Genomic DNA, 55,020 nt, shown 5'->3' with positions numbered 1-55,020 from the left:
GTGGGTGGCGGCGAGCACCCGCGTCCCGTCGGCGCTGATCGCCAGGCCGTTGCTGCCGGAGCCGGCGATGAAGGTCTCGAAGGTGCCCGGCGGCCGGAACCGGAGGATCGCCGAGGGCTGCACGCCCTGGGGACCGGTGGCGTTCTGCATGTTCGACAGCAGCAGGGTGCCCGTCCGCCGGTCCCAGGTGGGTCCTTCGAGGAAGTTGAACCCGCTCCGGATGAGCCGGGCCGTCACCGCCTGGCTCGGCAACGGCGAGCCGTAGGTCGCGCCCGGCGTGCACGGTCCGGCCGCGGTGGTGCCGGACGCCGCGGGCGCCACCACGCCCGCGGTGATGATCGCCGTCGCCGCCACCGTCCACACGCGACGGTGCCGGGATGTCCTGCGGTGAGCCATGCCGGCTCTCCTTTCGCGAGGGGGACGGCGGCGGGCCGGTGGGCCCGGCCCGCCGCCGGGGTTCACCGTCCGAGCTCGACCTTGAGGATGCTTTCGTTGCTGTTGTTGGCGATGCTGTCCTTGTCGCCGTAGTTGCTGGTGGTCAGCCACAGGCCGCCGTCGGCGGACGGTTCCACGGTGCGCAGCCGCCCGTACGTGCCGGTGAGGTACTGCTGGACGTTCGTCAGGCTGTCGCCGGAGATTTCGGCCCGGTACAGCCGGGTTCCGCGCAGGCAGGCGATGTAGAGGGCATCGCGGACCACGGCGATGCCGCTGCACGAACCCTCGGCGACGGGGTAGGTGCGCTTCGGCGCGACGAACCCGGCTTCGGCGCAGCTGCCCGTGGTGCCTTCGCAGCGGGGCCAGCCGTAGTTGCCGCCACGGACGATGAGGTTGGTCTCGTCCATGACGTTGTTGCCGAATTCCTGTTCCCACAGCCGGCCTTGGGCGTCGAAGGCCAGGCCCTGGGGGTTGCGGTGGCCGTAGCTCCACACCGGCGTGCCGAAGGGGTTGTCCGAAGGGATGGTGCCGTCGCGGTTGATCCGCAGCACCTTGCCGGCCAGGTTGGCGAGGTCCTGGGCCCAGTCGCCGTTCTGGCCGTCGCCGGCGGCGATGTAGAGCTTGCCGTCGGGTCCGAACCGCAGCCGGCCGCCGTTGTGGTACTTGTTGCGCGGGATGCCGGTGAGCAGCACCTGCGGGGTGCCGCTGAGGACCCCGCCGGTGTAGCGGATGCGCACCACCCGGTTGTCGGTCGTGCTGGTGTGCATGACGTACAGCCACGGGTCGGCCGCGAAGTCGGTGGCCACGGCGAGGCCGAGCACCCCGCCCTCGCCGTCGGTCCCCGCGACGTCCGGCATCCGCCCGGCCACCGTCTTCGTGCCGGTGGCGGGGTCGAGCCGGACGATTTCGAAGGCGTCGCGGCGGCCGTAGAGCACCTGTCCGTCGGGCAGGGTGGTCAGCCCCCACGGCAGGTCGGTTTCGGTGGTGACCCTGGTGACCGAGCAGACCGCCGTGGCGCAGGAGGCGCCGGTGGTGACCGCGACCGGTGAGCTCGGGGCCGACCGGTTGGCCTGGGCGTCGCGCGCTCGCACCTGGTACTGGTAGCGGGTGTTCGCGGCGAGGCCGCTGTCGGTGAACGAGGTCGTGGCCGAGCCGCTGGTGGAGCCGGCCACGGTGCCGTCGCGCAGCACCTCGTAGCCCGTGACGCCGACGTTGTCGGTGGCGGGCGACCAGCGCACGGTGACGGTGGTGCCCGACGCCGTCGCGGTCACGCCGGTGGGGGTGCTGGGCGGCTCGGTGTCGGCCTGGCACTGCGGCACCGCGATGGTGACTGTCGGACTGGCCTGCGAGACGTTGCCCGCGGCGTCGCGCGCGTTGACGTACAGGCCCCAGGTGGCTCCCGGCGCGACGGTCAGCTCGGCCGACAGCGCGGTGCCCGGCACCGAGGTCATGAGCTGCCCGTCGTGGAAGATGTCGTAGTAAGCCACCCCGGTGTCATCGGACGACGCCGACCACGAGAACGTCACGGTGGCGCACGTCAGGTTCGTGGTGCGCGGGTTGGCCGGCGCGGTCGGCGGTGTGGTGTCGGCGGCGAGTTTCACCAGCTGCCACCGCTGGTTGGCGCCGCCGGTGTCGGGCAGCTGGACGACCCGAGCGCCGTCGGCGGTGGAGGAGCCGAGCACGTCCACGGCCTTGCCGCTGGCCCGGTTGAGCAGCCGCACGTCGCCGCCGGCGGAGTCGGCCAGCCGGAACTGCTGCCCGGCGCGCCCGGCGTCGGTGTTCTGCACCAGCCCGGCCCGGTCGGCGGTGGACGGGAAGGTCAGGATCTTGGCGCTGTGCTTGGACTTGATGCGGTAGTTGCCCCCGCCGGAGTCGACGAACTGCCACTGCTGGGAGGCCCGGTCGTCGCGGGTGCTCTGGGTGACCCGGGCGCCCTCGTAGGTGGCGCTCCCGGCGACGTCCAGTGCCTTCCCGCTGTTGCGGTTGACCAGCACGTAAGAGGCGTTGGTGTCCACAGTGGCGGCCGAGGCGGCCGGTGCCGGAAGCACGACGCCGAAGCCGGCGAGCACCACTGTGCACAGCGCTCGGAAGGCCGAGCGGTTTCTTCGCGGAGCCGAGCCGGTCCGGACGCGGCGCGATGCCGGCCCGCCAGGCTTTCGTGCGCAGACAGCCATGCGTCGCCTCCTTGCGAGCAGGGTGCGGAACTTCGCCTGACTGGGAGCGCTCCCAGGTCACCGTAGCGCAAACCGTTTGCCGCCGACAAGGCCGGTGAGGAGGTATCCAACCGCGCTGGATCGAAAGGAGCGGGCACCCGCGGTGGGTGCCCGCTCCTCTCAGCGGATCGGGTTGGGCGTGATGTCCTGGGCGAAGAGGTTGCCGTTGGAGCTGCCCACGTGGACGTGGTAGCCGCGGCCGCCCACGTTCACCGTGATGTGCGGCCGCGGGTCGGCGCCGCCCGCCGCGCCGCCGAGACCGCCCTGGTGGATACCGGCGGTCTGCTGCCAGCCGCGGCCTTCCTGCATCTGCTTCAGCAGTTCTTTCGCGCGGCGCGCGCCTTCGCCGCGGCCGGCGGCGAGGTTCTCCAGGATGCCGACGAACTTCTTGTCGCTGATCTCCGTCACCGGCACGTTCGCGTTGCCGTGGAACACCGGCTGGCCCGGGCGGTTGTTGGCCAGCACCGGGTTGTTCGCCTTGCCGCCCTTACACTTGCCCTTGCCGCCCTTGAGGCCGACCGGGTCGAGCCAGCCGGTGGGGTTGCGGACGTAGGCGTGCGGGTTGGTGCCGCCGCCGAGCCCGATCGGGTCCGGGCTGATGTAGCGCCCGGTCTCCGGCTCGTAGTACCGGTTGACGTTGTAGTGCAGGCCCGTCTCGGCGTCGAAGTACTGGCCGGGGAACCGCAGCGGCGTCGGCGCCGGGCCGCCGGCTTCCAGGCCCCACAGGGTCTGCGCCGAGTGCCAAATGATCCGGCCGGCTTCGTCGACCAGCTCCGCCGGGCTGCCGATCAGGTCGGCGACGACGGCGTGGAACTGCTCGTCGAGGCCGCCGTCGGCGCGGGTGCGGCGGTCCAGCACGCTGACCGGCACCGGCCGGTCCGGCTCCCAGTCCCAGGTCGTGATCCGGGCCGGCGCGCCGCCGGTCGTGACGATCTCCTCGGCCGGGACGATCCCGTCCCACACGAACACCGTCTCGGCGGTGACCGTGCCGTCCGGGCCGAGCAGGCGCTTGGCGACCCGGCGCCCCAGCGCGTCGTAGGCGTAGCGCCATTCGTGGCCGTCCGGGGTCCGCACCTGCGCGAGGCGGTCATCGGCGTTCCAGGCGAAGCTCCAGCCGGCCGGGCCGCCCGGCTGCTGCCGCCAGGTCAGGCGGCCGAGGTCGTCGTAGCGGTACTCGACGTCGCCGGCCCGCCGCACCAGCGTCCCGGTGTACTCGCGGGGGCCCGCGGCCGGGTGGGCGGCCCACTCCGCCACGGCGATGTTGCCCGCCGCGTCGTAGGCGTACCGCTCGCTGCCGCCGGGCCGCCGCAGCCCGGTGACCCGGCCCAGCCGGTCCAGCGCGAACTCGCGGCGGCCCGAGAGCAGGTCGTCCACGCCCGCGAGGACGTCGTCCGCCCGGTGCCGGTAGGCGCGCCGCTGCCGCGGCCGCCCGTCGGCTCCCGCGACGACCTGTTCGACGAGCCGGTCGTTCGCGTCCCAGGTCTGGGTCAGCGTCGTGGTGCCGAAGACGCGGCCGATCTCGCGGCCGGCGGGGTCGTGCGCGAACCGGATCGTCCGGCCCGCCGTGCCCAGCTCGGCCGGTGCGCTCGCCGCGTCGTAGGTCCAGGTGCTCGTGACGCCCGAGGCGGTGCGGCGCGCGGTCCGCAGCCCGCTGCGGTCGTATCCCGAGCGGACTTCGCGGCCGTTGCACGTCTCGGCCACCACCCGGCCGAGGCGGTCGTAGGCGAAGGTGAGGTCGGCGTCGGCGTTGGTCGCGCGCACCAGCCGGCCCGCGGCGTCGTAGGCGTAGGTCGTGACGCTGTCCCCGCGGCGTTTCCCGGTCAGCCGGCCCAGCGCGTCCCAGGTGTAGGTCGTCGGTTCCCCGGTGCCGGTGGCGCTTTCGAGCAGCTGGCCGGCGGCGTCCCTCCGGTAGGTGACGACCCGCCCGTCGAAATCGGTCTCGCGCACGACCCGCCCGGCGGCGTCGTAGTCGATCCGCCACTGCGCGCCCGCGGCGTTGGTCACCGCGACGAGCCGCAGCTCGGTGTCGTAGCTGAACCGCGTGCGGCTGCCGTCCGGCGCGATTTCGCAGACGGGCAGGTCGAAGGGGCCGAAGTCGGTCCGGGTCACCGCACCCGCGGCGTCGGTCCGCTCGGTCGCGTTGAGCTCGCCGTCGTAGGTGAAGCGCTCCACGGAACCGTCCGGGGCGACGCGCTTCCACAGCTCGCCCTCGACCGTCCACGCGAACGTCGTCGTGTGGCCCGCCGGGTCGGTGACGGACTCGACGCGGCCGAGCCGGTCGTAGGTGTAGGCGGTGCGCCCGCCGGCCGGGTCGAGGACCGTCCGGGGCTTGCCGAGGCCGTCGCAGTCGATCCGGGTCGTGCGGCCTTCTTCGTCGGTGAACGAGCTGAGCGCCCCGCCCGGGCCGTAGCCGTAGCGGCGGATCCCGCCCATCGGGTCGGTGGTCGCGACGAGCCTGCCGGTCTCGTCGTACTCGTGGGCCCAGACCGCGCCGTCCGGTTCGACGGTGGCCTGCGGGCGGCCGCGCCCGTCGTAGGAGACGCTGTGCACGCTCCCGTCCGGGCGGGTTTCCGACGTCCGCCTGCCGTGCTCGTCGTAGCCGTACCGGGTGGTCCGGCCCAGCGGGTCGGTCACGGCGAGCAGCCGGTCGTGGCGGTCCCAGTCGTAGGTCGTCGCGCCGCCGAGCGGATCGGTCTCGCGGACGAGCTGGAACTCCTCGTTCAGCTCGAAGGTGGTGGTGTGCCCGAGCGAGTCGGTCGCGCGGTTGACGCGGTTTTCCCGGTCGTAGGCGAAGGTGTAGGCGAGCACCCCGCCCGGGCCGGTGCCGTGGATGCAGCGGTCCAGTTCGTCGTAGGTGAACGCGTAGCCCCGGCCGTTGCGGTCCTGCCAGCTGGTGATGCGGCCGGCGTCGTCGTAGCCGAAGCGGTAGGGCCGGCCCGAGGAGTTGACCACCTCCACCAGGTTCGCCCGCTCGTCGTAGGCGAACCGGGCGAGGGTGACGCGGTCGTCGTCGCGGGTGCCGACGGAGGTGAGCTCGGTAATCCGGCCGTCGGCCGTGGTGACGGCGACGCGGTGCCCGGCGGAGTGCCGCACCTCGCGCAGCGTCCCGTGCGGGTCGCGGTCGAAGACGATCCGGTTGCCGTCGGCGTCGGAGATCGCCGCCAGCCACCCGGTGTCCCCGCCGGCGGGGAAGTGCAGGGTGCGGCCGAGGTCCGGCTGCTCCATGACGTACTCGTCCCCGAGCCGCCGCAACGGCCACAGGGGACCTTCGACCGGTTTGACGGCCGCGGCGCCCGGGACGGGGTAGACCAGCAGGGTGCCGTCCTCGGCGGCGAAGTCGACCCGGTCGGTTCCGGTTTCCAGGCGCTGGTCCGCGGTCGACGCCCAGGCGCGTCCGAAGTGGACGCCGCTGCGGTAGCCGGAGAAGTGGGCGCGGTCCAGAACGAGCGCCAGCACGCCGTCGATCTCGACGTCGGTCTGGGCGAGCATCATCCGCCCGGTGGTCATGTCGATCGGGTCGCCGCTGCCCGGGCGGCAGTCGGTCGGGGTCGAGTTCTCCTTGGGGGACCCGTTCTGGTCGGCGAGCCCGCCGCCGCGCGGCTTGCCGCCGTCGTTCCCGGCGCCCTTCCCGCCGCCGGAGGGCGTGGTCGAGCCGCCGCCGGGGGAGGAATCCGGGCCCTTCGGGTTGTCGTCGGGGCCTTTGGAGCCGGGAGGCGGGTCGCTCTTCGGCGGCGGGTCGCCTTTGGCGCCGGAAGTGCTGGTGCCGTCTCCCTTCGCCCGCGACGGCGAGGTGCCGTCACCCTTCGGTGGCGGCGCGTCCGGGCCGCCCTTGCCGTTGGGGCCGCCGATGTCCTTCGGCCCGCTCTTGATGTCGGTGTGCTTGGGCGGTGGCGCGGTTTTGCCCGGCTTGATCTTCCGCAGCGCTTTCGCCGCGTCTGAGAACAGGTCCCCGGCCCGCTTGAGCAGCGGAACCAGCGCCTTCAACGCCGTCACCAGCCGCTTCACCAGGTCGGCGATCTTCGACGCGGTCTTGGCGACGGCGTTGATGACCTGTGGCACGACCCAGGTCATGCCGATGCCGAGGGTGAACACGACTTGCAGCGCCCAGCTGATGAGGTGCCCGATCAGCTCGGCGATGATGTCGCGCACCAGTGCCCGGACGGCGGCGACGACCTCGCCGGCGGTTTTGACGCCGCTGGAGGCGCCTTCGCAGCCTTTCTGCGCGGTTTCCAGCAGTGTGACGGTGTCTTGGGCGCGTTGGCGGTAGGTGTCGGCGGCGGCGCCGGTCCAGGAGGCGATGTCGGTGGTGACCATGCCGGTCAGGTCTTCGCCGACGCTGCCCAGTTCGGTCGCGATGTTCTTCCAGGTTTCCGACTGGGCGGCGATCTCGTCGGCGTTGCCGGTGAGGCCGTTGAGGGCTTCCTTGAGTGGTCCGACGTGTTCGATGAGCCAGCCGACTCCGGCGGCGAGGATCGCCCCGAAGGGGTCCATTGCCATCGACAGCGCGTCCAGCGCCGTCCCGACGGCTCCGAGGGCGACCGAGGCCCAGTCCCCGCTTTCGATGGCCGACTTCAGGTCGTTCGCCGTCTCCAGCAGCGAAATGCCCGAATACGCCTTGGTGGAATCCTTCGTCTCCGCGACCAGCGGGTTTCCCACTACTACGAGACCTTTCCGAGGGGGCGGCGAACCGTGTCAATCACTCGGCGGGAGGATAGCAACGCCCCCAAGAGTGGTCTTCGGATCGGCGCCGGCTTGCCCGACGGGGCAGGTTTCCGGGTCGGGAGGGCAGAAGTCCGCGAACACCGCCGGCATCTGTGGACGGGTGGTGCGCCCGCCGGTAGCGTTTTCCGGCTTGAGATTTGCCGACCTGTGCCGGAAAAGTCCGTTTCCGGTGGCGGACCCGGCGGCGCCGATCGGGTCCCGAGACGCTCCGCAGGCGGGCAGGGCACAGCGTCCAATGTAGACCTCCGGGCCGCTCCGGCATCCTGACCTGCCACGGTCGGGTCAGGCACCGAGCTCGCCGTCGATTCGATGGTCGCCTCCCTCGAACGGTTCCCCGGCGCACCGGCCGATTTCCCGGCCGCCCGGGAACGCTTTCCCTGTCGGCCAGGAAAAACGCGCGGCTAGCATCGGTCCGGCACGCGGCCGCCACCGGCCGCGGGGTGCTGGACCTGGTGTTCATCGTCGCCGGTCCTTGCAGGCCCGGCCTCGCCGAGCTGCCGGCCGCAAGCCGGATCGTCGAAACCATCACAGAGGAGACGGCATGAGCCACGATGCCCCGGCGGGTGTGTTCGCCGTGCTGAAGGCGACCCCCACCCCCGTCCGCTACCTGCTCGGGGGTGTGCTGGTCAACCAGCTCGGCGCGTTCGTCCAGACCTTCCTGCTGCTGTACCTGACGGTGCGCGGCGTCTCGGTCGGTCTCGCGGGCCTGTGCCTGGTCGCCTACAGCGTCGGGGCGATCTTCGGGACGCTGCTCGGCGGCGAGCTCACGCACCGGCTCGGCCCGCGGGCCACGATCGTGGCGTCGATGACGGCGTCGGCACCGCTGGTCGCGTCGATCCCGTGGCTGGGTCGCCCGGACCTGATCTGGCCGCTGTTCGCCGTGGTGGCGCTGGCCGGCCTGGTCACCCAGGCCTACCGGCCCGCGGCGGCGGTCCTGCTGTCCGACCTGATGCCCGAGCGGCACCAGGTGATGGGCTTCTCGATGATGCGGATCGCGCTCAACATCGGCGCTGCGCTGGCGTCGCTGATCGCCGCCGGACTCATCCTGCTCGACTGGGACCTGCTGTTCTGGCTGGACGGCCTCACCGCGGCCCTGTACGCGCTGCTGGCGTTCACGTTGCTGCCGAAGACCGCCGGGGCCGAAAAGGAAGCGGCAGAGGCCGGGGTGGACCGGCGCTCGGCGTACGCGACCCTGGTCCGCGACGGCAGGTTCCTGCTCTACCTGGGGGCCGTCTTCGTCGGCACGATCGTCTACGCCCAGTTCACCGTCGCGCTGCCGCTGCAGATCGTCGCCGACGGGCACCCCGAGGCGCTCTACAGCGCGGTGCTCGCGACGTCGTCCATCGTGCTGATCGTCACCGAGCTGAAGCTCACCACCTACGTCACGCGATGGCCGCCGCAGCTGGCCGGCGGCCTCGGGCACGTCGTCTTCGCGCTCGGCGTCGCGGGTTGGGGACTGTCCGCCGGGTCCAGCGTGCTCGTGCTGGTCAGCGCGGTGTTCTTCGTGTCCGGCCTGATGATCTCCGGCCCGAGCATGTTCGCGCACCCGGCGAAGGCGCCGTCCCGCGTGAAGGCCCGCTACGTCGGCACCTCGCACGCGGTGATCGGGCTGGCCTCGGCGCTCGGCCCGGCGTTCGGGGTGTTCGCCTGGACCCGGCTCGGCAGCGGCATCTGGCCGCTGTGCGGGGCCATGGCGGTCGCCGCCGGGCTCTTCGCCTGGGCGGGCATGAAGCAGAAAACCGCGCCGGCCGTGGTCGCCGCGACGGAACCCGTGGGGGAGAAGGCATGACCGAGCCCGACGGCGTGCTGCTGGTGATCGGCAGCGGGCTGAAGCTCTACCGCGAATACCTCGTCCGGTCGATCCACCGGCGGGCCCGGTCGGCGGGCCTGGACCTGGTGCTGCTGAACAACCGCGAGCCGACTTGGCAGCGGAAGTACTTCGACGAGATCGTCGTGACCGATGTTTTCGACCCCGAAGCGATGACCGCGGCTGCCCGCGAGGTGGCTGCGCGGGCGCCGATCGCCGGGCTGCTGTGCTGGGACGAGCCCGTGGTGCTGGCCGCCGGCGAGCTCGCCGCCGAACTCGGCGTGCCCGGGCTGAGCGTGCGGGGCGCGCAGGGCTGCCGGGACAAGTACCGGACGCGATCGGTGCTCACCGCGGGCGGTCTCCACCAGCCCGGGTTCGCGACCGCGACGACAGTGCGCGAAGCCGTCGTCGCGGCCGGCGGAATCGGCTACCCGGTGGTGGTGAAACCCCGCGCGATGGGCGCCAGCATCGGAGTGGTCCGAGCCGCCGACGCGGCCGAGGTCGCGACGGCGTTCGAAGTGGCGGCGGGAGCGAGCCGGGCCGAGAACGCGCCGTACGGCGGCAGTGTCCTCATCGAGGGCTACGCCGAAGGACCCGAGATCAGCATCGACGCCGCTGTCCACAAGGGCGAGTACCGGCCGATGTTCCTGGCCCGCAAGCAAAGCGGCGAAGAGCCGTACTTCGAGGAGACCGGGCACATCGTGGCCGCGGCCGACCCGCTGCTCGACGACCGCGAGCTGATGGACACCCTCGTCCGCGCGCACCGGCTGCTCGGCGTCGAAGACGGCATCACCCACACCGAGGTCCGGCTCACCGAACGCGGGCCGTTGATCATCGAGGTCAACGGCAGGCTCGGCGGTGACCTCATCCCGTTCCTCGGGCTGACCGCGACCGGTATCGACCCGGGCGAGGTGCTCTTCGACGTCGCCACCGGCCGGCGGCCGGACCTGGCACCCACCCGCCGGTCGGTCGCGGGCATCCGGTTCGGCTGCCCGGACCACGACTGCGTCGTGCGATCGGTGACCGTGCCGACGGAGGCACCGGGGCTGGTCACGGCGGCGCGGATGGTCGAGCCCGGCGCGTCGCTGCGGCTGCCCCCGGGCGGCTACCTGGCCCGGCATTCGTTCGTCGTGTGCGAAGGCGAGGACGTGGAGACCTGCGGCGGGCGGCTCGACGCGGCAGCTGCCCTCGTCGAAGTCGACGCAGCCCCGCTCGGCCCACCCGAGCCCGGGCCGTCGTTCGTGATGCCCGCCGGACTGCCGGACGTGGACGCATGACCGCCGGCAGCATGACCCGCCCGGCGCCGCCGCGGACGGCCGAAGAGATCCTGGCCAGGGCGAAGGCCCTGGCGCCGGTGCTGCGTGAGCGAGCAGCCGAGTTCGAACAGGCCCGCCGGTTGCCCCCGGACATCGTCGAGCTGCTGCGCGACACCGGAGTCTTCCGGATGACGTTCCCGCGCGAGTTCGGCGGCCCGGAACTGACGTCGATCGAGCAGACCGAGGTGATCGAGGCACTGTCGTACGGGGACACCTCGGCCGGCTGGTGCGCGATCATCGGGTCCGGCACCGGGCTGTACGCGTCGTTCCTGTCCGACGCCGCCGCGCGGGAGATGTTCCCGCGGCTGGACCTGATCACCGCGGGCATGCTGTTCCCGGCCGGCCGCGCCGAGCGCGTGCCCGGCGGGTACCGCTTGACCGGGCGGTGGACGTTCGGCAGCGGGATCACCCACTGCGACTGGGTCATCTCCGGCGCGTTCCTCTACCGCGACGGCAAGCCGGACCCCAGCCCGGACGGCCGTGACCCGCACGACTCGCGCCTGTTCATGGTCCCGGCCTCGGAGGCGGAGGTGATCGACAACTGGCACACCACGGGCCTGGCCGGCAGCGGCAGCTGCGACTACACGATCACCGACGTGTTCGTGCCCGAGGAACGCACGCTGTCGTTCGACACGGTGCACGGCAGGCCGAGCCCGCTGACGCGGCCGGAGTCGTTCATGCGCACGGTGCCGGGCGTGCCGCTTGGGGTGGCGCGGGCCGCGCTCGACCACGTCCGCGAAATCGTGCGGACCCGGGTGGACCGCGCGACCGGGGTGCCGTGGGCGGACAACTGGCGGATGCAGGTGACGCTAGCGGAGTGCGAAGCCGACTTCATCGCCTCTCGCGCCGGCGTGTACAGCACGATGCGGGAGCAGTGGGAGCTGCTCTCGGCGGGCGCGGAGGTCCCGGCGGAGCTGGAGGCGGCGCTGCCGCTGTCCCGGCTGCACGCGTTGCGCACGGCCCGCTCGGTCGTGGCGCGCCTGTACGACCTGATGCAGACCGGCTCGATTCACCGCAGTGGTCCCCTGGACCGCTGGCTCCGCGACACCACGACGATGTGCCAGCACCTGCTCGCCCAGGACCGCATCCTGCAGTCGGCGGGGGCGCACCTGCTGGGCGGGACTCCGGAGTTCCGCCTCTGCCTGGGCCTCACCAGCTGAGCCCGGCCCGGGAACCGGGGCCCGGTTCCCGGGCGGCGGGGCAGCCGTCCCGGGTCAGTCCAGGCCGAGCCCCGCGTCGCGGGCCATCACGATGAGCCGGGCGCGGTCGGCGGTACCCAGCTTGGCGAAGATCGCGGACACCCGGTTGCTGATCGTCTTCGGCGTGAGCGCGAGCTCGCTCGCGATCGCGGAGTTCGGCTTGCCGGCGGCGATGCGGTCGAGTACCTCTCGTTCGCGCGCGGTGAGCTGCGCGAAGGGGTAAGGCTCCAGCTCGGCGCCCGGACGCAGCCAGGCACCGAGCCGCCCGGCGATCGCCCGGCCGACGATCAGCTCACCCGCCGCGACCGCCTGCACGCCACGGAGGATCTGGTCCGCGCCGGCGTCCTTGATCAGGTACCCGCGCGCCCCCGCCTGGAACGCCGCGGTGATCGTGCGGTCGGCGTCGACCTCACTGAAGACGAGCACGGCCGTCCCCGGCGCGGCGCGCACGATCCTGGCGATCACCGCGATGCCGTCGTCGTCACCGAATTGCAGGTCGGTGACGAGCACGTCGGGCCGCAACCGCGTGGTCTCGGCGAGCACCGCGGCCGTGGTGGCGGCTTCGCCGACCACACTGATCGCCTCGGAGCGTTCGAGCATCGACCGCACGCCGCGGCGCACCGCCGGCCGGGTGTCCGCGAGCACCACCGTCGGCACCGCGACGTCCGGCACCACTTCGATCTCGGGACGACGCCGGTTCAGGTGCCGACGGGCCGGCCGCGCGGGCGTCCACGCGAGCTCGTTCGCTTGCTGGTTCACCGTTCCCCCCGAACTCCACCGCGGGCGCCCCTCGCCGCGCGCGCCACCCAGGGGAGCCGAAGACGGTGCCCACCCTGAGGCAGGCAGAGTCTTGCAGCCACCGTCGACGGTTCGGTTGCAGTCCGTCGACAGACCCGTCCTCAGCCCGGCGCTTCAGTCGGCCCGGTTCGCCCACCAGGTCTGACCGGCTTCGGGCAGCGTCGAGATCGGGTCGTAGTACGGGTACCGCCGCTGCAGGGCCTCGGGGTCGTCCAGCTCGATGCCGGTCCGGTAGTTCTTGGTCCAGTACGAGATCCCCAGCTCCCGGTCGTACTCCGCGAGCTGGTGCACCCACCGCTTCCCCACGTACGGCACGTCGCAGACGATCCGCGGGGTCGCGTACCCGGGCAGGTAGCCCATGATCGAGTGCTGCAGCTCCTGCGCTTCCCACACCGCGACCCGCCAGTGCTCGGCGTTCGGGATCATGTCGCACATGTAGAAGTAGTACGGCAGGATGTTCGCTTCCCCTTGCAGCGCAAAGCAAAGGTCCAGCAACGCCGCCGGTGTGGCGTTCACCCCGCGCATCAGCACGCCCTGGTTGCGCACGTCCCGCACCCCGACGTTCAACGCCGTCTGGGCCGCCTCCGCCACCAGGGGGGTCACCGACTGGGCGTGGTTGACGTGGGTGTGGATCGCCAGGTTGACCCCGCGACGCTGGGCCGTCACCGCGACGCGCTCCAGGCCTTCGACCACCTTCGGCTGGATCCAGTGCTGCGGCAGGGCCGCCAGGGCCTTCGTCGCCAGGCGGATGTCGCGGACCGTTTCGATGTCCATCAGGCGCATCAGGAACGACTCCAGCTGCGGCCACGGGACGTTGGCCACGTCGCCGCCCGACACCACGACGTCGCGGACGCCCGGGGTCTTCTTCAGGTACGCGATCATCGCGTCCTGGCGGTCGACCGGCTTGAGGGTCAGCTTGTGCTTCTCCACCGTCTCCGTCGAGTTGCCGACGAGGTCCATGCGGGTGCAGTGGCCGCAGTACTGGGGGCAGGTCGAGATCATCTCGGCCAGCACCTTCGTCGGGTAGCGGTGGGTCAGGCCCTCCACGACCCACATCTCGGCCTCGTGCAGCGAGTCGCGCTCGGAGTGGGGGTGGCTGGCCCAGACCGGATCACGGTCGCTGCGGACCGGGAGCATGTAGCGGCGGATCGGGTCGGCGTAGAACGCCTCGGTCACCTTGGCCGGGTCGGTGCCGGCCGTGGGGGCCATCGTGTTGAGCATCTGCGGGGGCAGCAGCATCGACATCGTGGCCATCTCGCGCTGGTCGGCGAGCAGGTCGTCGTAGAAGCGCTCCTCGAGGAGGTCGCCCATCAGGGCGCGCAGCTGCTTGACGTTGCGGACGCAGTGCACCCGCTGCCACTGCGCGTCACGCCACTCGGCCTCGGTCACGTCGTGCCAGCCAGGAAAGCGGCGCCAGTCGGGTTCCACCAGCTCGGCGCGGGCGTACTCGTAGGGCTGGTCGAAGGCGGCGGCAGGCGTCACAGGTTCCTGGATCGCAGTCACTTGTACTCCTATTCGTCGGGAACGCGTAAAAATATCCTGTCATAACGTTCTCACGGAGTAAATCTTCCTGCCTGCCGGGGCGACGTCCCCCACCTGGACGCAGGGGGCAGACTCAGGGGCGTGACGGACGAACAGACGACGCTCCTGCTCGGCGGGCGCATCTACACCCCCGCCGGGCCCGACACCACCGCGATGGCGGTCACCGGCGGCACCGTGGTCTGGGTCGGGCAGGACGCCCCGGCCCGCGCCCTGCACCCCGGCGCCCGCGAAATCGACCTCCAGGGCGCCTTCGTCGCCCCCGCGTTCGTCGACGCGCACGTCCACGCCACCGCCACCGGCCTGCACCTGACCGGCCTCGACCTCACCGGCGTCCGCAGCGGCGCCGACCTGCTGGCCCGCGTGCGCGACGCCGCCGTGAACGGCCAGGTCCTGCTCGCCCACGGCTGGGACGAGACCACCTGGACCGACCCGCGCCTGCCCAGCCGCGCCGAGCTCGACGCCGCCGCCGGGAGCACACCGGTCTACCTCAGCCGCGTCGACGTCCACTCCGCGCTCGTCTCCACCGCCCTGGTCGAGCTGGCCCCCACCGCCCGCGACGCCGACGGCTGGTCACCCGAGGGCCCGCTGACCCGCGCCGCCCACCACGCCGTCCGCGCGGCCGTGCGCGCCGCCATCACGCCCGCGCAGCGCGACCGCGCCCAGCGGGCGTTCCTCGCCGAGGCCGCGAAGCAGGGCATCGTCAGCGTCCACGAATGCGCCGGCCCCGACATCTCCGGCCGCGACGACCTCGCCACCCTCCTCGCCCTCGCCGGACCCGGCACGCCCGAGGTCGTCGGGTACTGGGGCGAGCTCGGCGCCGTCGGCACCGCCCGCGACCTCGGCGCCCGCGGCCTGGCCGGCGACCTGTTCGTCGACGGCGCCCTCGGCTCCCACACCGCCGCGCTCACCGAGCCCTACGCCGACCACGCGAGCACCGGCACGCGCTACCTCGACGCCCCCCGCATCGCCGAACACCTCACCGCCTGCACCGAAGCCGGGTTGCAGGCCGGCTTCCACGTCATCGGCGACGCCGCGGTCGCCGAAGTCGTCGAAGGCTTCCGGCTGGCCGAAAAAGAGGTCGGGCAGCGCGCCCTCGCGGCCCGCCACCACCGGCTCGAGCACCTGGAGATGGTCACCGCCGAGCAGGCCAAGCACCTGGCCGGCTGGGGTGTGACCGCCTCGATGCAGCCGCTGTTCGACGCGCTCTGGGGCGGCCCGGAAGGCATGTACGCCGAACGCCTCGGCGCGGACCGCGCAGCCGGGCTCAACCCCTTCGCGACCCTGGCCGCCGAAGGCGTCCTGCTCGCCTTCGGCTCCGACGCGCCGGTGACGCCCCTCGACCCGTGGGCGAGCGTCCGCGCCGCGGCCTACCACCGGACGCCGGGCGCGGGGCTGTCCCCGCGGGCGGCGTTCACCGCCCACACCCGCGCCGGGCACCGCGCGGCCGGCGTCAACGACGGCGTCACCGGCAGCCTCGTGCCGGGCGCTCCGGCGCACTACGCGATCTGGGACGCCGCCGACCTCGTGGTGGCCACCCCGGACAGCCGCGTGCAGCGCTGGTCCACCGACCCGCGGGCCGGCGTGCCGCCGCTGCCGAGGCTGGAACCGGACGCCACCCTCCCGCGGTGCCTGCGCACGGTCCGCGCGGGTGAGGTCCTCCACGACACGATCTCCTAGAGTTGGCACCTGTGGCAGTCACCGTGGCCGACCCCGAACCGGGCGCCCAGCACCAGCCCGCCCGCACGCGGCGGTTCCCCCCGGCCTGGCTGCTGCGCACCATCGCGGCCCTGGTGTCCGGGTTCGCCTATTACCTGAGCTTCGCGCCGCGCCCGCTGTGGTGGCTCGCGCCGCTGGCCTTCGCCGGGCTGGCCCTCGTCCTGCGCGGCCGCCGCTTCCGGGCCGGCTTCGGCTACGGCTTCGCGTTCGGGTTCGTCTTCTTCCTGCCGCTGCTGACCTGGCTCCTGGACTTCCTGGGCCCCGACTTCGGGCCCTGGCCGTGGCTGGGCCTGTCCTTCGCGCTGGCGCTCTACCACGGCCTGGCGGGCGGCCTGATCACCCTGGTGTCCCGGCTCCCGGCCGCGCCGCTGTGGGCCGCGCTGGTGTTCATCGCCCTGGAGACGCCGCGCGCGTGGTTCCCCTTCGGCGGCTTCCCCTGGGGCCGGGTCGCCTTCAGCCAGCCCGAAGGCGCGTTCCTGCCGCTGGCCTCCGTCGGCGGCGCCCCGCTGGTCGGTCTCGCCGTCGTCCTGACCGGCTTTTGCCTGGCCGCCCTCGCCGCCCGGCTGTGGGAGGTGCGCAAGCTCACCCGGCCGGTGACCTTCGCCGCCCTCGGCACGCTGCTGCCGGTCGTCGCCGGCCTGGCCCTGTGGCCGGCCATCGGCACCGGCGCCCAGGACGGCGAACGCACCGTCGCCACCGTCCAGGGCAACGCCCCGGACATCGGTCTCGCGCTGCAGGGGGAGCGGACCGTGCTGCGCGACAACACCATCGTCGAGAGCCGGCGGTTGCTGGCCGGCATCAAGGCCGGGAAGGTCCCCCAGCCGGACCTGCTGGTCTGGCCGGAGAGCGCGACCACCGTCACCGGCCCGGACCTGCAGGTCGACCAGCTGGTCGCGAACTTCGGCGTGCCCGCGCTGATCGGCGCGATCTACCGGCTGCCCGACGGGCACCTGCAGAACTCCGTCATCACCTGGGACCCGCGCACCGGACCCGGGCCACGCTACGCCAAGCAGCAGCTGGTGCCCTTCGGCGAGTACGTCCCGGCCCGCAAGGTCGCCGAGCTCGTCACGCCGTTCCTCGACTCCGAGACCGTCGACATGGTCCCCGGCGACGGCACCAACCAGGCCATGGCCGCCGCGGGCACCAAGGTCGGCGTGTTCGTCTGCTACGAAGCGGCGTTCGACTACCCGGCCCGCGACGCCGTGCGCGACGGCGCCGAACTGCTCGTCGTGCCGACCAACAACGCCTGGTACGGCGAGAGCGAGATGAGCTACCAGCAGCTGGCCATGTCCCGGCTGCGGGCGGTCGAGCACGGCCGCGCCGTCGTCGTGTCGGCCGTGTCCGGGGTGAGCGCGATCGTCGCGCCCGACGGGACGGTGACCAGCTCAACGGGTCTTTTCACGGCGGATTCCCTGGTCGGGCGCGTCCCGCTGCGGACGCAGACTACGCTGTCGGATCAACTAGGTGCGTGGACGGAGTACGGGCTGCTGGCTCTGGCGATCGCCGGGGTGGCCGGTGGGCTCGTACTCCGTTTTCGCACCCGGCGCACCAGCGCCGGCACGGCAGGGGAAGCGGCGGACTGACCGCCGCGGATATCGGAGGAGCACGGATGTCGCAGGCGCCGCGGGGGGCCCGGGGAATCGAGCCGGTGCTGGTGGTGATCCCCACCTACAACGAGCGGGAGAACCTCGGCCCGATCCTGGACCGCCTGCACAAGGCACTCCCGGACGTGCACGTGCTCGTGGTGGACGACGGCAGCCCCGACGGCACCGGCGAGCTCGCCGACGAGCGCGCGGCGGCCAACGACCACGTCCACGTGCTGCACCGCACCGAGAAGGCCGGCCTCGGCGCCGCCTACATCGCCGGGTTCCGCTGGGGCCTGGCCCGCGAGTACAACACGATCGTCGAAATGGACGCCGACGGTTCGCACGCCCCCGAGGACCTGCCCCGCCTGCTCGACGCCGTCGGCGACGCCGACCTGGCGATCGGCTCGCGGTACGTGCCGGGCGGCAGCGTCGTCAACTGGCCGCTCAAGCGCCAGGTCCTCTCCCGCGGCGCGAACCTCTACTCGCAGGTCGCGCTCGGCATGCGGGTCCGCGACATCACCGCCGGGTTCCGCGCCTACCGCCGTCCGGTGCTGGAGAAGCTGGCCCTGGACGAGGTCAACTCGCACGGCTACTGCTTCCAGATCGACCTGACCATCCGCACCGACGAGGCCGGCTTCGAGATCGTCGAGGTCCCGATCACCTTCACCGAGCGCGAGATCGGCGAGTCGAAGATGAACGGCTCGATCATCCAGGAGGCGTTCCTGCGGGTGGCGAAGTGGGGCCTCGAGCGCCGCTGGCACCAGCTGCGCCGGCTCGTCAAGCGCGCCTGAGCCGTTTCCGGCCGTTCTGGGCCATGATGGCCCGGTGACGACCATCGTGGCCTTCCACGCGCACGCAGACGACCCCGTCCTGCTCAGCGGCGGCACGCTGGCCCGGGCCGCGGCCGACGGGCACCGGGTGGTGGTCGTCGTGGCCACCGACGGCATGGCCGCCGAGCACCCGACGCCACGCTGGGCCGAGCTGGAGGCGGCCGCGGCCATCCTCGGCGTGCACCGGGTCGTGCACCTGGGCTACGCCGACAGCGGCCACGGTCCCCGGCTCTTCGCTGACCCGCCGGGGCGGCAGCGCTTCGCCCGCGCGGACACCGAGGAAGCCGCGCACCGGCTCGCGGCCGTGCTGCACGAGGAGCGCGCCGACCTGCTGCTCGGCTACGACGCCAACGGCGGCTACGGGCACCGCGACCACGTCAAGGTGCACCAGGTGGCCCGCCGCGCGGCCCGGCTGACCGGAACGCGGCTGCTGGAAGCCACCCTGCCCCGCGACTTCGCGCAGCGGTTCGTGCGGGTGGTCAAGGCGCTGCGGATCCCGTTCGACTACGACGTCGAAGCGCTCGGCTACAGCCCCGCCTCGGCTATCACGCACCGGTTCGACGTGCGGCGGTTCGCCGCGCGCAAGCAGGCGGCGCTGGCCGCGCACGTGTCGGACGTGCGCGGCAGCGGGCGGCTTTCGGCGGTGCTGCGGGTGCTCGTGTGGCTGCCGGCGCCGCTGTTCGGGCTGGTGGCCGGGCGGGAGTGGTACGCCGAGGTCAAGCCCTCAGGATCGGCACACCCTGGTCTGCAAGTTTCTGCACGTTCTGGTCTTCGGCGTCGGTGACGATCCCCGCGACGTCGGCGAGGGGCAGCACGGTGAACCGCGAGGCCGCGCCGAGCTTCTCGGCGCTGGCCAGGACGTAGGTGTCGGCCGCGCGCCGGGCCAGGGTGCGTTTCATCGCGGCCTCCTCGGCGTCGCCGGTGGTCAGGCCGGCTTCGGGGTGGACACCGGTGACGCCGAGGAGGAAGACGTCGGCGCTGATCGACTGGGCGGCCTCGGCGGCGGCCGCGCCGCAGGTGACCGCGGAGTGCCGGAACAGCCGCCCGCCCAGCAGGAAGACCTCGATGCCGTGGTGGTCGAGCAGGGCGACCGCGACGGTCGGGCTGTGCGTGACGACGGTGGCCTCGAGGTCGTGGGGGAGGGCTTTCGCGACCGCGAGGGTCGTGGTGCCGCCGTCGAGGATGACGGTCGAACCGGGCCGGATCAGCGGGGCCGCGGCCTTGGCGACCCGGTCCTTGCCGTCCCGGGCGATGGCGGTCCGGCCGGCGTAGTCGGCGACGGCGGGGGAGACGGGCAGCGCACCGCCGTAGACCCGCTGGCAGAGCCCGGCCGCGGCGAGGTCGCGCAGGTCCCGGCGGATGCTGTCCTCGGAGACCCCGAGTTCCGCGGCGACGTCCTTGGCCAGCACCTTCCCGTCGGCGGCAAGCCGGGCGAGCAGCAGTTCACGGCGTTCCCCGACCAGCATGCACGATCCTCCTTGTTATTTCCGAGTCCTGCACATTATGGTCGCGACATGACCTCTTCGACAAGCCTGTCCCGCAACCCGCGTGTCCGGGTCACGAACGTGGAGCTGCTGTCGTCGGCTTGGTACGTGCTGCGCCGGACGACGTTCGACTACCAGCACGCCGACGGCCGCTGGACGACCGAGCAGCGCGAAACGTACGACCGCGGCAACGGGGCGACGGTGCTGCTCTACGACCCGCAGGGTGGCACGGTGCTGCTGACCCGCCAGTTCCGCTACCCGGTGTACGTCAACGAGCACCCCGACGGCATGTTCGTCGAGACGGCGGCGGGCCTGCTGGACGCGGACGACCCGGAGACGGCGATCCGGCGGGAGGCCGAGGAGGAGACGGGCGTGCGGATCGGCGCGCTGGAGCACGTGTTCGACGTCTACACGAGCCCGGGCTCGGTGACCGAGCGCCTCCACTGCTACGCGGCGCCGTACGACCCGGCCGACCGCGGCGCCGGCGGCGGCCTGGCCGAAGAGGGCGAGGACATCGAGGTCCTCGAGCTCCCGTTCACCAAGGCCCTGGAGATGATCGGCACGGGCGAGATCGCCGACGCCAAGACGATCATGCTCCTGCAGTGGGCGGCTCTCCACGGCCCCTTCCGCGGGGAGGCGGCCGGGGATGCGGTGAGCCGTCTCTGGTGCCGCGAATGACTCATTCGGGACGTCGGAGGTCCCGAATGAGTCATTCGCGGCGTCACCACCGTCCGGGCATGCGAAAGGCCCCCGCGGGGGGAGGTCGCGGGGGCCTTTCCGTTGTGGTGGGAGCTGGGCTACAAGGCCGAGCCCTGGAGGGTCACGCCGACCGGGAGGTGCGGCGGCCCTTCAGCTCGGCGAGACGTTCGTTCAGCAGGTCCTCGAGCTCCGGGATCGTGCGCCGCTCGAGCAGCATGTCCCAGTGGGTGCGCGGCGGCTTGACCTTCTTCTGCTCGGGCTGCCCGCCATCGACGATCTCCGATTCGCTGCCGTGCAGGCGGCACTCCCAGACCGTCGGGATCTCGGCGTCGTCGGAGAACGGCACCTCGAACTCGTGGTTCTTCGGGCAGGCGTAGCGCACGGTGCGTCGCGGGGCGAGGTCGTGGTTGCGGTCGGTCTCGTAGCTGACCGCTCCCAGCCGGCTTCCACGAAGAACACGGTCGGCCATGATGGGGTCCTTTCAGTCAGCTCCGGGGTGGAGCCAGGGTGTTGCTCACCCTATGCAACGACCCGCGGCCCCGGAGGATTCCCGGGACACCATGTCGTTGCTCACGATGAGCTGCGTCACCCGCCTGCATTAGCTTCCACTAGTAGGAGGCAGTTCGCGCTCCGGCGTGACGTCAATACGGCCTTCTTAGTGCTGATATCCCCCGGATGGGCTACTCGCGTCTCGCTCAGGTCAACCGTAACTGACCGTGATGGGCGGTAACCGGTCCCAAGTCACCCGCTCGAAAGTGGCGGCGACACAATACCTGATAACGCACAGTAGCGAATTCGGCCTCAAAACGTACTGAAGCTGAAGTTTCAACTACGGATTGTTCGGTATCTGCCACCACGACGGTATCGCCCTCGCGCACCACCTCGCCGTCCACCACCCGCGCGTTGAACCGCCCCGGCAGCCCGCACCAGCACAACACCTCCACCTGCACCGGCTGCAACTCGTCCGCGAGTTCGAACAGACGGGCGGCCCCCGGGAACAACCGGCTCCGGAAGTCCGTCGCGATCCCGAAGCAGTAGACGTCGATCTCCACCTCGTCGGCCAGCTCCGCCAGCTGGTCGACCTGACCGGGGGAGAGGAACTGCGCCTCGTCCACCACCACGTAGTCCACGTGCCGGCCCTGCGCCCACTCCTGCCGCACCAGGTCACGCACGTCGGTGTCCTCACCGACCTCCACCGCCTGCCGGGTCAGCCCGATCCGGCTGGAGATCTGCGGCGCCCCCGAACGGTCGTGGCGCACCAGCACCAGCCCCCGGCGCCCCTGCCGCGCGTGGTTGTGGTCGATCTGCAGCGCCAGCGTCGACTTCCCGCAGTCCATCGGCCCGTAGCAGAACTTCAGCCTGCCCACCGGCGGCGTCCCGCGCCGCGAACCCGCCGCGGGAACCGACGACAGGGCATCGGTGGGATCAGAGCCGGCGGCGTCGTCGATCAAGGTCACGACGCCCGACCCTATCGGTGGCTACAGAACCTCCGGCGGGGTGTTGCCCGCCGCCACGATCGCCCGCCGCACCGGCACCAGCCACACCAGCACCAGACCGGCCGCGAAGAAGATCACCAGCGCGATGATGGCCAGCCGGAACGACCCCGTCGCCTGCCCGACCCCGGCGAACACCAGCGGCCCCAGCCACGACGTCCCGCGCTCGCCCACGACGTAGAGCGAGTAGTACTGCGCGTCCTTGCCCGCCGGGATCATCTGGCTGAACAACGACCGCGACAACGCGTTCGTCCCGCCCAGCACCAGCCCGATCCCCACCGCCACCGCCAGGAACTGCACCATCTGCCGCGGCTGCACGAAGTACGCCCCGCCCAGCACCACGATCCACACCACCAGGCTGCCCAGGATCGTCCGCTTCGCTCCCCACCGCCGCGCCACCAGCCCGTGCACCGTCCCACCCAGGTACGCCACGAACTGGATCACCAGGATCGTGACGATCAGCACGCTGTTGCCGAAGCCCAGCTCGTCCTTGCCGTACTGCGCCGACACCGTCACCACTGTGTTGATCCCATCGGTGAAGACCAGGTAACTGCCCAGGAACGCCAGCGTCAGCGGATACGCCTTCGCCGCCACCAGCGTCTGCCGCAGCTCCGTGAACCCCGCCCGCAGCACCGACCGCCCCGGCGCGACGTCCACCGGCACGTGCCGGCGGGGGAGCCGCCGCACCGCGGGGATGGTGAACGCCGCCCACCACAGCCCCGACGTCAGGAAGCAGATCTGCACCGCCAGGTCCTGATCCACCCCGAACAGGTCGTGCTGCAGGTAGAACCCCAGCTGCAACGCCAGCGCCAGCCCGCCACCCAGGTACCCGAACGCCCAGCCCTTCGCCGAAATGCCGTCCCGCTCGTCCGGCCCGCCGATGTCGGCCAGGAACGAGTAGTAGACGACCAGCGAACCCCCGTATCCGATGTTCGCCACGATGAACAGCGCCGCACCCAGCTGCCAGTCCGAGCCCGTCAGGAAGAACATCCCCGCCGCGGCCGCCGCACCCAGGAACGCGAACCCGCCCAGGATCCGCCGCTTGTTGTGACTGCGATCCGCCACCGCACCCGCGATCGGCAGCACCAGCACCTGCACCACCGTCGCCACCGACAGCAGGTACCCCCACACCGAACCCGCCGGGAAGTGCAGCCCGAACAACGTCACGTCGCAGTGGTGCAGCGTGTCCGCCTTGCCCGCCGCGTCCAAGCACGCGCGGTCCCCGTTAAGGGTGATGTTCGCCTTCGCGTCCGCCGCCGCGATCGAGCTCATCGACAGCGCCCCGAACACCGTCGTCGTCGACGAATAGAACGGCGAATTCGCCCAGTCGTAGAAATACCAGCCCCAGCGCTCGCGCTTGGTCGAGCGCGTCCCGGCCAGCGTCATCCACGGCTCCTTCGGGTCAAGAACTTCCAGGTCAGCGCGGAGACTACGGGGACGCGCCCGCCGCCGAGAACGCCCCACCGAAACCGTGTCCGGTTTGTCGCTTCGTGATCATCCACCACCCCGCCACGACACCCGGTTCGCCCCTCACGGCGTGTCGCCGGCAAAAGTGAACGGTGTTTCATGTGAGACTTGAGCGCCGATCGTGTCTGTTGTGGTCAGTGGGACACGCTCCTACTGTGCACCCATGATCCAGAACCGCCGACGCACCGTGACGAGCCTCCTGCTCCTCGCCTTCGCCGCCATGGGTCTGCCGCTGCTCGACCCCGCCACCGCCGCCGCCGACCCCGCGTCGGGCGCCTGGGCCAAGCTCCGCATGTGCGAGTCCAGCGGCCGCTACGCCACCAACACCGGCAACGGCTACTACGGCGCCTACCAGTTCGACCTGCCCACCTGGCGCAGCGTCGGCGGCCAAGGCCGCCCCGACCAGGCCGCCCCCGCCGAACAGGACTACCGCGCCCTCTACCTCTACCGCATGCGCGGCTGGCAACCCTGGCAATGCGCCGGCATGCTCAAACTCGCGGCCGACGCCGACGCCCGCAGCAAACGCGTCCCCAGCTACACCGAATCCGCCTACATCGGCGGGGGAGGCCTGCCCACCCCGCCACCCGGCCCCGGCGGCCCCCGACCCGCCTGGCCCGGCGTCGTCTACTCCTACGGCGACTGCGCCGACGCCCTCAAGACCTTCCAGCTCCGCATGAACGCCTTCGGCTACGGCTTCACCGGCACCGGCTGCTACCTCGACAAGACCCGCACCGCCGTCCTCGACCTCCAGCGCGCCAACGGCATCAAGGACAGCGGCCTCCTCGGCCCCAAGACCTGGGAAGCCGCCTGGACCGGCAAACCACCCCGCTGACCACTTACGACTCCTGCGACTGCTGCCACTTGCCCCGCTCGATCAGCACCTCACGCAGCAGATCCGGCCGGTCCGTCACGATCCCGTGCACCCCCAGGTCCAGCAGCATCCGCATCTCCGCCGGATCATCGATCGTCCACGTGTGCACCTCGATACCCGACCGCCCCGCCATCGCCAGGAACGCCTTGTCCACCACCCGCAACACCCCCTGCCGCACCGGCACCTGGGCCATCGCCCCCAGCACCAGCCGCCCGAGGGGCAGCAGCGGCAACCGGCCCCGCGCCCACAACGCGAACGCCGACCGCGGCCCCATCGCCGTCACCAGCCGCGGCCCCGCCAGCTTCCGCAACCGCACCAGCCGCGCGTCCGAAAACGCCGCCCCCGCCACCCGGTCGAACGCCCCCGTCCGCTCCAGCACCCGCACGAACGGCTCCACCGCCCGATCCGCCTTCACATCGACGTTGAACCGGGCGTCCGGCAACTCCTCCAGGACGTCCTCCAGCCGCGACAACGGCGCCTTCCCACCCACCTTGACGTTCTTCAGCTGCGCCCACGTCTGCGCCGCGATCGGCCCGGTCCCGTCCGTGGTCCGATCCAGGTTCGGATCGTGGTGGACCACCACCACACCGTCCGCCGTCGCGTGCACGTCCGTCTCGAGGTACCGGTACCCCTCCGCGCACGCCCGCTTGAACGCCGGCAACGAGTTCTCCAACCCCTCGAGGTCACCGAGGTGCCACCCCCGGTGCGCGAAAGCACGGGGGACCGGGTCGGCCAGGTACGGAAACGAAGCCTGCATGCCCCAAGTGTGCCCTTCCGCCATGACCCCGGCATGAGCAAACGGTGGCCAGCTAGGGTCTCCCGGGTGAGGGAAGCCGCCGAACTGACCCAGCCGACCACGATCGACATCGCCCCGGCCCGCCGAGGCGCCCCCAAGCACTGCGGCTGGTGCGGACGACGCCTCCCCGAAGGCGGCAACGTCGGCCGCCGCCGGCGCTACTGCGGCCAATCCTGCCGCCAGCGCGCCTACGAACGCCGCACGGCCCTGCAACGCAGCGGCCTCCCCGAAGACGCCGTCGTGCTCTCCGACACCGAGATCGCCGCCCTCCAGGACCGCCTCTTCCAGCTCCGCTGCGCCGCCGAGGACATCGTCACCGCCGCCGACGACGGCGCCGACCCCCGAGAACTCCGCAGCCTCGCCGCCGAAATCGCCCGCGCGGCCAAGGACCTCGAACAACTCCGCTGACCCCACCGGACGACACGCGTACCCAGCCGGACGACACGCGTACCCCGACGGACGACACGCCGGCACCCAGCCCGCCAACCCGTGTCGTCCCTCCAAACACGCGTGTCGTCCATTCAGGCACGCGTGTCGTCCATCGGAGTACTCAGCCCAAGCCGTCCAGGGCCCGGTATGTCCGGTTGCTCGCCGCCGCCGCGCGCTGCTCACGGCCCGTCGCCTCGATGTAGTTCTGGCTCGTCGCCAAGCTCGCGTGCCCCAGCAACGCCATGATCTCCGACGCCGTCGCCCCGTCCTCCGCCAGCCGCGTCGCGAACGTGTGCCGCAACGCGTGCAGATTCGCCCCCACCGGCACCCGGTCGTGCAACCCCGCACCCCGGTAACACGACTTCACCAGGTACTCCAGCGCACCCCGCCCGATCGGCTCACCCGCCCGATCCAGCAGCAACGGCAAACCAGGGGAGAACCGCACGTTCGGGAACCGCACCCGGCACGACTCCCGGTACCGCTCGATCAGCTCCGCCAGCACCGGCTGCACCGGGATCGACCGGTCCCGGCTGCCCTTCCCCTTCACGTGCAACCGCAGCTCACCGGCGCGCCCCACCAGCGACCGCGACGTCAGCGCCCGCATCTCCGCCGCCCGCAACCCCGCCACCAGCCCCAGCGCGATCACCAGCACGTCCCGCTCCGGCCACGGATCCCGCGCGCGCCGCGACCCCGCGGCCGCCGCCGACAACAGCTGCTCCGGGGTTTCCTCGCCCCGCAACGGCTTCGGCGTCAACGCCGGCGTCCGCGGCCGCGCCACCGCGCCCATCGGATTGCCCGCCAGGAGCCCGTCGGCCACGCAGAACGTCAGGAACTGGTTCCAGGTCGACCACGCCCGCAGCACCGAGCTCTTCGCGTGCCCGTCCGCGAACGCGCCGAACGCCGACCGCAGCGCCGGCCCGGTGAGGTCGGCCACCTCGAGGTCCTCGGCCGGACGGCCGAGCTCCGAAACCAGGAGAGTGGTGATGCCGGCGAGATCGCGGCGGTAGGCGTCAGTGGTGTGCGGGGAGTCCTTGCGTGGCCGGCGGGCCGCGAAGAAGGCTTGCTGGGCCTCGGAAACCTTCATGTGGATCTTGTACCGCACGCCACCGACAGTTTCCGCGGCCGGGCCCGAACCCGGCATTTCATGCATAATTGCCATTATGCATGAAATGCCGATCTGACCCAGGGATCTTCCCCTGGGGGACACGACACTTCTCCCGAGGCCGGTTCGAGCCTTCGGGTGCCGGTGTACGTGAGTGCGGGGCATGCGCACACATGTTCGACGCAGCTCGGTTGGCGACCTCGGACCCGGAAGCCTGGAGGCCGCCGATCCGTGGTCGCCAACCGTGCTGCACGGCACCTCCAGCGTGATCAAACCTCAGACAGTTTCGTCACCGTGACGTTTTGAGGTCGAGTGGCCGGACATCGGGCTCGCGCCCCTCAGGGGATGCTCTCAGGCCTTTCGGGGGCTCAGTTCGTCCAGGTAGCGCCCGGGCAGGAGGCCGAAACCCTGACAGGAGCCGTCCTGGCGAAGCGAGCGCTCCTGCAATCCGGACAACACCCGACCCCGGATCCGGCCCCTCCCGGGCTGTCCGTCCAGCACGTCCCCAAGTGCCGATAATGTACATTATGTCAAGTAACGTCAGTGCCAGTCGCTGATCATCACGTCCCGCGGCGACGGGGCGCCCTCCCCGGTCTCCACGAGCTGCTTGAGACTCATCAGGTAGATCGCCCACTTCGTGCTGCAGTGGTGCATGAACTCGACCGCCTCGCGCCAGCCTTCGTGCTTGAACAGCACGATCGTGTAGTCGTCGCGCTTCTCGAGCTCCCAGCGGATCGTCGTGCCGAGCCACTCCGGTGGCCCGTCGACGACTTCCCAGCGGACGAGCCGGCCCGGGTCGAGTTCGAGGACCTTCATGTCGAAGCCGCCCGGGATGAAGCGGAAGGCGATGACGCCGCCGGGTTCGGTGCTGCCTTCGGTCTTTTCGGTCCACCAGCCGGCGAGGCCGTCGATGGTGGTGAGCGCGTCGTAGACCTGGTCCGGGGTGGCGTGGTGGATGCCGATGCGGTGCAGGATGTCCATTTTCTACGGCTTTCTCTTCTTCTCGATGGTTTCGGCGATGGTCTTGATGCGGCGGAGCCGGGCGTCCCAGGCGTTGCCGACGTCGGTGAGCTGGGCGACGGCGCGGGCGAGCTGGGTTTCGTCGACGTGGAACTGCTTTTCGCGGCCGGCGCTGCGGGCGTGGACGAGGCCGGCGCGGTCGAGGACGGCGAGGTGCTTGGCGACGGCCTGGCGGGTGACGGGCAGGTGTTCGCTGAGGCTGGTCGCGGTGCCGCTCCCCTGGCTGAGCAGCAGGTCGAGCATGCGGCGGCGGGTGGGGTCGCCGACGGCCGACCAGAGGTCGTCGTCCACGGCGGTGGTCACCGGGTGGCTCCGAGCTTGGCGGCGCAGGCGGGCAGGCGGGGCAGGAAGTGGTCCCAGCCGGTGACGTGGTCGGCGTATTCGGCGGCGATCTTGGCTTCGTCCCAGCCGCGTTCGCGGAAGCCGGTTTCGGTCATCTTGAGGCGGGTGCCGGTGGCGGTGGGTTCGAGTTCGAAGACGACGAGGAAGGAGTTGCCGGGTGCGGCGGTCTCCCCTTCGGCGTGGGTCCAGCGGAAGGAGAAGTGCCGGGGTGGGCTGGCGTCGACGACGGTGAAGCGGACCCAGGAGCCGCCGAAGCCGATGCGGCCGTCTCCCCCGGGTTCGACGGGGTATTCGGCTTCGTCGGGCCACCATTCGCGGAGGTGTTCGGGGCTGCTGATGACGTCGAAGACGACGTCGGGGTGGGCGTCGATGTGGATTTCGCGTTCGATGCTGCCGTGTTCCATGCGAGCTCCTTGTGCAACGTTCGGTTGCATGTCACGTTAGCTCGGCGGGCGCCGATGTGCAACCGCCGGTTGCGCCTAGGTCCTTCTGGACCCAGGCGACGTCGTGCCAGGCGCCGTGTTTCCAGCCGACCTGCCGGTAGACGCCGGCGGGTGCGAAGCCGAGGGCGCGGTGGAGCCCGGCGCTGGCCTCGTTGGGCAGGGTCATGCCGGCGAAGGCGCGGTGGAACCCGCGGTCGCGCAGCCGCTCGAAGAGCGTTTCGTAGAGGGCGCGGCCGGCGCCGGTGCGGCGACGGCCGCGCTCGAGGTAGATGCTCGTTTCGCAGGACCAGCGGTAGGCGGCGCGTTCGGCGAAGCGGGTGGCATAGGCGTAGCCGGCGACGTGGCCGTCGTCTTCGAGGACGAACCAGGCGTGGGCGGCGGCGATGCGGCGGGCCATTTCGGTGGCGTCGGGCGGGTCGGTTTCGAAGGAGATGGCGGTGTCGGTGACGTAGGGCGCGTAGAGGGCGGCGCAGGCGGTGGCGTCGTCCGGGGTGGCGGCTCGAATCATGGCTCTTATGGTAGCCGTGCTGGCTCGTATAGTATCCCGGTTATGACCGATCCCCTGACGACCCGCCTGGCCGCCACCGTGCACGCCGCCCGGACGTCGCACGGCCTCTCGGCCGCGGCGCTCGCCGACCGGTCGGGGGTGTCGCGGGCGATGATCGGCAAGATCGAGCGCGGTGACGTGCAGCCGACGGCGGCGTTGCTGGCGAAGCTGTCGGCGGCGCTGGGCCTGACGTTGTCGGAGCTGATCGCGCGAGCCGAGGGCGACGAGCGCCGGCTCGCGAGGGCGGCGGAGCAGCCGGTGTGGGTGGATCCGGACACCGGGTACCGGCGGCGGTCGGTCTCCCCCGCGGCCGGGCGGCCGCTGGAGCTGGTCGAGGTGCAACTGCCGGCCGGCGCGGAGGTGCCGTTGACGTCGGGGACGTATGCGTTCCTGCACCAGCAGATCTGGGTGCTGGACGGGCGGTTGCGGTTCCACGAGGGGGCGCAGGTGCACGAGCTGGATGCCGGAGATTGCCTCCAGCTGGGGCCGGCGGCGGACTGTGTGTTCGTGAACCCGGGCGAGGTGCCGTGCCGGTACCTGGTCGCGCTGGTGAAGCGGAGTGCTTGATCAGCCGGGAGGGAGCCCGAGGGCCGCCACGGACGAATCGAGCCAGGCGTCGAGGAAGCGGTCCGGGGCCAGGTCGCCAGGGGTGTGTCCGATGAGGACGTCGAGGATCGGGTAGTAGGTCAGGGACGCGACGAGCACCGCGGCGGTGGCTTCGGGGTCGGGCACCGAGACTCTCCCCTGGTCCCGCAGCGTGGTGATCCATGCGGTGCCGCGGTGGTAGACGGTGGCGACGACACCTTGCCACATCTGCTCGAACAGCTCGGGGAAGCCGGTGAATTCGCGGATCATCAGGCGGATGAGGTCGCGGTCGGCGGCCATGAAGGCCCAGACGACGTCGGCGAGGACGCGCAGGGCTTCGCGGGGGTCGTCGGGCAGCCGAGCGTCGGAGGTGGCAGCGGTACGGGTGGCCAGGCGCTCGAGGTTGTCGTGCACGGCCGCCTCGAGGAGGGCGGCCTTGGACGGGAAGTGCTTGTAGAGCGCGCCGCTGCCGGGGTTGAGGCCGCAGGCGGCCTGGATGTCGGCGACGGAGGTGGCGTCGTAGCCGCGGGTGGCGAAGAGGCGGACGGCCTCGTCGAGGATGCGGCGGCGGGTGACACCGGGGGTTGTTCGAGCCATAGTGAGAAACTACTCTCTTTCTATGGTGGAAGTGACGGTCGAAGAGTTCGTGTCGTGCTCGCCGGACGCCTTTCTCGCATTGGTCATGGACCCGCGGCGGTATGCGGAGATCGACCGCAAGCTGGGTCCGATCGACTGGGTGCGCCGGGAGGGCGACGTCACCGAGTTCCGGTTCCGCTCGGCGCTGCCCGGGCTGGGGCCGGGGCCGAAGGTCGTGTCGCGGATGACGCTGACTCCGGGACAGCGGGTCGACGTGCAGCTGCCGGACCGGCCGGAAAACCGCCTCGCCCGCCGGTTCTCGACGTTCGAGGCGCACTTCGAGTGCGTGCCGGCGGAGGGTGGGATCCGGGTGCGGCGGCGGATCGCGTTCGGGTTCGCCGCTCCCCTGCGCTGGCTCGTCGAACCGGTCCTGCGGCGCAGGCTGCGGGCGGACGTCGAGCAGGAAGTCGACGGCGCGAAGCGGCTGCTCGAGCGTTGACTGAAGCAATGAATCGGTGCTTCACTTCTTGACGTGCCCTACCGCCGCACCCCGAAGGTGCAGGAACGCCTCGACGCCCAGCGCGAGACGATCATCGCCGCCGCGACCCGGCAGCTGGCCGAACACGGCTACGGCGGCTGCTCCGTCGCCGCCGTAGCCGAGCGAGCCAGGGTGGCCGTCGGCAGTGTCTACCGGCACTTCCCCACCAAAGCCGACCTCGTCGTGCACGTCTTCCGGCAGGTCGTGACGCGGGAGGTCGAAGCGGTCCGCACGGCGTCGGCGGAGGCGGGCGCCCCGGCCGAGCGGGTCCTGGCGGCCGTCGACACCTTCGCCCAGCGCGCGCTCAAGGCGCCGAAGCAGGCGTACGCCCTGCTCGCCGAGCCGGTCGACGCGCTCATCGACGCCGAGCGGCTGGAGTTCCGGCGGGCCTACACCGAGGTCATCGCCGAGCACGTCGCCGCCGGCGTCCGGGACGGCGTGCTGCCGCCCCAAGACGGCCGGCTCACCGCGGCCGCGCTGGTCGGGGCCGCCGCCGAAGTCCTGATCGGGCCGTTGACCAGCGGAAACGCCGGTGACGTCGCCGAGCTTCGCACGTTCATCCTTCGCGCTCTAGGAGGTTCCGATGCCCGCCACGCATGAGGTCACCAACCAGGTCCCGCCGCTGGTCGGGCACGACGTCGCCGACGACCCGGCGCTGCTGGCCGGCCTCGAGCGGGCCGGGGCGGGCTGGGCGGCCGGCGAACTGCACGAGCTGGGCCGGCTGGCCGGGACCGAGCAGGCGCAGGAGTGGGGCCGGCTGGTCAACGAGAACGAGCCGGTGCTGCGCACGCACGACCGGTACGGCCACCGGATCGACGAGGTCGAATTCCACCCGTACTGGCACGAGCTGATGAAAGTCGCGACGACCCACGGCCTGCACGGCACGCCGTGGCAGGACCCGCGTGAGGGCGTCCACGCGGCGCGGGCGGCGAAGTTCTACGTCTGGGGCCAGGTCGAGGCCGGGCACAGCTGCCCGATTTCGATGACCTACGCGGCGATCCCGGCCCTGCGGGCGACCCCGGAGCTGGCGGCGCGCTACGAGCCGCTGCTGGCGGCGACCGAGTACGAATTCGGCCTGCGCGAGCCCGGCACCAAGCGCGGGCTGCTCGCGGGGATGTCGATGACCGAGAAGCAGGGCGGCTCGGACGTCCGGGCGAACACGACGACCGCGACCCCGGCCGCCGACGGCAGCTACACCCTGGTCGGGCACAAGTGGTTCACCTCGGCGCCGATGTGCGACATGTTCCTGACGCTGGCGCAGGCGCCGGGCGGGCTGTCGTGCTTCCTGCTCCCCCGCGTCCTGCCGGACGGCTCGCGCAACCCGATCCGGCTGCAGCGGCTGAAGGACAAGCTGGGCAACCGGTCGAACGCGTCGTCGGAGATCGAGTACGACCACGCGGTCGGCTGGCTGGTCGGCGAGGAGGGCCGCGGGGTCCGCACGATCATCGAGATGGTCAACAACACCCGGCTGGACTGCACGCTGGGCAGCGCGTCGGGCATGCGGCTGGGGGCGGTGCGCGCGGTGCACCACGCGACCCGCCGGCGGGCGTTCGGCAGGGCGCTGATCGACCAGCCGCTGATGGCTAACGTCCTGGCCGACCTGGTCCTGGAGTCCGAGGCGGCCACGACGGTGGCGATGCGGCTGGCCGCGGCGGGCGACCGGCGCGACGACGAGCAGGAGCAGGCGTTCCGCCGGCTGGGGCTCGCGGTGTCGAAGTACTGGGTGTGCAAGCGGGCGCCGGGGCACGCGGCCGAGGCCCTGGAGTGCTTCGGCGGCAACGGGTACGTCGAGGAGTCGGGCATGCCGCGGCTGTACCGGGAGGCGCCGTTGTCGTCGATCTGGGAGGGCTCGGGCAACGTCGCGGCGCTGGACGCGTTGCGGGCGATGGGCCGGCAGCCGGAATCGGTGGCGGCGTTCTTCGCCGAGGTCGAGCGGGCCGCCGGGGGCGACGCCCGGCTCGACGACGCCGTGGACCGCGTCCGCAAGGAGCTGACGGACCTGGACGGCATCGAGTACCGGGCCCGGCGGGTGGTCGAGTCGATGGCACTGGTGCTGCAGGGTTCCCTGCTGGTCCGCCACGGCCACCCGGCGGTGGCGGACGCGTTCTGCGCGTCCCGCTTCGGCGGCGACTGGGGCATCGCCTTCGGCACGCTCCCGGCCGGCGTGGACACGGGAGCGATCCTCGAGCGCGCCGCGGTGCGTTAGCCGACGCGCTCGGCCCGCTGCCAGGCCAGTTCCTCGACCGCGCTGGGCAGGGTGGTCTCGAAGTCGATCAGCTTGGCCCAGGTCGGGGTGATGACGACGCGGACCATGCCGTCGTAGAGCGAGCGGACCTCGCGTTCCCACTCGACGCGCTGTTCGGGGGTCATCCGGTAGGTGCCGTTCAGCTGCAGGTACTCCTCCGGGATGCCGTCGACGACGTCCAGTTCCGCGCGGCCGCGGACGAGGAGGATCTTGGGCGGGTGGACCTCGGTGTCGATGGTCAGGGCGACCGCGGGGTTGGCGCGCAGGGACGGCAGCTTCGGGGAGTTCTTCGTCGTGCACAGGACGATCTGCGTGCCGTTCCAGGTGAAGGCGATCGGGATGCTGCGCGGGGTGCCGTCCTTGGCGACGTAGGCCAGCCGGGTCACGTCGCGGGCCAGCAGCTCGCGGCTGAGCGGGCGGTCGAGGACCTCGGCGATCTCGTTCGGCTGCATGGTCGTTCTCCTTGTCCGGTGGCCTGTTCCGCCCCGGGGACGGAGCCGCCCGGACGTTCTCGACACGCGCCGCGAAGATTTTTTCAGCGGCCGAGGGCGTCGAGCGCGCCGGCGACCGCGGCGGCCTTGAGGTCGGCGACCGGGACGTCGGGGAACTGCATGCAGACGTCCTGCAGGCCGCCGAGCGCGAGGATGGCCCGGGCCTGCTGGTCGAGGGTGGGTGCCGGGCCGCAGATCAGCGCGGTGAGGCGGGTCCGCCAGGCCAGGACGCGGTCGATGAGCCCGAGGTCGGCCAGGGTCGGCATCTCGGCCAGCAGCATGACGACGTCGGCGCGGTGGCGGTGGTTGAAGTCGAAGAAGCCTTCGATCAGCTCGCGCACCGGGGCGTCGCCGCGGGCTTCCTGGGCGAGGAGGAACTCCTCGCCGTCGTCGAGCAGCGGCTGGACGATGCTGAGGATGAGGTCGTCGCGCGACGGGAAGTGGTAGTAGAGCGCGGGTTTGGTGATGCCGAGCCGGTCGGCGATGTCCTGCAGGCTGGTGCGCTGGACGCCTTGGCTGGTGAACAGGTCGCGGGCGACGTCGAGGATGCGCTGCTTGGTGTCGGACGGTTTCGGCACCGCCCCAGCATAACTGACTTAACGATAGGTAAGGAACTGTGGTACAACTTACCTACCGTTAAGTCAGGGAGGTACTCATGCGGATCCTCGTTTCCGGCGCGAGCATCGCCGGCCCGGTACTGGCGTACTGGCTCACCCGTCACGGCTTCGACGTCACCGTCGTCGAGCGCGCACCACACCTGCGCAAGACCGGCGGCCACGCCGTCGACCTCTTCCGGCCGGCCATGGACATCACCGAACGGATGGGCGTCCTGCCCCGCGTCGAGGCCGTCGCCACCGGCACCACCCGGATGACGCTGCACCGCGAAGGCAGCCACAAGCCCCTGCACGTGAACCTGTCGAAGGTCTTCCAGGCCACCTCCGACCGGCACGTCGAGGTGATGCGCGACGACCTGTCCGAGATCTACTACGACGCCGGCCGCGACGACGTCGAGTACCTCTTCGGCGACTCGATCACCGGCATGTCCCCCGACGGCGACGTCACCTTCGAGCACGCCCAGCCGCGCCGCTTCGACATCGTCGTCGGCGCCGACGGGCTGCACTCGAACGTCCGGCGCCTGGTGTTCGGGGAAGAGGCCGGGCTGACGACGTTCATCGGCGCGTACCTGGCGGTGCTGTCCCTGCCGGACACCCTCGGGCTCGACGGCGAGGCGATCACCCACCTCGGCCCCGGCCGCACGGCCTCCCTCTACAGCGCCGCCCACCTCGACGACGCCCGCGCGGTGTTCCTCTTCCGCCGCGACGAGCCGCTCGACTACCACCACCGCGACGTCTCCCGCCAGCAGCAGCTGCTCCGGGCAGCGTTCTCCGGCATGCATCCGCAGGTCGACGGCTGGCTGGCCGGTCTCGACGGCCCGGGCCCGTTCTACTTCGACTCGATCACCCAGCTGCGGCTGGACACGTGGTCCCGCGGCCGGGTGACGCTCGTCGGCGACGCCGGCTACTGCCCGGGGCCGGCCGTCGGCGGAAGCACGAGCCTCGCGGTACTGGGGGCGTACGTCCTGGCCGGCGAGCTGGCCGAGGCGAACGGGGACCACGAGCGCGCCTTCGCCGCGTATGAGCGGGAGATGGGCGAGCTGGTGCGCCGCAGCCGGGCGTTCGCGGTGGGTGCCGCGCGAAGCCTGATCCCGGCGTCACGCGCCGGGGTGTGGGCCCTGGCCCGCGGCGGGCAGCTGGTCTCGGCGCTGCCGGCCGGGCTGACGCGGGCGATCGCCAAGCTCAACACCGGCGGCGTGCGCATGCACGACTCGATGCGGGTCAAGGACTACGCGGTGAAAGCGACGGCATGACGCCGGAGGGAACCCCCAGGTGGCAGCCCCCTCCGGCTACGACGGCGGGGTTCTTCCGAACACGGCCGGACACCGGCGGAAACCGGGCGGGCGCGCGGGAAGAACCCGCGCGCCCGCACCCCCAGTGGCCCGGCGGAACCCGCCGTCAGGGGACAGGAGACAACGAGTACCGCGCTGGATACCGGCGAACTTGGCGGATTTCAGCCCGGCCACCGAGGGCTGGAGCCCGGCCGCCGGGCGCGGGGTGCCAGGGGGCTCGGCCCGCGGGATGCCGCGAATGACTCATTCGGGACCTCCGGTGTCCCGAATGAGTCATTCGCGACCTCACCACCGGCCAGGGAAGCGGCGGCAAGGGTGCGGCCGGGAGGGTGGAAGCGGCGCGGCCCGGCGAGTGAAGGCGCACGAGGATCCCGGCAGCCGCGGTCGGGCCGCCGCGCGCCGCCGTAGCCCGACCGCGGCTCAGCCCGCCGGCAGACCTGGCAGCCGCACGCTGGAGTGGTGCCGCCGTAGCCCGACCGCGGCTCAGCTCACCGCGGACCCTGGCAGTCGCGGACTGAATGGGTACCGCCGCGCTGGGCCGCCCGGGCGCGGTCGAGCTCAGCCCACCAGCAAGCCCGGGTCGCTCTCCGGCACGCCCGCGGGCCACCACTCCTGCCCCTCGAGCCGGTACGGGTGCCACCGGCCGCGGCGATCCAGCCTCAGCTGCACCGCACCCACCGTGCACCGGTTCCGCTCGAACACCGGCTCCCCCTCGGCCTCCGCCAGGGCCGCCCGGGCGGCCGCCACCACCGCCTTCGGTGGGGTCCAGGCCGCTTCCAGCACCTCCAGGCCGTCCGGCCCGCCGAAGCGCCACGCCGCCACCGCCCGCGCGAAGCCCGCACCCTCACCCAGCCGTCCCGCCACCTCGGGGAACTCCGCCGCCAAGCGGACCGCGTCCTGCCGTCGTGGCCACGGCCGCCCGGCCAGCAACGCCCGCGCCCGGCCGGCCGCGTTCTCCGCCAGCAGCTCGAACGCCGCGGCAGGCACCCCCGGCGCCGCCGGAATCGACGGGGCACCCGACGGCCGGAACGCGTCGAGCGAAGGCAGCTCCCCCGGCACCCGGTCCGCCGCCGGCTCCGGCGAAGCCGAAGCCGAAGCCACCGGTGCCGTGCGGCTCTCCAGCTCGGACCGGAGCTCCCGCTCCCCCTTGCCGCGCATCAGCAACAGCAGGAACGGGTCCGCGTCGAGCAGCCACGAAGCCTGGAACGACAGCGCCGCCGCGTGGCGGCAGGGCAACTCCCAGCCCGGGCAGTCGCACTCCGGGTCGAGGTCGCCGATCCCCGGCAGGAGGTCGACGCCGGCCGCCTCGACGAGGTCCGGTGGCAGGTCGCGATCCAACAGGGCCGCCAGGTGCCCGGCGCGGGAGGCGACCCGGTCGAGGAACCGCGTCCAGTCCGGCTCCAGCAGCTCCGCCAGCCGCAGCTGCGTGCGGTACGGGCCGCCGTCGGCGTCCTCGACCGTCGCCGCGATGCGCCCCGGGCTGACCGTGATCGGGCCGACCAGGCCGGCCGCCGCGTACTTGCGGCCCTTCTTCAGCTGACGCAGGTCCAGCGCGGTGTCCTCCATCGCGCGCACCCACGCCCGGCCCCACCACGAACGCGCCAGGTGCCCGCCCGCGCCGAACGCGGGGAAGCCGCGTACCCGGTCGTCGCTCATCCGCGGCTCCTCAGTTCGACGAGCTCGGCCAGCTCGGTGTCCGACAGTTCGGTCAACGCGGCCTCGCCGCCGGCCAGGACCGCCTCGGCCAGCGCCCGCTTCTCCCGCAGCATCGCCGCGATCCGGTCTTCGACCGTGCCCTCGGCGACGAGCCGGTGCACCTGGACCGGCCGGGTCTGCCCGATCCGGTACGCCCGGTCGGTCGCCTGGTCCTCCACCGCCGGGTTCCACCAGCGGTCGAAGTGCACGACGTGGTCGGCGCGGGTGAGGTTCAGGCCCGTCCCGGCCGCCTTCAGCGACAGCAGGAACACCGGCACCTCGCCGTTCTGGAACCGCGCCACCAGCTCCTCGCGCCGCGCCACCGGGGTCCCGCCGTGCAGCAGCTGCGTCGCGATCCCCCGCCCGGCCAGGTGCTTCTCCAGCAGCCGCGCCATGGCGACGTACTGGGTGAACACCAGCACCGCGCCGCCGGTGGCGAGAATGGTGTCCAGCAGCTCGTCGAGCAGCTCCACCTTGCCCGCCCGGCCGCCCGGCTCCTTCAGGTACTGCGCGGGGTGGTTGCAGATCTGCTTGAGCGCGGTCAGCAGCTTGACGATCCGGCCGCGCCGGGCCATCCCGTCGCTCGCGGCGATGTCGGCCATCATCTCCCGCACGACCGCCTCGTACAGCGCCACCTGCTCCGCGCTCAAGGCCACCGGCCGGTCGGTCTCGGTCTTCGCCGGCAGCTCGGGCGCGATCCCCGGGTCGGATTTGCGCCGTCGCAGCAGGAACGGCCGCAGCAACCGCGACAGCCGTTCGGCCGCCATGGTGTCGCCAGCCTCGATCGGCTTCGCCCACCGCGTCCGGAACTCGCTCAGCGAACCCAGCAGCCCGGGCGCGGTCCAGTCGAGGATCGCCCACAGCTCCGAGAGCGTGTTCTCCACCGGCGTCCCGGTCAGCGCCACCCGCGCCGCCGCCGGCACCAGCCGCAGCGCCTTCGCGGTGCCCGAGCGGTGGTTCTTGACGTGCTGCGCCTCGTCGGCGACCAGCAGCCCCCACCCCACCGCGGCCAGCGGCGCGGGATCGGTGCGCAGCGTGCCGTAGGTGGTCAGGACGAACCCGTCGAGCTCGTCGAGGGAGCGGGCGCTGCCGTGGAAGCGCCGCACCGGCACGCCGGGGGCGAACCGGCGGATCTCGCGTTCCCAGTTGCCCAGCAGCGAGGCCGGGCACACCACCAGGGTCGGCCCCGACGCCCGGTGCAGGTGCAGCGCGATCAGCGTGACCGTCTTGCCCAGGCCCATGTCGTCGGCGAGGCACCCGCCGAGGCCGAGCCCGGTGACGGTGGCGAGCCACTGCAGGCCCCGCAGCTGGTAGTCCCGCAGCGTCGCGGCCAGCCCGGCCGGGGGTGTCTGGGGTTCCGGTGGCTGCGCCAGCCGTTCCCGCAACCGGGCCAGCCAGCCGCCGGTGACGACCTCGACCACTTCGCCGTCGACCTCGGTGGTCCCCGACAGGACCGCACCCAGCGCGTCGACCGGGTTCAGCGGCTTGAGCGCCCGCTCCCGCGCCTTCGCCGCCAGCGCCGGGTCGACCAGCACCCACCTGTCGCGCAGCCGCACGACCGGGCGGCGCGCTTCGGCGAGGGCGTCCAGCTCCGCCTCGGTCAGCACCTCACCGCCGAGGGCGAGCTGCCAGTCGAACGCCAGGGCGCGGCCGCCGCCGAAGAACGACGGCAGGTCGCCGGGGTCGTCGCCGGCGCGGACGACGGCCCGCGCGGTCAGCGAGCCCGCCAGCTCTGCGGGCCAGTGCACGTCGATGCCGGCGGCCGCCAGCCGCGGGCCCGCGGCCGCGACCAGCTCGGCGACGTCGTCCTCGCCGAGGGCCACCTCGGCCGGCACCGCCGAGGTCAGCAGCGGGCTCAGCGCCGGCCACACCTGTGCCCCGCGGCGCAGGGCGAGCAGGACGTCGATGCGGGCCCGCGGCCCGAACCGCCCGGTTTCCCACAACTGCGCCGCGTCGGCGATCTGCCCGGGGTCGGCCAGGCTGTGCACCTGGACCACCGCGTGGAGGCGGCCGGATTCGAAGCCCTCCGGTGCCTCCACCCGCAGGGACACCCGGATGCCCGAATCCAGGCCGGCGGCCAGTTCGTCGGCCCAGTCGCGCAGGGAATCCGCGCGCTGGGGTGCGACGGCGGCGAACAGGCGCGTCCCGGCCGCCTTGGCCGCGGCGGGCGTGCGGGGCAGCGTGTCGGCGACGGCGTCGAGGAAGGCCCGCAGCAGTGGCCCCGGCGCCCGCTCGTCCGGCGGCATCGCGGCCGCGAGGTCCCGCAGCCACGCCGCTTCCGCCGGTTCCAGCGGGCCGACGCGCCAGGCGTCGTGCCCGCCCTCGGTGACGCCCGGCAGCAGCCGTCCGGCCGCGACCAGCCGCAACGCCGCCTGCGCCGCCGTCGCCCAGAAGGCGTCGTCGCCGGCGAGCAGTTCCGGCAGACCGTCCGCAATGGACAGGTCACGGCCGTCGACCAGCAGGCGGCCCGCTCGTGGTGGTTCGCCTGGTGCGAAGCAGACGTTCAGTTCCCCAGCCTCCCGTACCGTCGCACCGTCAACGGCACGAACACCGCCAGCAGCACCAGCGGCCAGACCACGGCCATCGCCACCGCGTGCGCACTCACCCAGGACGTGCCGGCCGCGCCCGGGTTGCCGAACAGCAGCCGCGCCGCGGTGACCGTGGAGGACAACGGGTTCCACTCTGCCACGGTGCCCAGCCAGGCCGGCATCGTCGAGGTCGCCACGAACGCGCCGGAGAGGAACCCGAACGGGAATTCCAGGGTCTGCACCAGCGACACCATCGACGGATCCGACGTCAGCAGGCCCAGGTAGATCCCGGCCCACACCAGCGCCGTCCGCAGCAGGAGCAGCAGGCCCAGCGCCGCGAGGGTCTCGCCCAGGCTGCCGTGCGGGCGCCAGCCGACGGCGAACCCGCAGCCGAGCAGCACGGCCAGCGCGAGGACGGCGTTCACCAGATCCGCCGCCACCCGGCCGGTGAACACCGCCGAGGGCGCCATCGGCAGCGACCGGAACCGGTCGGTGACGCCCTTGCCGGTGTCGTCCAGCACCGCGATCATCGTCCCCGACAGCCCGAAGGCCATGGTCATTGCGAACATCCCCGGCATCAGGAACTCCTGGTAGGAGCCGCCGCCGGGCACGCTCATCCCGCCGCCGAGCAGGTAGGCGAAGATCAGCACCATCAGGATCGGGAACGCCACCACCCCGGCCAGACGGGCCGGGCGCCGGGCCAGCTGCGCCAGGTAGCGCTGGGTCAGCGTCCAGCCGTCTTCGATCGCCCACCTCATCGCGCCACCCCCGTCAGCTCCAGGAACACTTCGTCCAGCGTCGGGTGCCGCAGCGCCACGTCGGCGAACGCCAGCTCGGCCGCCGCCAGCTCCCGCACCACGTCGGTCAGCATCGACGGCTCGGCCGGCGCGCTCACCCGCAGTTCCTCGGTGACCGGATCGGCTCCGGTGACCCGGGCGAGCAGTCCGGCCGCGGCGCCGAGGGCGTCCGGATCGGTGAGCACCAGCTCGATCCGGGTCGCCCCGAGCGAGCCCTTCAGCTCCGCCGGCGTGCCTTCGGCGATCACCCGGCCGTGCTCGACCAGGGAAATCCGGTCGGCCAGCTGGTCGGCCTCCTCCAGGTACTGGGTCGTGAGCAGCACCGTCCTCCCGTCCGCGACCAGGGACCGGACCGCCCGCCAGACCTCCAGCCGGCTGCGCGGGTCGAGTCCGGTCGTCGGCTCGTCGAGGAACAGCACCCGCGGGGCGGCCAGCAGCGACGCGGCGAGGTCCAGGCGCCGCCGCATCCCGCCCGAGTAGGCCGACACCGGCTTCGCACCGGTGCCGGCGAGGCCGAACCGCTCCAGGAGGTCGTCGGCGCGGCGAGTGGCCTCGCGGCGGCCCAGGTGGTGCAGCCGGCCGAACAGGATCAGGTTCTGGCGCCCGGACAGGATTTCGTCGACGGCGGCCTGCTGCCCGACCAGCCCGATCGCCGACCGCACCTTCGCCGGTTCGGTGGCGACGTCGTGCCCGGCCACCCGCGCGACGCCGCCGTCGTGGCGCAGCAGCGTGGAGAGCACGCGGACCGCGGTGGTCTTGCCCGCGCCGTTGGGTCCCAGCAGGCCGCAGAGGGTGCCGGCCGGGACGGAGAGATCGAACCCTTCGAGGGCGTACGCGTCGCCGTAGCGCTTGCGAAGTCCCTCGGCGTGGATCTGCGGAGTCATCCTGCCCCTTTAACTCTGTACAGTGTACGAAGAAGAGATTAGCACAACTCTGTACGTTGTACGGAAATCAGGGGGGCAGAATGGCCGGCGTGAGCACGCAGGAGAACGGTGACGGCGATCCGCGGCGGGCGATCGAGCTGCTCTGGGGCGTGCCGGCACCCCCGCGCCGCGGCCCGAAACCCAAACTGGCCACCGCCGACGTCGTCCGCGCCGCGGTGGCCCTGGCCGACGCCGACGGCATCGACGCCGTCACCATCCGCCGCGTCGCCGAGCACCTCGGCGTCTCCCCCATGTCGCTCTACACCTACGTCCCCGGCCGGGCCGAGCTGCTCGACCTGATGATCGACCACGTCCACGGCGAACTGGGACCCGCCGGCGAGGAACTCGGCTGGCGGGCGGCGCTGACCGCCATCGCCGAAGACCAGTGGGCGTTGTTCCACCGCCACCCGTGGCTGCTGGAGGTCACCACCAGCCGCTCGGCCCTGGGTCCGCACAGCTTCGCCAAGTACGAGCGGGAGCTGCGCGCGATCGACGGCATCGGTCTCGGCGACGTCGAGATGGATGCCGTGGTCGCCCTCGTCACCGGTCTGGTCCGCACCACCGCGCGCAGCTCCCTCGACAACGCCCGCCTGGTCCGCGCCACCGGGATGACCGACGCCCAGTGGTGGGAGCGCGCCTGGCCGGTGCTGGCCGGCATCCCGGCCGCCGACGCGGCGCACTACCCGATCTCCTCCCGCGTCGGCCAGGCCGCCGGCGAGGCCCACAACGCCGCCGAGAACCCGGCCCACACCTTCCGCTTCGGCCTGGCCCGCGTCCTCGACGGCATCGAAGCGCTCATCTCACAGCGACAGCAGTAACCGCGCCGGCCGCCAGGTCCCGCCGTCGGGCGCCCGCGGGACGTCCTCGGTCAGCGCCAGATCCGGGAAGCGCGCGAACAGCGCCGACAACGCCACCTCGGTCTGCACCCGCGAGATCGAGGCGCCCAGGCAGAAGTGCGGCCCGTGCGAAAAGCCCAGCTGCGCCGGCCCCGAGCGGGTGATGTCGAACCGGTCCGGGTCTTCGAAGACACGCGGGTCGCGATCGGCGGCCACCATCGCCGCCGTCACCCGCTCACCCCGGCGGATCAGCTCCCCGCCGATCTCGACGTCCTCGCGCGCGAACCTCGGCGTGGTCAGCAGCTGGGGACTGCAGAAGCGCATCAGCTCCTCCACCGCACCCGGCCACAACCCGGCGTCGGCACGCAGGAGGGCCAGCTGGTCCGGGTGCCGCAGCAGGGTCTCGACCGAGTTGGCGATGAGGTTCACCGGCGTCTGACCGCCGAGGACGAGGTGCCAGACCAGGGTGACCAGCTCGGTGTCGGTGAGCCGGTCGCCGTCCTCCTCCTGCACCCGGACCAGGTCGCCGATGAGGTCGTCGCCCGGCTCGGCCCGGCTGCGCGCCACGGCTTCCTTCGCGCCTTCGACGATCGCCGGGATCGCCGCGGCGAAGTCCGGTCCCATCCCGCTCGCGACCGCGGCCCCGTACTCCCGCCAGCGCGGCCGATCGGCGCCGGGGATGCCGACCAGCTCGCAGATGACGTCGATCGGCAACGGCCGCGCGAAGTGCGGCACCAGGTCGGCCACGCCGTCCTCGGCGTGCCCGGGCAGCTCGTCGAGCAGCCGCTCGGTGATCGCCGCCAGCCGGGGCCGCAGCCGCGCGGCCCGCTTCGGCGTGAACGCCGGGGCGACCAGCCGCCGCAGCCGCAGGTGCTCCGGGCCGTCCTTCTCCGACATCGTCTCCAGGTACTGCAGGCAGTGCTCGGGGACGCCGGGCGGGCGCAGGAAGCTGCCGGAGTTCACCTCGAACCGCGGGTCGGTCAGCATCGCGCGCGCTTCGGTGTAGCGGGTCAGGGCCCAGAACGGGCCGAACCCGGGGATGACCAGCTTGGCCACCGCGCCCTGTTCCCGCGCGTGGTCGTAGGCGGTGAACGGGTCGGTGAGCACCTTCGGGTCGGTCAAGTCGATCTCGGGGGTCATCCACCACTCCAGATGTTCAAATCAGATGTTCTAATCATCTCAGTGGTCACGGTATCTTGACCGGCGATCCCACGGCAAGGAGGACGATGGTCAGGCTCAGCAGGGCGGAAACCCAGGAACGCAACCGCGCCAAGGTGCTCACCGCCGCCCGCGACGAGTTCGCCCGCCGCGGCTTCCGCGAAGCGAAGATCGACGTCATCGCCGAACGCGCCGAACTCACCCGCGGCGCCGTCTACTCCAACTTCCCCGGCAAACGCGCCCTCTACTTCGCGGTCGTGGCCGACCTCGCCGAACGCGCCCCCCGCCTCGCCGTCCCGCCTCCGGACCTCACCGCCGCCGACGTCCTGGCCGCGTTCGCCCGCGCCTGGATCGCCCGGCTCCCGCTGGCCACCGACAGCGACAGCGAAGACGCCCGCCTCGCCCGCGACCTGCTGCCCGAAATCCTCGCCGACGAGCACACCCGACGGCCGTTCGCGCAGCTCATGCGGGTCGACGCCGTCCTGCTCGGGCTCGCCCTCGAACGCGTCCACCCGGGACGCCGGCTCGTCCGGGTCGCCGAAGCCGCGCTCACCACGCTGTACGGCGCGAGCCAGCTCGCCGCCGCCGCACCCGGCTTCGGCGAACCGTTCCACCTCGTCACCGCCTGCGCCGCCCTGCTCGACCTCGGCCTGGCCGACGACTGGCCGGCCGAACCGCCGATCACCACCCAGGCCCGCCCCGACGCACGGCCGTGGGACCCACCGGCAGCCACCGACCTGCTCACCGGCGAGACCTTCCGGCCCGGCGAGGGCGTCGTCACCGTCCTCGGCCTGCACCGCGCCGCCGCCTTCGAAGAAGCCGTCCGCACCGGCGCCGACGTCACCGCCGTGCTCGTCACCAGCGACCCCGGCGAACTCGCCCCGCTGGCCCGGCTCGCCGTCGCCGACCTGCGCGCCTGCCTCGACCAGGCGATCACCGCCCCTGCCCGGCCCCGGCTGCGGCTGGTCTGCGACGCCACCGGCGCCCTCGCCGCCGCCGCCGGCGTCACCGCGGTCAGCGACGCCACCGAAACGGCCGTCCGCGTCGAAACCGGCCGGATCGTCGCCCGCGCGGAAGGATTCGGGGCGTGTCACGCGGCGGCTGTCGGTCCCGGGCCCGGCCGTCCGTCGGGAGGGTGAAACCGGCGGGAAGGAGCGGGTGGTGGACGTCGAGACCGCGGTCGCCGAGGCGTTCCGCGAAGAGTGGGGCCAGGTCGTGGCCACCCTCATCCGGGTCACCGGCGACTGGGACCTCGCCGAGGAATGCGCCCAGGAAGCCTTCGCATTGGCCCTGCGCACGTGGCCCCGCGACGGCGTCCCGGACCGCCCCGGCGCCTGGCTGACCACCGCCGCCCGCCACCGCGCCACCGACCGGCTCCGCCGCGACGCCCTCGGCGCCGCCAAGCTCAGGGAGGCCGGCCGCATGGACCTCCGCGACGAACCCGAACCCGACGACAGCGGCGTCACCGACGACCGGCTGCGGCTCATCTTCACCTGCTGCCACCCCGCGCTGGCCACCGAAGCCCAGGTCGCGCTCGCCCTGCGCACCCTCGCCGGCCTGTCCACCGCCGAGATCGCCCGCGCCTTCCTCGTCCCCGAAGCGACCATGTCCCAGCGGCTGGTGCGGGTGAAGCGCAAGATCCGCCACGCCCGCATCCCCTACCGCGTCCCGCCCGCCCACCTGCTGCCCGAACGCACCACCGCCGTGCTCGGCGTGCTCTACCTGACGTTCAACGAGGGCTACTCCGCCAGCGCCGGCCCCGACCTGCTCCGCCCGGACCTCGCCGCCGAAGCGATCCGGCTCGCCCGCGTCCTCGCCGGGCTGATGCCCGACGAACCCGAAGCCCTCGGCCTGCTCGCCCTGATGCTGTTGCAGCACGCCCGCCGCGCCACCCGCGCCGACACCGACGGCGTCCTCGTCCCCCTCGAAGAACAGGACCGGACCCGCTGGGACACCGCCGCCATCGCCGAAGGCACCACGATCCTGGAGACCGCGCTGCGCCGCCGCCGTCCCGGGCCGTACCAGATCCAGGCCGCCATCGCCGCCTGCCACGCCACCGCCGCCCGCGCCGCCGACACCGACTGGCCCCAGATCGCCGGCCTCTACGACCAGCTGCGCAAGCACGTCCCCAGCGCCGTCGTCGACCTCAACCGCGCCATCGCGATCGGCATGGCCGACGGCCCGGAAGCCGGGCTCGCCCTCCTCGACGCCCTGCCGCTGGAGGGTTACCACCTGCTGGCCGCCACCCGCGCCGACTTCCTCCGCCGCCTCGGCCGCCCCGCCGAAGCCGCCCACTGGTACGCCCGCGCCCGCGACCTGGCCGGCACCGAAGCCGAACGCACCTACCTCACGCGAAGAATTTCGGCCCTCGTGTCGGTCCCGGGCGACGCCGTTCGTCGGGCTGGGGAAACCCGACCACCGGAGGAAGCCCCATGACCACCCTCGCCGTCCCCGGCGCCACCCTCACCTACGACGTCGACGGCACCGGCCCGGCCCTGCTGCTGGTCCCCGGCGGACCCGCCGACGCCCAGGTGTTCACGCACCTGCGGCCGCTGCTGGCCGAAGACCACACCGTCGTCACCTTCGACCCGCGCGGCCTGTCCCGCAGCCCGCTCGACGGCACCCCGGGCCCGGACCCGGTCGGCGACCACGCCGGCGACGTGCACCGGCTGCTCGCCGAAGTCGGCCCCGCCGACGTCCTGGCCAGCAGCGGCGGGGCGATCACCCTGCTCGAGCTCCTGCGCCACCACGCGGGCGACGTCGGCACGGTCGTGCTGCACGAACCCCCGGTCACCCGGTACCTGCCCGCCTTCGACGGCCCCGACATCCCGGCCCTGTTCCGCGACGAGGGCCTCGCCGCCGCCTTCGCCGCGTTCATGAAGGTCGTGGGCGTCGACCCCGCCCCGCCGCTCGACCCGCGCGCGGAAGGCAACTTCGCCTACTTCTTCGGCCACCTCATGCCCGCGACCGGCACCTACGAGCCCGACCTCGACGCACTCCGGGCGACACCCGCGCGGCTGGTCGTCGCGGTCGGCGAGCAGTCCACCGCAATGCCGGTCCACCAGGCCGCCCTCGGGCTGGCCGCGGCCCTCGGCGTCGAAACCGCGGTCTTCCCCGGCGGCCACGGCGGGTTCGACACCCACGCCGAAGCTTTCGCCGCGCGCCTGCGCGAAGTCCTGAAAGGATGCTGACATGCAGTACCTGCTGATGATCTGCGGCGACGAGACCGCCGAAGAACACGCCTACGACGGCTGCGGCGGCTGGAGCGAAGACATGGAACGCCGCGGCAAGATCCGCGGCGGCGGTGGCCTGCGCCCGCCGACGGAAGCCACCACGATCCGCGTCCGCGACGGCGAAGTCCTGCTCACCGACGGGCCGTTCACCGAAGCCAAGGAACAGATCGGCGGCTTCGTCATCCTCGACTGCGCCGACCTCGACGAAGCCCTCGACCTCGCCGCCCGCCACCCCGCGGCGACCTACGGCAGCATCGAGGTCCGCCCGATGCTCGGACCGGAGGACTTCGCCTGATGCCCGCCGTCGTCGAGCGGCCCGCCCAGCGCTACGTCGCCGAGCGCGCCACTCTCGCCATCCCGGAGTTCCCGCGGATCGCCGACCGGCTGCCACCCCTGATCGGCATCCTCACCGCCGAGGGCGTGGCCCCGGCCGGGGCCCCGTTCTTCCGCTACCGCGTGCTGCACCCGGGGATGCGGTTCACCGTCGAAGCCGGCGTGCCCATCGACGGCGACCACACGCCGGCCGAGCCCGCCTTCCTCGGCGAACTCCCGGCGGGCCGGTATGTCCTCGACACCTACGTCGGCGCCCCGGACGGCCTCGCCGCCGCCACCGAGGCCGTCCTCGCCTGGGGGGCCGCCGAAGGCCTGAGCTGGGACCGCACCGAGGGACCGGACGGCGAGGAATGGGGCTGCCGCCTGGAAGTCCTGCGCACCAACCCGCGCGAAGTCCCCGACCCTGCGCAGTGGGTCACCGACCTGCTCTTCCGTCTCGGAAACTAGCCGCGCCCGGTGAGCACGGCCCCGACCAGGCAACCGAACCCCGCCGTGCTCACCAGGGCGCGCAGCACGTTCCAGCGCACCCACGCCGTCTCGAAGGCCGCCCGCACCGCCGCGTAGTCGTCGCCGCCGCGGTCGAGGGCGTTGTTCAGCGGGATGTGCACCGCCCCGGTGAGCAGCACCATCCCTGCCAGGCAGCCGAACCCGGCGATCACCCACGGCAGGGACGGCGAACCGAAGTGCAGGAACACCGCCACCCCGGCCAGCAGCGGCGCCCCCAGGAAGGTCAGCATGAACACCGGGTTGACGATCGCGATGTTGATCCCGCGCATGCCCTCGACGAACGTCTTGTCGTCCCCGCGCGCCAGACCCGGCAGCACCGAGCAGGCGTAGGCGTAGAACAACCCCGCGATCAGTCCCGCCGCGACCAGCGCGGCCACCAGCACCACCGTCGCCATCGGTTTCCCCTTCCCCGTCACCGCGTCCAGACCCCGGTCGCGGCGGCCTCCCGCGCGAACTCGCCGAACTCCGTCGCCGGACGGCCCAGCACCCGCGCCACGTCGTGCGTCACCGACTCGTTCCGGCCGTCGAGGACGCGGGCGAACAGCTCGGTCAGCGCGCCGACCTCCGCCTCGGGCACCCCCTGGCTCGCCGCCGCGGCCGCGAACTCCCCGGCCGAAACCGGAACATAGCGGACATCCCGCCCGGAGGCGGCGGCAATCTCCGCGGCCGCGCCGGCGAAGCTCAGCAGCCGCGGCCCGGTCAGCTCGTACCGCCGCCCGGTGTGGCCGGGTTCGGTCAGCACCTTCACCGCGACGTCGGCGACGTCGCGGACGTCGATGAACGGCTCCGTCACCGTTCCCGCCGGCAGCGCGATCTCCCCGGCGCGGACGGCGTCCAGCAGGAAGTGCTCGCTGAAGTTCTGGGCGAACCAGCTGCACCGCAGGACCGTCCAGCCGGTCCCGGCCTCCCGCACGATCCCTTCGCACGCCTCGGCTTCTTCTTCGCCGCGGCCGGACAGCAGCACCAGGTGCCGCACGCCGGCCGCCACCGCGAGTCCGGTGAACGCGCGGATGTCGCCGGCCGCCTGCGGTACCACCAGATCGGGGTAATAGGTCAGGTACACCGCGTCGACGCCAGTGAGCACCTCCGCCCAGGTCCCGCGGTCGCTCCAGTCGAACGGCGGCACCCCGCGCCGGGACGTGATCCGCACTTTCTCGCCGCGCTCGCGCAGCCGGTCCGCCACCCGGCGCCCGGTCTTGCCGGTGCCGCCCACCACCAGGAAGTTCGTTGTCATGCCATTCAGTCAAGCGGCTCGCAGTGAGACTCTCCATGGTTCAAAGCCTTGATCGCATGTTCCAGCGTCTACAGTCGGGCGTATGGACCCGCTTGCCGCCCTCCTCGACGGCCCTCGCGCCCACGGCGCGTTCCTGCTGCGCTCGGTGCTGACCCCGCCGTGGTCGCTGCGCATCGAAGACCGGGCGCCGCTGACCGTCGTGTCGGTGGTGCGCGGCGAAGCGTGGATCGTGCCCGACGGCGGCGAAGGTGTCCTGCTCGGCGAAGGCGACGTCGCGATCACCCGCGGCCCGGAGCCGTACTTGGTCGCCGACCACCCGTCGACCCCGCCGCAGGCGCTCATTCTGCCCGGCCAGGACTGCCGCACCCCCGACGGCGGGCCCCTGACCGCCTACGCCGACCTCGGCGTCCGCACCTGGGGCACCGGCGGCCCGGTGGTGCTGCTCACCGGCACCTACGGCATGGAAGGCGAAATCAGCCGGAAGCTCATCGCCGCGCTGCCCGCGCTGATCGTCCTGCGCGCCGCCGACTGGCCGACCCCGCTCGCCGGGCTGCTGGCCACCGAGATCGGCCGGGACGTCCCCGGTCAGGAAGCAGTTTTGGATCGGCTGCTGGACGTGCTGCTGATCGCCGCGCTGCGGGCGTGGTTCGACCGGCCGGACACCAGCGCCCCGGCGTGGTACCGGGCGCACGAGGACCCCGTGGTCGGCCAGGCACTGCGGCTGCTGCAGCACCAGCCGGCCGAACCGTGGACGGTCGCGAAGCTCGCGGCCGACGTCGGCGTGTCCCGCGCCGCGCTGGCCCGCCGGTTCGCCGCCGCGGTGGGCGAGACCCCGATGGCGTACCTGACCGGGTGGCGGCTCGCCCTCGCCGCGGACCTGCTGCGCCAGCACCCGGAGACGACGATCGCCTCGATCGCCCGCCAGGTCGGCTACGGCAGCGCGTTCGCCCTCAGCGCGGCCTTCAAGCGCGAGTTCGGCGTCAGCCCGCAGCACTACCGGACCGGAACGTGACGTTCACCCGTGACAGGCTGATCAGGACTTCAGTTCGCCGCCGAGCCGGTCGAGCCAGTCGCCGGTGCCCTGCTCGCGCCACTCCGGCTTCTCGGCGCCGTCGAGGAACGTGTCCTGCTCGGTGAGGACCAGCCGCGTGCCGTCGCCTTCGGCGAGCAGCTCCACGGTCGTGGTCGAGACGGTCGCGAGCGCCCCGTCACCGGTGAGCGTGCCGGAGAAGACGATCCGCTGCTCGGGCACGATGTCGTGGAAGGTCGCGACGAAGGTCATCGGGCCGCCGGCGGGGGTACGGGCGTCGATGGTCTCCCGGCCGCCGACGCGGAAGTCCAGCTCGTGCTCCGCCGAGGCCGCGAACCAGCGCTTCTTCGCCTCCGGGTCGGCCCAGGCGGCGAACACCCGCTCCGGCGGGACCGGGTAGGTGCGCTCCAGGCTGAACGTGCTGTGCAAGACGGTCATGACGTGCTCCCTTCCGACGTTCCGGGCGGCTCGGCGAGGAAGTCGCCGAGCCGGTCGAGCCTGCTCTCCCACGTGGTGCGCTGCCGCCCCAGCCACTGCTCGCCCGCGCGCAGCACCGCCGGTTCGAGCCGGCAGGTGCGGACGCGGCCGACCTTCTCCGACCGCACGATCCCGGCGGTCTCCAGCACCTGCAGGTGCTGCACGACGGCGGCGAGCGACATGGTCAGCGGCTCGGCGAGCTCACTGACCGACGCCGGGCCGCGCACCAGCCGCTCCACCAGCGCCCGCCGGGTCCGATCACCTAGGGCGCGGAACACCAGGTCCAGCGACTCCTCATGGTTAAGCACCTACTTAAGGTAACTCCGCGATGCCTGACGGTCAAGTAACTGCTTAAGTGTCGAGGGCAGCTCGGGGGTATCGCGCAAGGCGGTGAGCACGCCGGCCAGCTCGCGCTCGGCCGCTTCGGCCCGGCTGGACGCGGTCCGCAGTTCGGCGCCGAGGTTCGTGGTGGTTTCGTGCATCGACCGGACAGTCTGTTCATGCCCCGCCTGCAGCTCGGCGAGCCGCTGGTCGAACCCGGCACGCGCCGCTTCGTGCGCCACCATCGCCTGGGCGTGCTCATCGCGGGCAGCGGCCAGCGCCGCTGTCACTTTCGCGTAGTCGTCACGGGCGGAGCTGAGCGCCGCGGCCGCCTTGGTGTGGTCGTCGCGGGCCGCGTCGAGCCGTTCCTGGACGGCGTCGGCCCGCGCGACGGCGGCCTGCGCGCGTCCGCGTTCCTCGTCGAGCGCCGCCCGGACGGCGGCCAGTTCGGCGGTCAGCGTCGCGATCACCGCGGCCCGTTCGCCGGCGAGGGCCGCGGAAGCGTCGGCCCGATCGGCGACCCGCGCGAGCTCGTCGCGCACCGCGGCCAGCTGCCCTTCGGCCCGCTGCCGCTCCTGGACCGCAGCCCGTCGAGCGGCCCGCTCCTCATCGCGCTCCCCCAGCGCGGCCGCCTTGTCCCGCTCCGCCGCGGCCGCCTCGGCGACCGCGGTCTCGGCGATGTCCCGGGCCTGGGCGGCTTCGGCTTCCGCACGGCCACGGTGCAGCCGGTGGTCATCGGCCTCGGCCAGGGCCGCGTCGCGTTCGGCCAGCGCGGTGGCGGTCGTCGCCTCGAGCTGGTGGCGCAGCGTCGTGAGGGTTTCGACCAGCCCGCGGGCCGGCTCGAGCACGCGATCGACCTGGCCGGCGAGCGCGGTGACGGCAGTGTCGTCCAGCTCCGCGTCGCTCTCCCGCAGCGACTCCGCGTCCGAGAGCACGGCCTCGGCGTCCCGGCAGCTGAGGTTGCGCCGCCCCCAGGTTTTCCCGTCCTGGCAGAACCGCGCGCGGCTCCCCCGCCCCACCGCCGGCGGCAGCGGTGCTCCGCACCTCCGGTACTCGCACACCCGCACCTGACCAGCATCTTCTGTCATGGCAGGGACCTTATCAAAGCTTCTAATCAGAACTAGAAGCAGCTGTTCAAAATTAAAAGAAAGATCAAAGCGGTGCTAGGTTTGGATAAGGTCACATATCCAAACTCAGAACCAGCCAGATGAGCGAGCAGCAAGCCAGGGCCGGTTCGAGGTCCGGAAAACTAGGACCCCTCCCGAGATGTCAACCCAGGGTTGACGTGCGCTTCCGCTCCAGCAGAGCCCGTTCCGCGGCGTTACCGGTGAGCTCGATAGCCGTCGTGTAGGCCGCGGCGGCCTCCTCCGGGCGCCCCACCCGCGCGAGCAGATCCGCCCGGATCGCGTGGAACAGCGGGAACCGCGGCAGATTGAGCTGCTCGACCGGCTCCAGCGCCACGGACGGACCGTCGACCTCGGCGACCGCCACCGCCCGGTTCAGCGCCACCACCGGTGTCGGCGTGTGGGCCAGCAGCTGGTCGTACAACGCCTTGACCTGGGACCAGTCCGTGGGCGCGTCGCTGTGCACGGCCTGGATCGCCGCCTGGATCTGGTACGGGCCCGGCTGGTTGCGGCGCAGGCAGCGGCGGACGATCTCCTGGCCTTCGGCGATCAGGCCGGTGTCCCAGCGCGACCGGTCCTGGTCGGCCAGCAGCACGACGGCGCCGGACGCGGTCGTGCGCGTCTCGCGGCGGGCGTCGATCAGCAGCATCGCCGCGAGCAGGCCCTGCACCTCGGGCTCGTCGGGCATCAGCCCGGCCAGGACGCGGGTGAGCCGGATCGCCTCGCGGCACAGCTCGGCGCGGATCAGCTCCTCCCCCGCACTGGCCGCGTACCCCTCGTTGAAGATCAGGTACAGCACGGCGAGCACCGCGGCCAGCCGTGCGGGCAGGTCGGCGTCGCGCGGGACGCGGTACGGGATGCCCGCGTCGCGGATCTTTTTCTTCGCCCGGACGATCCGCTGGGCCATCGTGGGCTCGGCGACCAGGAACGCGGCCGCGATCTGGGCCGTGGTCAGGCCGCCGAGCAGCCGCAGCGTCAACGCGACCTGCGCGGACCGAGCCAGCGCCGGGTGGCAGCAGGTGAAGATCAGCCGGAGCCGTTCGTCGGGCACGGCGCCCTCCTCCACGGGCTCGGTTTCCGCGTGCAGCAATGCCGCCTGGGCGTGCTTGTCCGCCCGGGCGGCCTCGCGCCGCAGCCGGTCGATGGCGCGGTTGCGGGCGGTGGTGATGATCCAGCCCGCCGGGCTCGGCGGGAGCTCCGCCGAGGGCCACCGCCGGACCGCCTCGGCGAACGCGTCCTGCACGGCCTCTTCGGCGACGTCGATGTCCCCGAAGACCCGCACGAGCACCGACACGGCCCGGCCGTACTCCGCGGCGAAGACCTCCTCGACGCTCATTCCCGGAACGGCCGCAGCTCGACCGGCAGCGGGGCGACGGCGTCGGCGAGCCGGCCACCCCAGGCGAGCGCGGCGTCGAGGTCGGGTGCGGAGATGACGGTGAACCCGCCGAGGTGTTCCTTGCCTTCGGTGTAGGGGCCGTCGGTGACGAGGGTGTCGCCGTCGCCGGCCCGCAGTACGGTGGCGGTCGACGGCGGGTGCAGCCCGCCGGCGAACACCCAGGCCCCGGCCGCCTTGAGGTCGGCGTTGAGCGTGTCGAGCTTGCGCACGATGCCGTCGAGGACCTCGGGCGGCGGGGTCGGGCCGTCGGGCTGGTAGATGCTGAGCAGGTACTGCTTCATGTCGTCCTCCTCGGTGTCTTACCGCTGATACGAACGGCACCCGCGTGGATCGACAGGGGAACCTACCGGGATCCCGTAACCTCGGCGCGTGCCCGAGCTGGAACCGGTGACCGACGCCGCGCTGAGCGCGCGCGAGCGGCTGGCGCTGCTGGACGAGGCCGCCGCCCGGCACGTCGACGAGCAGCGGCCGCCCAACACGCTCAAGGCCTACGCCCAGGACTGGCAGGTCTGGCAGGACTACACCGCCGAAGCCGGGATCCCGCCGCTGTCGGCGACCATCGGCGCCCTGACCGGGTTCGTCGTGTGGCTGGAACGCGGCCGCACGCTGCGGCCCGGCGAACGGGCCGTGCCGGAAGTCCCCGAACGCGCGGCCCCGGCGGCGCCGTCGACCATCGAGCGGCGTCTCACCGGTGCGCTCGCCGGGTTGCGCCACCACAAGGTGATCGTCGATCCGGAAGCCAGCCGCGCCGCGTGGCGGGCGCTGAAGGGCTACCGGCAGCGGCTGGCGCGCGAGGGCGTTCAGCGCGGCCGCGGCAAGGCCACCATGGTCACCCTCGCCGACCTGCGGGCGATGTCACGAGCGTGCCCGGACACCCTCGCCGGCGCGCGCGACCGGGCGATGCTGCTGATCGGCTTCCCCATCGCCGCCCGCTGCTCCGACCTGGCGAACCTGCTGGTCACCGACGTGCAGCCGGTCGACGACCGCGGGCTCGCGGTGACGGTCCGGCACGGCAAGAGCACCGGCGACATGGTCGTCCCGCGGCGCGAAAGCCCCGACACCGACCCGGTGCGGGCGTGGCACGCGTGGCGATCGGGCGCGGGGCTCACCGAGGGGCCGGCGTTCCGCCGCGTGGATCGGCACGGCAACGTCGGCGAGCCCGCGCTGACCACGACCGGCGTCAACCAGATCCTCACCCGGGCGGGCGTCCGCGCGGGGCTGCCGTACCCGGTCACCGGCCACTCGCTGCGGTCCGGGTTCGCCACCGAGGCGCGCCGGGCCGGGGCCGACGACCTCGCGATCGCCGACCAGGGCCGCTGGGTGCGCGGCAGCCGGGCGCTGTACGAGTACATCCGCCGCGTCGACCAGTGGAACGACAACGCGGCGGGCGCGCTCGACCTCTGAATTCACGGCGCCGATCGGGTGGCGCCGACGACTTCGCCGTCCCACCGGGCGAGCCAGCTGCCGCAGACGCAGCGCACGTAGTCGAGCCGAGGGGTGACGGGCTGCGCCGCGGCCGCCGGGAGTTCGGCGAGCGGCCAGCCGCAGCGGGGGCAACGGTTCCGGTCCATGCCCCCGATCGTGGTGTAATGGCTTTGTGCACTTCAACCCTTACGGTGGCCCGGCCGCGCTGGTGGCCGCGGACCTGGTCAACGCCGGTTCCGCGAGCGAGCTCCTCGACGGCATGGTCCGCAACGGCATGGCGATCAAGGCCCTGACCGACGGCGAAGCGGCCCTGATCGGCGCGTGGGCCACCCGGCTGCGCCCGGTGTTCGCCGCCGACGTCACCGCCCGCCCGGAACTGGTCAACGAGCTGCTGGCCGAAGCGGCGTGCCGCCCGTACATCACCACCCACGACGGCAAGCCACCCCACCTGCACTACTCGGCGGAGGACGCCGGGCCGGTCGGCCGGGTTCGCGCGTACACCGCGGGCGGGCTGGCCCACCTGGTGTGCGAAGCCCCGGATCGCCTGGGCATCTGCAGCCGCGAAGGCTGCGAAACGGCGTACGTGGACACCTCGCGCAACGGCCGCCGGCGGTTCTGCTCGACGCGGTGTGCGACGCGAGTGCACGTCGCCGAACACCGGGCCCGGCAGGTCAGCGCCTAGACGAGTAATGCGTAAGTCTGGGTGGTGACCGGAGATGGACGAAGGGTGTCCAAGATCCGTTTGTGACGACAGACCTGAACACCCTTCTCACCGCACTCTACGTCAAGATCGACGACCACCTCA

General features: G+C 72.4%; 55 protein-coding genes (1 of these 55 only partly in view). 24 read left to right on the top strand and 31 right to left on the bottom strand.

Annotated features, from left to right (window positions below; all coding sequences use genetic code 11):
* The 3 genes from H5965_RS39135 to H5965_RS39125 form a co-directional block, all read right to left on the bottom strand.
* On the bottom strand, window positions 1–396 hold the 5' end (the start) of the coding sequence (locus H5965_RS39135; protein ID WP_310976102.1) for an SMP-30/gluconolactonase/LRE family protein. 612 nt of this gene lie to the left of the window's left edge; 396 of the gene's 1,008 nt are visible here — the first part of the coding sequence; the start codon lies at window positions 394–396; the stop codon falls past the left edge of the window.
* 62 nt (window positions 397–458) lie between these two features.
* Window positions 459–2,516 (bottom strand): PQQ-dependent sugar dehydrogenase, encoded by a 2,058-nt coding sequence (locus H5965_RS39130; RefSeq protein WP_310976299.1) that lies wholly within the window; start codon window positions 2,514–2,516, stop codon window positions 459–461.
* A 252-nt stretch (window positions 2,517–2,768) separates the two neighbouring features.
* Window positions 2,769–7,304, bottom strand: coding sequence for an RHS repeat-associated core domain-containing protein (locus tag H5965_RS39125; protein WP_310976101.1), 4,536 nt, complete (start codon window positions 7,302–7,304; stop codon window positions 2,769–2,771).
* A 607-nt stretch (window positions 7,305–7,911) separates the two neighbouring features.
* Between H5965_RS39125 and H5965_RS39120 the strand changes: the two genes are divergently transcribed.
* Genes H5965_RS39120 through H5965_RS39110 form a run of 3 tightly spaced genes read left to right on the top strand, consistent with a single transcriptional unit; the run spans window position 7,912 to window position 11,653 of the window.
* Window positions 7,912–9,159, top strand: a complete 1,248-nt coding sequence (locus H5965_RS39120) for an MFS transporter (RefSeq protein ID WP_310976100.1) — start codon at window positions 7,912–7,914, stop codon at window positions 9,157–9,159.
* A complete protein-coding gene (locus H5965_RS39115; protein ID WP_310976099.1) occupies window positions 9,156–10,454 on the top strand; it encodes an ATP-grasp domain-containing protein in 1,299 nt (432 codons plus the stop codon). Before H5965_RS39120 ends, H5965_RS39115 begins: the two co-directional genes overlap by 4 nt.
* Window positions 10,451–11,653: an acyl-CoA dehydrogenase family protein gene (locus H5965_RS39110; RefSeq protein WP_310976098.1), complete on the top strand. Its 1,203-nt coding sequence runs from the start codon at window positions 10,451–10,453 to the stop codon at window positions 11,651–11,653. Before H5965_RS39115 ends, H5965_RS39110 begins: the two co-directional genes overlap by 4 nt.
* 54 nt (window positions 11,654–11,707) lie before the next feature.
* Here the strand turns inward: H5965_RS39110 and H5965_RS39105 are convergent, their stop codons facing one another.
* Complete coding sequence (locus H5965_RS39105) at window positions 11,708–12,451, bottom strand: response regulator transcription factor (RefSeq protein ID WP_310976097.1); 744 nt, start codon at window positions 12,449–12,451, stop codon at window positions 11,708–11,710.
* Between the two features lie 153 nt (window positions 12,452–12,604).
* On the bottom strand, window positions 12,605–13,993 hold the full coding sequence (locus H5965_RS39100) for a lysine 2,3-aminomutase (RefSeq protein WP_310976096.1): 1,389 nt from the start codon (window positions 13,991–13,993) through the stop codon (window positions 12,605–12,607).
* Window positions 13,994–14,113: 120 nt separating this feature from the next.
* Here H5965_RS39100 and H5965_RS39095 point away from each other — a divergent pair, with 120 nt between their 5' ends.
* Genes H5965_RS39095 through H5965_RS39080 form a run of 4 tightly spaced genes read left to right on the top strand, consistent with a single transcriptional unit; the run spans window position 14,114 to window position 18,948 of the window.
* Window positions 14,114–15,709, top strand: coding sequence for an amidohydrolase (locus H5965_RS39095; RefSeq protein ID WP_310976095.1), 1,596 nt, complete (start codon window positions 14,114–14,116; stop codon window positions 15,707–15,709).
* A gap of 11 nt (window positions 15,710–15,720) precedes the next feature.
* Complete coding sequence (lnt, locus tag H5965_RS39090; RefSeq protein WP_310976094.1) at window positions 15,721–17,331, top strand: apolipoprotein N-acyltransferase; 1,611 nt, start codon at window positions 15,721–15,723, stop codon at window positions 17,329–17,331.
* Between the two features lie 26 nt (window positions 17,332–17,357).
* Window positions 17,358–18,125, top strand: coding sequence for a polyprenol monophosphomannose synthase (locus H5965_RS39085; protein ID WP_310976093.1), 768 nt, complete (start codon window positions 17,358–17,360; stop codon window positions 18,123–18,125).
* Between the two features lie 34 nt (window positions 18,126–18,159).
* Entirely contained in the window at window positions 18,160–18,948 is a 789-nt protein-coding gene (locus H5965_RS39080; RefSeq protein ID WP_310976092.1) for a PIG-L family deacetylase, read from the top strand.
* Here the strand turns inward: H5965_RS39080 and H5965_RS39075 are convergent.
* Window positions 18,881–19,630: a DeoR/GlpR family DNA-binding transcription regulator gene (locus H5965_RS39075; RefSeq protein ID WP_310976091.1), complete on the bottom strand. Its 750-nt coding sequence runs from the start codon at window positions 19,628–19,630 to the stop codon at window positions 18,881–18,883. The two genes, H5965_RS39080 and H5965_RS39075, sit on opposite strands and share 68 nt — an antisense overlap.
* A gap of 48 nt (window positions 19,631–19,678) precedes the next feature.
* Here H5965_RS39075 and H5965_RS39070 point away from each other — a divergent pair, with 48 nt between their 5' ends.
* A complete protein-coding gene (locus H5965_RS39070) occupies window positions 19,679–20,326 on the top strand; it encodes an NUDIX domain-containing protein (protein WP_310976090.1) in 648 nt (215 codons plus the stop codon).
* 142 nt (window positions 20,327–20,468) lie between these two features.
* Here the strand turns inward: H5965_RS39070 and H5965_RS39065 are convergent, their stop codons facing one another.
* The 3 genes from H5965_RS39065 to H5965_RS39055 all read right to left on the bottom strand — a co-directional run bounded on the left by H5965_RS39065 (window position 20,469) and on the right by H5965_RS39055 (window position 23,226).
* Complete coding sequence (locus H5965_RS39065) at window positions 20,469–20,816, bottom strand: RNA polymerase-binding protein RbpA (RefSeq protein ID WP_003081521.1); 348 nt, start codon at window positions 20,814–20,816, stop codon at window positions 20,469–20,471.
* 226 nt (window positions 20,817–21,042) lie between these two features.
* Window positions 21,043–21,798 carry a thymidine kinase gene (locus tag H5965_RS39060; protein WP_396136986.1) on the bottom strand — a complete coding sequence of 252 codons (756 nt, stop codon included), beginning with the start codon at window positions 21,796–21,798 and terminating at the stop codon, window positions 21,043–21,045.
* A 27-nt stretch (window positions 21,799–21,825) separates the two neighbouring features.
* The gene (locus H5965_RS39055) at window positions 21,826–23,226 is read right to left on the bottom strand and encodes an MFS transporter (protein ID WP_310976088.1); all 1,401 of its coding nucleotides are present in this window, start codon (window positions 23,224–23,226) and stop codon (window positions 21,826–21,828) included.
* Window positions 23,227–23,470: 244 nt separating this feature from the next.
* Between H5965_RS39055 and H5965_RS39050 the strand changes: the two genes are divergently transcribed.
* Complete coding sequence (locus H5965_RS39050; RefSeq protein ID WP_310976087.1) at window positions 23,471–24,139, top strand: transglycosylase family protein; 669 nt, start codon at window positions 23,471–23,473, stop codon at window positions 24,137–24,139.
* A gap of 4 nt (window positions 24,140–24,143) precedes the next feature.
* On the opposite strand, the gene H5965_RS39045 is transcribed toward H5965_RS39050, so the two are convergent.
* The gene (locus tag H5965_RS39045; protein ID WP_310976086.1) at window positions 24,144–24,935 is read right to left on the bottom strand and encodes a glycerophosphodiester phosphodiesterase; all 792 of its coding nucleotides are present in this window, start codon (window positions 24,933–24,935) and stop codon (window positions 24,144–24,146) included.
* A 66-nt stretch (window positions 24,936–25,001) separates the two neighbouring features.
* On the opposite strand from H5965_RS39045, the gene H5965_RS39040 reads away from it, so the two are divergent.
* Window positions 25,002–25,382, top strand: a complete 381-nt coding sequence (locus H5965_RS39040; RefSeq protein ID WP_310976085.1) for a hypothetical protein — start codon at window positions 25,002–25,004, stop codon at window positions 25,380–25,382.
* A gap of 142 nt (window positions 25,383–25,524) precedes the next feature.
* On the opposite strand, the gene H5965_RS39035 is transcribed toward H5965_RS39040, so the two are convergent.
* The 5 genes from H5965_RS39035 to H5965_RS39015 form a co-directional block, all read right to left on the bottom strand.
* Window positions 25,525–26,505 carry a tyrosine-type recombinase/integrase gene (locus tag H5965_RS39035; protein ID WP_310976084.1) on the bottom strand — a complete coding sequence of 327 codons (981 nt, stop codon included), beginning with the start codon at window positions 26,503–26,505 and terminating at the stop codon, window positions 25,525–25,527.
* A 540-nt stretch (window positions 26,506–27,045) separates the two neighbouring features.
* A complete protein-coding gene (locus H5965_RS39030; protein WP_310976083.1) occupies window positions 27,046–27,486 on the bottom strand; it encodes an SRPBCC domain-containing protein in 441 nt (146 codons plus the stop codon).
* Window positions 27,487–27,489: 3 nt separating this feature from the next.
* A complete protein-coding gene (locus H5965_RS39025) occupies window positions 27,490–27,828 on the bottom strand; it encodes a metalloregulator ArsR/SmtB family transcription factor (RefSeq protein ID WP_310976082.1) in 339 nt (112 codons plus the stop codon).
* Window positions 27,825–28,271, bottom strand: a complete 447-nt coding sequence (locus H5965_RS39020) for an SRPBCC domain-containing protein (RefSeq protein ID WP_310976081.1) — start codon at window positions 28,269–28,271, stop codon at window positions 27,825–27,827. Before H5965_RS39020 ends, H5965_RS39025 begins: the two co-directional genes overlap by 4 nt.
* A 31-nt stretch (window positions 28,272–28,302) precedes the next feature.
* Entirely contained in the window at window positions 28,303–28,818 is a 516-nt protein-coding gene (locus tag H5965_RS39015) for a GNAT family N-acetyltransferase (protein ID WP_310976080.1), read from the bottom strand.
* A gap of 42 nt (window positions 28,819–28,860) precedes the next feature.
* On the opposite strand from H5965_RS39015, the gene H5965_RS39010 reads away from it, so the two are divergent.
* Complete coding sequence (locus H5965_RS39010; protein ID WP_310976079.1) at window positions 28,861–29,424, top strand: XRE family transcriptional regulator; 564 nt, start codon at window positions 28,861–28,863, stop codon at window positions 29,422–29,424.
* On the opposite strand, the gene H5965_RS39005 is transcribed toward H5965_RS39010, so the two are convergent.
* Window positions 29,425–30,039 (bottom strand): TetR/AcrR family transcriptional regulator, encoded by a 615-nt coding sequence (locus tag H5965_RS39005; RefSeq protein ID WP_310976078.1) that lies wholly within the window; start codon window positions 30,037–30,039, stop codon window positions 29,425–29,427.
* 22 nt (window positions 30,040–30,061) lie between these two features.
* On the opposite strand from H5965_RS39005, the gene H5965_RS39000 reads away from it, so the two are divergent.
* From H5965_RS39000 to H5965_RS38990, 3 genes are read left to right on the top strand one after another with little or no spacing between them, the layout of a single operon-like run.
* Window positions 30,062–30,517: an SRPBCC family protein gene (locus H5965_RS39000; protein WP_310976077.1), complete on the top strand. Its 456-nt coding sequence runs from the start codon at window positions 30,062–30,064 to the stop codon at window positions 30,515–30,517.
* 33 nt (window positions 30,518–30,550) lie between these two features.
* The gene (locus H5965_RS38995; protein ID WP_310976076.1) at window positions 30,551–31,156 is read left to right on the top strand and encodes a TetR/AcrR family transcriptional regulator; all 606 of its coding nucleotides are present in this window, start codon (window positions 30,551–30,553) and stop codon (window positions 31,154–31,156) included.
* Window positions 31,140–32,762: an acyl-CoA dehydrogenase family protein gene (locus H5965_RS38990; protein ID WP_310976075.1), complete on the top strand. Its 1,623-nt coding sequence runs from the start codon at window positions 31,140–31,142 to the stop codon at window positions 32,760–32,762. The genes H5965_RS38995 and H5965_RS38990 overlap by 17 nt, the downstream gene beginning before the upstream one ends.
* On the opposite strand, the gene H5965_RS38985 is transcribed toward H5965_RS38990, so the two are convergent.
* Both H5965_RS38985 and H5965_RS38980 read right to left on the bottom strand, forming a co-directional pair.
* Window positions 32,759–33,253, bottom strand: coding sequence for a pyridoxamine 5'-phosphate oxidase family protein (locus tag H5965_RS38985; protein WP_310976074.1), 495 nt, complete (start codon window positions 33,251–33,253; stop codon window positions 32,759–32,761). The two genes, H5965_RS38990 and H5965_RS38985, sit on opposite strands and share 4 nt — an antisense overlap.
* A gap of 83 nt (window positions 33,254–33,336) precedes the next feature.
* The gene (locus H5965_RS38980; protein WP_310976073.1) at window positions 33,337–33,870 is read right to left on the bottom strand and encodes a TetR/AcrR family transcriptional regulator; all 534 of its coding nucleotides are present in this window, start codon (window positions 33,868–33,870) and stop codon (window positions 33,337–33,339) included.
* A gap of 77 nt (window positions 33,871–33,947) precedes the next feature.
* On the opposite strand from H5965_RS38980, the gene H5965_RS38975 reads away from it, so the two are divergent.
* Window positions 33,948–35,159 (top strand): FAD-dependent monooxygenase, encoded by a 1,212-nt coding sequence (locus H5965_RS38975; protein WP_310976072.1) that lies wholly within the window; start codon window positions 33,948–33,950, stop codon window positions 35,157–35,159.
* A gap of 597 nt (window positions 35,160–35,756) precedes the next feature.
* Here H5965_RS38975 and H5965_RS38970 read toward each other — a convergent pair.
* From H5965_RS38970 to H5965_RS38955, 4 genes are read right to left on the bottom strand one after another with little or no spacing between them, the layout of a single operon-like run.
* On the bottom strand, window positions 35,757–36,854 hold the full coding sequence (locus H5965_RS38970) for an SWIM zinc finger family protein (protein WP_310976071.1): 1,098 nt from the start codon (window positions 36,852–36,854) through the stop codon (window positions 35,757–35,759).
* Window positions 36,851–39,352: a DEAD/DEAH box helicase gene (locus H5965_RS38965; protein WP_310976298.1), complete on the bottom strand. Its 2,502-nt coding sequence runs from the start codon at window positions 39,350–39,352 to the stop codon at window positions 36,851–36,853. The genes H5965_RS38970 and H5965_RS38965 overlap by 4 nt, the downstream gene beginning before the upstream one ends.
* A gap of 44 nt (window positions 39,353–39,396) precedes the next feature.
* On the bottom strand, window positions 39,397–40,179 hold the full coding sequence (locus H5965_RS38960; RefSeq protein ID WP_310976070.1) for an ABC transporter permease: 783 nt from the start codon (window positions 40,177–40,179) through the stop codon (window positions 39,397–39,399).
* Window positions 40,176–41,102: an ATP-binding cassette domain-containing protein gene (locus H5965_RS38955; protein ID WP_310976069.1), complete on the bottom strand. Its 927-nt coding sequence runs from the start codon at window positions 41,100–41,102 to the stop codon at window positions 40,176–40,178. The genes H5965_RS38960 and H5965_RS38955 overlap by 4 nt, the downstream gene beginning before the upstream one ends.
* 80 nt (window positions 41,103–41,182) lie before the next feature.
* Here H5965_RS38955 and H5965_RS38950 point away from each other — a divergent pair, with 80 nt between their 5' ends.
* Window positions 41,183–41,959: a TetR/AcrR family transcriptional regulator gene (locus tag H5965_RS38950; RefSeq protein WP_310976068.1), complete on the top strand. Its 777-nt coding sequence runs from the start codon at window positions 41,183–41,185 to the stop codon at window positions 41,957–41,959.
* Here the strand turns inward: H5965_RS38950 and H5965_RS38945 are convergent.
* Complete coding sequence (locus H5965_RS38945; RefSeq protein WP_310976067.1) at window positions 41,942–43,117, bottom strand: cytochrome P450; 1,176 nt, start codon at window positions 43,115–43,117, stop codon at window positions 41,942–41,944. The genes H5965_RS38950 and H5965_RS38945 overlap by 18 nt on opposite strands.
* Window positions 43,118–43,203: 86 nt before the next feature.
* Here H5965_RS38945 and H5965_RS38940 point away from each other — a divergent pair, with 86 nt between their 5' ends.
* The 5 genes from H5965_RS38940 to H5965_RS38920 are packed head-to-tail and all read left to right on the top strand — an operon-like array spanning window position 43,204 to window position 47,148.
* Window positions 43,204–44,274, top strand: a complete 1,071-nt coding sequence (locus H5965_RS38940) for a TetR/AcrR family transcriptional regulator (RefSeq protein ID WP_310976066.1) — start codon at window positions 43,204–43,206, stop codon at window positions 44,272–44,274.
* A 22-nt stretch (window positions 44,275–44,296) separates the two neighbouring features.
* Window positions 44,297–45,571 (top strand): sigma-70 family RNA polymerase sigma factor, encoded by a 1,275-nt coding sequence (locus H5965_RS38935; RefSeq protein WP_310976065.1) that lies wholly within the window; start codon window positions 44,297–44,299, stop codon window positions 45,569–45,571.
* A complete protein-coding gene (locus tag H5965_RS38930; RefSeq protein WP_310976064.1) occupies window positions 45,568–46,326 on the top strand; it encodes an alpha/beta hydrolase in 759 nt (252 codons plus the stop codon). The genes H5965_RS38935 and H5965_RS38930 overlap by 4 nt, the downstream gene beginning before the upstream one ends.
* Before the next feature lies 1 nt (window position 46,327).
* The gene (locus H5965_RS38925; RefSeq protein WP_310976063.1) at window positions 46,328–46,663 is read left to right on the top strand and encodes a YciI family protein; all 336 of its coding nucleotides are present in this window, start codon (window positions 46,328–46,330) and stop codon (window positions 46,661–46,663) included.
* Complete coding sequence (locus H5965_RS38920; protein WP_310976062.1) at window positions 46,663–47,148, top strand: GyrI-like domain-containing protein; 486 nt, start codon at window positions 46,663–46,665, stop codon at window positions 47,146–47,148. Before H5965_RS38925 ends, H5965_RS38920 begins: the two co-directional genes overlap by 1 nt.
* On the opposite strand, the gene H5965_RS38915 is transcribed toward H5965_RS38920, so the two are convergent.
* Together H5965_RS38915 and H5965_RS38910 are read right to left on the bottom strand one after the other, a co-directional pair.
* Complete coding sequence (locus H5965_RS38915) at window positions 47,145–47,603, bottom strand: anthrone oxygenase family protein (RefSeq protein WP_310976061.1); 459 nt, start codon at window positions 47,601–47,603, stop codon at window positions 47,145–47,147. The genes H5965_RS38920 and H5965_RS38915 overlap by 4 nt on opposite strands.
* A gap of 17 nt (window positions 47,604–47,620) precedes the next feature.
* Entirely contained in the window at window positions 47,621–48,442 is an 822-nt protein-coding gene (locus H5965_RS38910) for an NAD(P)H-binding protein (protein WP_310976060.1), read from the bottom strand.
* 82 nt (window positions 48,443–48,524) lie between these two features.
* On the opposite strand from H5965_RS38910, the gene H5965_RS38905 reads away from it, so the two are divergent.
* Window positions 48,525–49,454 carry an AraC family transcriptional regulator gene (locus H5965_RS38905; RefSeq protein WP_310976059.1) on the top strand — a complete coding sequence of 310 codons (930 nt, stop codon included), beginning with the start codon at window positions 48,525–48,527 and terminating at the stop codon, window positions 49,452–49,454.
* Window positions 49,455–49,475: 21 nt separating this feature from the next.
* Here the strand turns inward: H5965_RS38905 and H5965_RS38900 are convergent, their stop codons facing one another.
* From H5965_RS38900 to H5965_RS38880, 5 genes are all read right to left on the bottom strand, one after another.
* Window positions 49,476–49,910, bottom strand: a complete 435-nt coding sequence (locus H5965_RS38900) for an SRPBCC family protein (RefSeq protein WP_310976058.1) — start codon at window positions 49,908–49,910, stop codon at window positions 49,476–49,478.
* Window positions 49,907–50,257, bottom strand: a complete 351-nt coding sequence (locus H5965_RS38895; RefSeq protein ID WP_310976057.1) for a metalloregulator ArsR/SmtB family transcription factor — start codon at window positions 50,255–50,257, stop codon at window positions 49,907–49,909. Before H5965_RS38895 ends, H5965_RS38900 begins: the two co-directional genes overlap by 4 nt.
* Window positions 50,258–51,358 (bottom strand): hypothetical protein, encoded by a 1,101-nt coding sequence (locus tag H5965_RS38890; RefSeq protein WP_310976056.1) that lies wholly within the window; start codon window positions 51,356–51,358, stop codon window positions 50,258–50,260. It lies immediately after the preceding gene.
* 181 nt (window positions 51,359–51,539) lie between these two features.
* On the bottom strand, window positions 51,540–52,730 hold the full coding sequence (locus H5965_RS38885) for a sigma-70 family RNA polymerase sigma factor (protein WP_310976055.1): 1,191 nt from the start codon (window positions 52,728–52,730) through the stop codon (window positions 51,540–51,542).
* A complete protein-coding gene (locus H5965_RS38880) occupies window positions 52,727–53,071 on the bottom strand; it encodes a YciI family protein (protein WP_310976054.1) in 345 nt (114 codons plus the stop codon). Before H5965_RS38880 ends, H5965_RS38885 begins: the two co-directional genes overlap by 4 nt.
* An 88-nt stretch (window positions 53,072–53,159) precedes the next feature.
* On the opposite strand from H5965_RS38880, the gene H5965_RS38875 reads away from it, so the two are divergent.
* Complete coding sequence (locus H5965_RS38875) at window positions 53,160–54,194, top strand: site-specific integrase (RefSeq protein WP_310976053.1); 1,035 nt, start codon at window positions 53,160–53,162, stop codon at window positions 54,192–54,194.
* A gap of 2 nt (window positions 54,195–54,196) precedes the next feature.
* Here the strand turns inward: H5965_RS38875 and H5965_RS38870 are convergent, their stop codons facing one another.
* Window positions 54,197–54,361 carry a hypothetical protein gene (locus tag H5965_RS38870; protein ID WP_167455070.1) on the bottom strand — a complete coding sequence of 55 codons (165 nt, stop codon included), beginning with the start codon at window positions 54,359–54,361 and terminating at the stop codon, window positions 54,197–54,199.
* 26 nt (window positions 54,362–54,387) lie between these two features.
* On the opposite strand from H5965_RS38870, the gene H5965_RS38865 reads away from it, so the two are divergent.
* Entirely contained in the window at window positions 54,388–54,897 is a 510-nt protein-coding gene (locus tag H5965_RS38865; protein WP_310976052.1) for a CGNR zinc finger domain-containing protein, read from the top strand.
* Window positions 54,898–55,020 lie beyond the last annotated feature (123 nt).

The organism is Amycolatopsis sp. 505, from assembly GCF_031625235.1.
GTDB lineage: Bacteria > Actinomycetota > Actinomycetes > Mycobacteriales > Pseudonocardiaceae > Amycolatopsis.
This window is presented reverse-complemented; position numbering and strand designations above follow the sequence as displayed.

Bases quoted from the DNA above. Each gene is read 5' to 3' on its own strand.
- H5965_RS39000 (WP_310976077.1), top strand. From the start codon at position 30,062: ATGGTGGAAGTGACGGTCGAAGAGTTCGTGTCGTGCTCGCCGGACGCC.
- H5965_RS38915 (WP_310976061.1), bottom strand. From the start codon at position 47,603: ATGGCGACGGTGGTGCTGGTGGCCGCGCTGGTCGCGGCGGGACTGATC.
- H5965_RS38890 (WP_310976056.1), bottom strand. From the start codon at position 51,358: ATGACAGAAGATGCTGGTCAGGTGCGGGTGTGCGAGTACCGGAGGTGC.
- H5965_RS38975 (WP_310976072.1), top strand. From the start codon at position 33,948: ATGCGGATCCTCGTTTCCGGCGCGAGCATCGCCGGCCCGGTACTGGCG.
- H5965_RS39075 (WP_310976091.1), bottom strand. From the start codon at position 19,630: ATGCTGGTCGGGGAACGCCGTGAACTGCTGCTCGCCCGGCTTGCCGCC.
- H5965_RS38970 (WP_310976071.1), bottom strand. From the start codon at position 36,854: ATGAGCGACGACCGGGTACGCGGCTTCCCCGCGTTCGGCGCGGGCGGG.
- H5965_RS39115 (WP_310976099.1), top strand. From the start codon at position 9,156: ATGACCGAGCCCGACGGCGTGCTGCTGGTGATCGGCAGCGGGCTGAAG.
- H5965_RS38870 (WP_167455070.1), bottom strand. From the start codon at position 54,361: ATGGACCGGAACCGTTGCCCCCGCTGCGGCTGGCCGCTCGCCGAACTC.
- H5965_RS38985 (WP_310976074.1), bottom strand. From the start codon at position 33,253: ATGCAGCCGAACGAGATCGCCGAGGTCCTCGACCGCCCGCTCAGCCGC.
- H5965_RS39110 (WP_310976098.1), top strand. From the start codon at position 10,451: ATGACCGCCGGCAGCATGACCCGCCCGGCGCCGCCGCGGACGGCCGAA.
- H5965_RS39050 (WP_310976087.1), top strand. From the start codon at position 23,471: ATGATCCAGAACCGCCGACGCACCGTGACGAGCCTCCTGCTCCTCGCC.
- H5965_RS38905 (WP_310976059.1), top strand. From the start codon at position 48,525: ATGGACCCGCTTGCCGCCCTCCTCGACGGCCCTCGCGCCCACGGCGCG.
- H5965_RS38910 (WP_310976060.1), bottom strand. From the start codon at position 48,442: ATGACAACGAACTTCCTGGTGGTGGGCGGCACCGGCAAGACCGGGCGC.
- H5965_RS38920 (WP_310976062.1), top strand. From the start codon at position 46,663: ATGCCCGCCGTCGTCGAGCGGCCCGCCCAGCGCTACGTCGCCGAGCGC.
- H5965_RS39020 (WP_310976081.1), bottom strand. From the start codon at position 28,271: ATGGAACACGGCAGCATCGAACGCGAAATCCACATCGACGCCCACCCC.
- H5965_RS38880 (WP_310976054.1), bottom strand. From the start codon at position 53,071: ATGAAGCAGTACCTGCTCAGCATCTACCAGCCCGACGGCCCGACCCCG.
- H5965_RS39085 (WP_310976093.1), top strand. From the start codon at position 17,358: ATGTCGCAGGCGCCGCGGGGGGCCCGGGGAATCGAGCCGGTGCTGGTG.
- H5965_RS38955 (WP_310976069.1), bottom strand. From the start codon at position 41,102: ATGACTCCGCAGATCCACGCCGAGGGACTTCGCAAGCGCTACGGCGAC.
- H5965_RS39015 (WP_310976080.1), bottom strand. From the start codon at position 28,818: ATGATTCGAGCCGCCACCCCGGACGACGCCACCGCCTGCGCCGCCCTC.
- H5965_RS38990 (WP_310976075.1), top strand. From the start codon at position 31,140: ATGCCCGCCACGCATGAGGTCACCAACCAGGTCCCGCCGCTGGTCGGG.
- H5965_RS38900 (WP_310976058.1), bottom strand. From the start codon at position 49,910: ATGACCGTCTTGCACAGCACGTTCAGCCTGGAGCGCACCTACCCGGTC.
- H5965_RS39065 (WP_003081521.1), bottom strand. From the start codon at position 20,816: ATGGCCGACCGTGTTCTTCGTGGAAGCCGGCTGGGAGCGGTCAGCTAC.
- H5965_RS38950 (WP_310976068.1), top strand. From the start codon at position 41,183: ATGGCCGGCGTGAGCACGCAGGAGAACGGTGACGGCGATCCGCGGCGG.
- H5965_RS38945 (WP_310976067.1), bottom strand. From the start codon at position 43,117: ATGACCCCCGAGATCGACTTGACCGACCCGAAGGTGCTCACCGACCCG.
- H5965_RS39005 (WP_310976078.1), bottom strand. From the start codon at position 30,039: ATGGCTCGAACAACCCCCGGTGTCACCCGCCGCCGCATCCTCGACGAG.
- H5965_RS38940 (WP_310976066.1), top strand. From the start codon at position 43,204: ATGGTCAGGCTCAGCAGGGCGGAAACCCAGGAACGCAACCGCGCCAAG.
- H5965_RS38885 (WP_310976055.1), bottom strand. From the start codon at position 52,730: ATGAGCGTCGAGGAGGTCTTCGCCGCGGAGTACGGCCGGGCCGTGTCG.
- H5965_RS39010 (WP_310976079.1), top strand. From the start codon at position 28,861: ATGACCGATCCCCTGACGACCCGCCTGGCCGCCACCGTGCACGCCGCC.
- H5965_RS39045 (WP_310976086.1), bottom strand. From the start codon at position 24,935: ATGCAGGCTTCGTTTCCGTACCTGGCCGACCCGGTCCCCCGTGCTTTC.
- H5965_RS38930 (WP_310976064.1), top strand. From the start codon at position 45,568: ATGACCACCCTCGCCGTCCCCGGCGCCACCCTCACCTACGACGTCGAC.
- H5965_RS39030 (WP_310976083.1), bottom strand. From the start codon at position 27,486: ATGGACATCCTGCACCGCATCGGCATCCACCACGCCACCCCGGACCAG.
- H5965_RS39070 (WP_310976090.1), top strand. From the start codon at position 19,679: ATGACCTCTTCGACAAGCCTGTCCCGCAACCCGCGTGTCCGGGTCACG.
- H5965_RS39055 (WP_310976088.1), bottom strand. From the start codon at position 23,226: ATGACGCTGGCCGGGACGCGCTCGACCAAGCGCGAGCGCTGGGGCTGG.
- H5965_RS38960 (WP_310976070.1), bottom strand. From the start codon at position 40,179: ATGAGGTGGGCGATCGAAGACGGCTGGACGCTGACCCAGCGCTACCTG.
- H5965_RS39120 (WP_310976100.1), top strand. From the start codon at position 7,912: ATGAGCCACGATGCCCCGGCGGGTGTGTTCGCCGTGCTGAAGGCGACC.
- H5965_RS38925 (WP_310976063.1), top strand. From the start codon at position 46,328: ATGCAGTACCTGCTGATGATCTGCGGCGACGAGACCGCCGAAGAACAC.